51 protein-coding genes are annotated in these 57671 nt (G+C 36.7%); 21 read left to right on the forward strand and 30 right to left on the reverse strand.

Annotation, left to right across the window (positions count from 1 at the left end):
- The first annotated feature begins 110 nt into the window (after window positions 1–110).
- From Q0983_RS01880 to Q0983_RS01935, 12 genes are all read left to right on the forward strand, one after another.
- On the forward strand, window positions 111–611 hold the full coding sequence (locus Q0983_RS01880; protein WP_299547911.1) for a F0F1 ATP synthase subunit B: 501 nt from the start codon (window positions 111–113) through the stop codon (window positions 609–611).
- Between the two features lie 7 nt (window positions 612–618).
- Window positions 619–1155, forward strand: a complete 537-nt coding sequence (atpH, locus tag Q0983_RS01885; protein WP_299547914.1) for an ATP synthase F1 subunit delta — start codon at window positions 619–621, stop codon at window positions 1153–1155.
- Window positions 1156–1212: 57 nt separating this feature from the next.
- Window positions 1213–2793: a F0F1 ATP synthase subunit alpha gene (atpA, locus tag Q0983_RS01890; protein WP_299547917.1), complete on the forward strand. Its 1581-nt coding sequence runs from the start codon at window positions 1213–1215 to the stop codon at window positions 2791–2793.
- Between the two features lie 91 nt (window positions 2794–2884).
- Window positions 2885–3745 carry an ATP synthase F1 subunit gamma gene (gene atpG, locus Q0983_RS01895; RefSeq protein ID WP_299547920.1) on the forward strand — a complete coding sequence of 287 codons (861 nt, stop codon included), beginning with the start codon at window positions 2885–2887 and terminating at the stop codon, window positions 3743–3745.
- A 144-nt stretch (window positions 3746–3889) separates the two neighbouring features.
- Complete coding sequence (locus Q0983_RS01900; protein ID WP_299547923.1) at window positions 3890–5350, forward strand: oligosaccharide flippase family protein; 1461 nt, start codon at window positions 3890–3892, stop codon at window positions 5348–5350.
- Window position 5351: 1 nt separating this feature from the next.
- Window positions 5352–5786: a dUTP diphosphatase gene (gene dut, locus Q0983_RS01905; protein WP_299547926.1), complete on the forward strand. Its 435-nt coding sequence runs from the start codon at window positions 5352–5354 to the stop codon at window positions 5784–5786.
- Window positions 5787–5822: 36 nt separating this feature from the next.
- Entirely contained in the window at window positions 5823–6137 is a 315-nt protein-coding gene (locus tag Q0983_RS01910; RefSeq protein WP_299547928.1) for a GIY-YIG nuclease family protein, read from the forward strand.
- 39 nt (window positions 6138–6176) lie between these two features.
- A complete protein-coding gene (locus Q0983_RS01915) occupies window positions 6177–7196 on the forward strand; it encodes a sugar phosphate nucleotidyltransferase (protein WP_299547931.1) in 1020 nt (339 codons plus the stop codon).
- Between the two features lie 14 nt (window positions 7197–7210).
- A complete protein-coding gene (locus tag Q0983_RS01920) occupies window positions 7211–7528 on the forward strand; it encodes an antibiotic biosynthesis monooxygenase (RefSeq protein ID WP_299547933.1) in 318 nt (105 codons plus the stop codon).
- Entirely contained in the window at window positions 7518–8894 is a 1377-nt protein-coding gene (locus Q0983_RS01925; RefSeq protein WP_299547936.1) for a tetratricopeptide repeat protein, read from the forward strand. Before Q0983_RS01920 ends, Q0983_RS01925 begins: the two co-directional genes overlap by 11 nt.
- On the forward strand, window positions 8894–9661 hold the full coding sequence (locus Q0983_RS01930; RefSeq protein ID WP_299547939.1) for a DUF4292 domain-containing protein: 768 nt from the start codon (window positions 8894–8896) through the stop codon (window positions 9659–9661). The genes Q0983_RS01925 and Q0983_RS01930 overlap by 1 nt, the downstream gene beginning before the upstream one ends.
- On the forward strand, window positions 9661–10890 hold the full coding sequence (locus tag Q0983_RS01935; protein WP_299547942.1) for a peptidoglycan DD-metalloendopeptidase family protein: 1230 nt from the start codon (window positions 9661–9663) through the stop codon (window positions 10888–10890). The genes Q0983_RS01930 and Q0983_RS01935 overlap by 1 nt, the downstream gene beginning before the upstream one ends.
- 65 nt (window positions 10891–10955) lie before the next feature.
- Here the strand turns inward: Q0983_RS01935 and Q0983_RS01940 are convergent, their stop codons facing one another.
- The 3 genes from Q0983_RS01940 to Q0983_RS01950 all read right to left on the reverse strand — a co-directional run bounded on the left by Q0983_RS01940 (window position 10956) and on the right by Q0983_RS01950 (window position 13268).
- Window positions 10956–11171 (reverse strand): DUF6515 family protein, encoded by a 216-nt coding sequence (locus tag Q0983_RS01940; protein ID WP_299547944.1) that lies wholly within the window; start codon window positions 11169–11171, stop codon window positions 10956–10958.
- 153 nt (window positions 11172–11324) lie between these two features.
- Window positions 11325–11834 (reverse strand): acyl-CoA thioesterase, encoded by a 510-nt coding sequence (locus tag Q0983_RS01945; RefSeq protein WP_299547946.1) that lies wholly within the window; start codon window positions 11832–11834, stop codon window positions 11325–11327.
- An 84-nt stretch (window positions 11835–11918) separates the two neighbouring features.
- Entirely contained in the window at window positions 11919–13268 is a 1350-nt protein-coding gene (locus tag Q0983_RS01950) for an SPOR domain-containing protein (protein ID WP_366140980.1), read from the reverse strand.
- Between the two features lie 177 nt (window positions 13269–13445).
- On the opposite strand from Q0983_RS01950, the gene dprA reads away from it, so the two are divergent.
- Window positions 13446–14549, forward strand: a complete 1104-nt coding sequence (gene dprA / locus Q0983_RS01955) for a DNA-processing protein DprA (protein ID WP_299547949.1) — start codon at window positions 13446–13448, stop codon at window positions 14547–14549.
- A gap of 18 nt (window positions 14550–14567) precedes the next feature.
- Here the strand turns inward: dprA and Q0983_RS01960 are convergent, their stop codons facing one another.
- The 7 genes from Q0983_RS01960 to Q0983_RS01990 form a co-directional block, all read right to left on the reverse strand.
- Complete coding sequence (locus Q0983_RS01960; protein WP_299547952.1) at window positions 14568–16490, reverse strand: FN3 associated domain-containing protein; 1923 nt, start codon at window positions 16488–16490, stop codon at window positions 14568–14570.
- A 198-nt stretch (window positions 16491–16688) separates the two neighbouring features.
- Window positions 16689–18143: a DUF1501 domain-containing protein gene (locus Q0983_RS01965; protein WP_299547955.1), complete on the reverse strand. Its 1455-nt coding sequence runs from the start codon at window positions 18141–18143 to the stop codon at window positions 16689–16691.
- Between the two features lie 7 nt (window positions 18144–18150).
- Window positions 18151–20457 (reverse strand): PSD1 and planctomycete cytochrome C domain-containing protein, encoded by a 2307-nt coding sequence (locus tag Q0983_RS01970; protein WP_299547957.1) that lies wholly within the window; start codon window positions 20455–20457, stop codon window positions 18151–18153.
- Window positions 20458–21513, reverse strand: a complete 1056-nt coding sequence (locus tag Q0983_RS01975; protein ID WP_299547959.1) for a 6-bladed beta-propeller — start codon at window positions 21511–21513, stop codon at window positions 20458–20460.
- 158 nt (window positions 21514–21671) lie between these two features.
- Window positions 21672–25619: a hybrid sensor histidine kinase/response regulator transcription factor gene (locus tag Q0983_RS01980; RefSeq protein ID WP_299547961.1), complete on the reverse strand. Its 3948-nt coding sequence runs from the start codon at window positions 25617–25619 to the stop codon at window positions 21672–21674.
- Between the two features lie 111 nt (window positions 25620–25730).
- Window positions 25731–26699, reverse strand: coding sequence for a tryptophan--tRNA ligase (gene trpS / locus Q0983_RS01985; protein ID WP_299547964.1), 969 nt, complete (start codon window positions 26697–26699; stop codon window positions 25731–25733).
- An 86-nt stretch (window positions 26700–26785) separates the two neighbouring features.
- Complete coding sequence (locus Q0983_RS01990; RefSeq protein ID WP_299547967.1) at window positions 26786–27028, reverse strand: GlsB/YeaQ/YmgE family stress response membrane protein; 243 nt, start codon at window positions 27026–27028, stop codon at window positions 26786–26788.
- Window positions 27029–27093: 65 nt separating this feature from the next.
- Here Q0983_RS01990 and Q0983_RS01995 point away from each other — a divergent pair, with 65 nt between their 5' ends.
- A complete protein-coding gene (locus Q0983_RS01995) occupies window positions 27094–27831 on the forward strand; it encodes a lysophospholipid acyltransferase family protein (RefSeq protein WP_299547970.1) in 738 nt (245 codons plus the stop codon).
- A gap of 85 nt (window positions 27832–27916) precedes the next feature.
- On the opposite strand, the gene Q0983_RS02000 is transcribed toward Q0983_RS01995, so the two are convergent.
- From Q0983_RS02000 to recA, 4 genes are all read right to left on the reverse strand, one after another.
- Window positions 27917–29413, reverse strand: coding sequence for a hypothetical protein (locus tag Q0983_RS02000; protein WP_299547973.1), 1497 nt, complete (start codon window positions 29411–29413; stop codon window positions 27917–27919).
- Window positions 29414–29956 (reverse strand): sigma-70 family RNA polymerase sigma factor, encoded by a 543-nt coding sequence (locus Q0983_RS02005; RefSeq protein ID WP_299547975.1) that lies wholly within the window; start codon window positions 29954–29956, stop codon window positions 29414–29416.
- 32 nt (window positions 29957–29988) lie between these two features.
- Entirely contained in the window at window positions 29989–30399 is a 411-nt protein-coding gene (locus Q0983_RS02010) for a hypothetical protein (protein ID WP_299547977.1), read from the reverse strand.
- A gap of 112 nt (window positions 30400–30511) precedes the next feature.
- Window positions 30512–31510 (reverse strand): recombinase RecA, encoded by a 999-nt coding sequence (gene recA, locus Q0983_RS02015; protein WP_299547979.1) that lies wholly within the window; start codon window positions 31508–31510, stop codon window positions 30512–30514.
- Window positions 31511–31795: 285 nt separating this feature from the next.
- On the opposite strand from recA, the gene Q0983_RS02020 reads away from it, so the two are divergent.
- From Q0983_RS02020 to Q0983_RS02045, 6 genes are all read left to right on the forward strand, one after another.
- Window positions 31796–32869 (forward strand): rhodanese-related sulfurtransferase, encoded by a 1074-nt coding sequence (locus Q0983_RS02020; protein ID WP_299547982.1) that lies wholly within the window; start codon window positions 31796–31798, stop codon window positions 32867–32869.
- A 4-nt stretch (window positions 32870–32873) separates the two neighbouring features.
- Window positions 32874–34118, forward strand: a complete 1245-nt coding sequence (locus Q0983_RS02025; protein ID WP_299547984.1) for a peptidase U32 family protein — start codon at window positions 32874–32876, stop codon at window positions 34116–34118.
- Window positions 34118–34348, forward strand: a complete 231-nt coding sequence (locus tag Q0983_RS02030; protein WP_299547986.1) for a ferredoxin — start codon at window positions 34118–34120, stop codon at window positions 34346–34348. The genes Q0983_RS02025 and Q0983_RS02030 overlap by 1 nt, the downstream gene beginning before the upstream one ends.
- Before the next feature lie 112 nt (window positions 34349–34460).
- Window positions 34461–35645 carry a regulatory iron-sulfur-containing complex subunit RicT gene (gene ricT, locus Q0983_RS02035; RefSeq protein ID WP_299547988.1) on the forward strand — a complete coding sequence of 395 codons (1185 nt, stop codon included), beginning with the start codon at window positions 34461–34463 and terminating at the stop codon, window positions 35643–35645.
- The gene (locus Q0983_RS02040) at window positions 35632–36150 is read left to right on the forward strand and encodes a gliding motility lipoprotein GldH (RefSeq protein ID WP_299547990.1); all 519 of its coding nucleotides are present in this window, start codon (window positions 35632–35634) and stop codon (window positions 36148–36150) included. The genes ricT and Q0983_RS02040 overlap by 14 nt, the downstream gene beginning before the upstream one ends.
- Before the next feature lie 48 nt (window positions 36151–36198).
- On the forward strand, window positions 36199–38553 hold the full coding sequence (locus tag Q0983_RS02045) for a transglycosylase domain-containing protein (RefSeq protein WP_299547992.1): 2355 nt from the start codon (window positions 36199–36201) through the stop codon (window positions 38551–38553).
- A 2-nt stretch (window positions 38554–38555) separates the two neighbouring features.
- On the opposite strand, the gene Q0983_RS02050 is transcribed toward Q0983_RS02045, so the two are convergent.
- On the reverse strand, window positions 38556–40514 hold the full coding sequence (locus Q0983_RS02050) for an acetoacetate--CoA ligase (RefSeq protein ID WP_299547994.1): 1959 nt from the start codon (window positions 40512–40514) through the stop codon (window positions 38556–38558).
- 250 nt (window positions 40515–40764) lie between these two features.
- Here Q0983_RS02050 and Q0983_RS02055 point away from each other — a divergent pair, with 250 nt between their 5' ends.
- Window positions 40765–40917, forward strand: coding sequence for a hypothetical protein (locus Q0983_RS02055; RefSeq protein WP_299547996.1), 153 nt, complete (start codon window positions 40765–40767; stop codon window positions 40915–40917).
- On the opposite strand, the gene Q0983_RS02060 is transcribed toward Q0983_RS02055, so the two are convergent.
- The 15 genes from Q0983_RS02060 to hemA form a co-directional block, all read right to left on the reverse strand.
- On the reverse strand, window positions 40912–42594 hold the full coding sequence (locus Q0983_RS02060; protein ID WP_299547998.1) for an ABC transporter ATP-binding protein: 1683 nt from the start codon (window positions 42592–42594) through the stop codon (window positions 40912–40914). The genes Q0983_RS02055 and Q0983_RS02060 overlap by 6 nt on opposite strands.
- Window positions 42595–42679: 85 nt before the next feature.
- The gene (locus tag Q0983_RS02065) at window positions 42680–43393 is read right to left on the reverse strand and encodes a 3'-5' exonuclease (protein ID WP_299548000.1); all 714 of its coding nucleotides are present in this window, start codon (window positions 43391–43393) and stop codon (window positions 42680–42682) included.
- Window positions 43390–43749 (reverse strand): hypothetical protein, encoded by a 360-nt coding sequence (locus Q0983_RS02070; protein WP_299548002.1) that lies wholly within the window; start codon window positions 43747–43749, stop codon window positions 43390–43392. The genes Q0983_RS02065 and Q0983_RS02070 overlap by 4 nt, the downstream gene beginning before the upstream one ends.
- Window positions 43746–46160 (reverse strand): penicillin acylase family protein, encoded by a 2415-nt coding sequence (locus tag Q0983_RS02075; RefSeq protein ID WP_299548004.1) that lies wholly within the window; start codon window positions 46158–46160, stop codon window positions 43746–43748. The genes Q0983_RS02070 and Q0983_RS02075 overlap by 4 nt, the downstream gene beginning before the upstream one ends.
- 68 nt (window positions 46161–46228) lie before the next feature.
- Window positions 46229–46750 carry a DUF4442 domain-containing protein gene (locus tag Q0983_RS02080; RefSeq protein WP_299548007.1) on the reverse strand — a complete coding sequence of 174 codons (522 nt, stop codon included), beginning with the start codon at window positions 46748–46750 and terminating at the stop codon, window positions 46229–46231.
- A gap of 2 nt (window positions 46751–46752) precedes the next feature.
- Window positions 46753–47226, reverse strand: coding sequence for a methylated-DNA--[protein]-cysteine S-methyltransferase (locus tag Q0983_RS02085; RefSeq protein ID WP_299548010.1), 474 nt, complete (start codon window positions 47224–47226; stop codon window positions 46753–46755).
- Entirely contained in the window at window positions 47226–48338 is a 1113-nt protein-coding gene (locus Q0983_RS02090) for a CNNM domain-containing protein (protein ID WP_299548013.1), read from the reverse strand. Before Q0983_RS02090 ends, Q0983_RS02085 begins: the two co-directional genes overlap by 1 nt.
- Before the next feature lie 26 nt (window positions 48339–48364).
- Complete coding sequence (locus tag Q0983_RS02095) at window positions 48365–49675, reverse strand: serine hydrolase (protein WP_299548015.1); 1311 nt, start codon at window positions 49673–49675, stop codon at window positions 48365–48367.
- A 26-nt stretch (window positions 49676–49701) separates the two neighbouring features.
- A complete protein-coding gene (gene hemB, locus Q0983_RS02100; RefSeq protein ID WP_299548017.1) occupies window positions 49702–50691 on the reverse strand; it encodes a porphobilinogen synthase in 990 nt (329 codons plus the stop codon).
- A gap of 84 nt (window positions 50692–50775) precedes the next feature.
- Window positions 50776–51678, reverse strand: coding sequence for an oxygen-dependent coproporphyrinogen oxidase (gene hemF, locus Q0983_RS02105; RefSeq protein ID WP_299548380.1), 903 nt, complete (start codon window positions 51676–51678; stop codon window positions 50776–50778).
- A 661-nt stretch (window positions 51679–52339) separates the two neighbouring features.
- On the reverse strand, window positions 52340–52882 hold the full coding sequence (locus Q0983_RS02115; RefSeq protein ID WP_299548020.1) for a GNAT family protein: 543 nt from the start codon (window positions 52880–52882) through the stop codon (window positions 52340–52342).
- A complete protein-coding gene (locus Q0983_RS02120; protein ID WP_299548023.1) occupies window positions 52872–53630 on the reverse strand; it encodes an EI24 domain-containing protein in 759 nt (252 codons plus the stop codon). The genes Q0983_RS02115 and Q0983_RS02120 overlap by 11 nt, the downstream gene beginning before the upstream one ends.
- A 47-nt stretch (window positions 53631–53677) precedes the next feature.
- On the reverse strand, window positions 53678–54703 hold the full coding sequence (gene hemE, locus Q0983_RS02125) for a uroporphyrinogen decarboxylase (protein ID WP_299548026.1): 1026 nt from the start codon (window positions 54701–54703) through the stop codon (window positions 53678–53680).
- 109 nt (window positions 54704–54812) lie between these two features.
- The gene (gene hemC, locus Q0983_RS02130) at window positions 54813–56387 is read right to left on the reverse strand and encodes a hydroxymethylbilane synthase (RefSeq protein WP_299548028.1); all 1575 of its coding nucleotides are present in this window, start codon (window positions 56385–56387) and stop codon (window positions 54813–54815) included.
- A complete protein-coding gene (gene hemA, locus Q0983_RS02135) occupies window positions 56380–57645 on the reverse strand; it encodes a glutamyl-tRNA reductase (RefSeq protein WP_299548031.1) in 1266 nt (421 codons plus the stop codon). The genes hemC and hemA overlap by 8 nt, the downstream gene beginning before the upstream one ends.
- Window positions 57646–57671: the final 26 nt, after the last annotated feature.

The following is a 57671-nucleotide window of genomic DNA, read 5'->3' on the forward strand; positions in this document are numbered from 1 at the left end:
CTGCATTATTTGCTGCATAATCTTAAGAGACCAAAAAAAGGTACAGTTGTAACGGTTGGTTGCAGCTGTACTTTTCTAAAAATTAATTAAGATATAATACTATATATATTATGGAGAAGTTATTAGGAGAATTTTCAATCGGATTGTTTTTTTGGCAAACAGTATTATTCCTTGCGCTTTTATTCTTACTTAGAAAATTTGCGTGGAAACCAATATTAAATGCAGTAAACGAAAGAGAAGATGGTATTAGAACAGCTCTTGAATCAGCAGAGAATGCTAAAAAAGAGATGGAAAACCTTCAAGCTGATAACGAAAAGCTATTAAAAGAAGCCAGGGCTGAAAGAGAAGCAATGCTAAAAGAAGCTCGTGAGATCAAAAATAAAATGATTGACGATGCGAAAGAAGAAGCAAAAGAAGAAGCTGGAAAATTAATAGCAGCGGCTCAAGCCTCTATTGAAACCGAAAAGAAAGCGGCTATTGCTGAGCTTAAATCTCAAGTAGCAAACTTATCTATAGAGATTGCTGAAAAAGTAGTACGTGACGAACTGTCTAACAAAGAAAAGCAAGTTAAACTTGTAGAGTCTATGTTAGGTGAGGCAACCTTAAATTAAGCTAATAATGGCAGGAACAAGAGCAGCAATACGTTACGCAAAGGCAGCACTTAGTTTAGCAAGTGATCAAAATACAGCAGAAACTGTAAATAAAGATATGATCGCTATCGCCAACACTATTGCTGAAAGTGAAGAACTAGATCAAGTACTTAAAAGTTCAGTGGTAAAAACTGAAGTTAAAAAAGCAGTACTGGATAAAATATTTCCTGGGCTTAACAAGATTAGTTCAGATTTGTTTGACGTATTAATCGCAAATAAAAGAATAGATATTCTAGGTGCTGTAGCGACAAAATATACGGTATTGTTTGATGAACTTAGTGGCAAGGAAGTAGCACAAGTTACTACAGCTATTCCAATGACAGAAGATTTAGAGATCAAGGTTTTGGCAAAAGTTAAAGAACTTACCAGTAAATCTGTAGAACTAGAAAACATTGTAGACGAAAGTATTTTAGGAGGCTTTATTCTACGTATTGGTGATAAGCAATACAATGCAAGTGTTGCCAATAAATTAAATAAGTTAAAAAGAGAATTTTCATTAAATTAAAAACAGTTAGAGTAGGTGGCTAACATCTAATATCTAACATCTAATATCTAAATAAAGATGGCAGAAGTAAAACCAGCTGAAGTATCAGCGATTCTAAAACAACAACTAGCAGGATTTGAAGCTACTGCTTCATTAGATGAAGTAGGAACGGTGTTAACTGTTGGTGATGGTATTGCACGTGTTTATGGATTATCTAATGCGCAATATGGAGAATTAGTTGAATTTGAAAACGGCCTTGAAGGTATTGTACTAAACCTTGAAGAAGATAATGTTGGTGTGGTATTATTAGGTCCTTCAAAGGAAATTAAAGAAGGAGCTACAGTAAAGCGTACCGAGCGTATTGCTTCTATTAAGGTAGGAGAAGAAATGGTTGGACGTGTTGTTGATACACTTGGTAACCCAATTGATGGTAAAGGGCCTATTGGAGGCGACCTTTACGAAATGCCTTTAGAGCGTAAAGCGCCTGGGGTTATTTTCCGTCAACCGGTAAATGAGCCATTACAAACAGGTATTAAATCTGTTGATGCCATGATCCCGATCGGGCGTGGACAACGTGAGTTGGTAATTGGTGACCGTCAGACAGGTAAAACAACGGTTTGTATTGATACCATCTTAAATCAAAAAGAGTTTTACGATGCAGGTGAGCCTGTATTCTGCATCTATGTGGCTGTTGGGCAAAAAGCTTCAACAGTAGCAAACATTGCTAAAACCTTAGAAGATAAAGGAGCCTTAGCTTATACTGTAATTGTAGCTGCAAACGCATCTGACCCTGCACCAATGCAGGTATATGCACCATTCGCAGGAGCTGCTATCGGTGAATACTTTAGAGATACGGGTCGTCCGGCTTTAATTATCTATGATGATTTATCAAAACAAGCGGTAGCTTACCGTGAGGTATCCTTATTATTACGTCGTCCACCGGGACGTGAGGCGTATCCTGGAGACGTTTTCTACTTACACTCAAGATTATTAGAGCGTGCTGCAAAAGTGATTGATGACGACAGTATTGCACAAAACATGAACGACCTTCCTGAACCTTTAAAACCAATGGTAAAAGGAGGCGGTTCATTAACAGCTTTACCAATTATTGAAACACAGGCGGGTGACGTATCAGCCTATATTCCAACAAACGTAATTTCGATTACAGACGGACAGATATTCTTGGAGTCAGATTTATTTAACTCAGGTGTACGTCCTGCAATTAACGTAGGTATCTCAGTATCTCGTGTAGGTGGTTCGGCTCAGATCAAATCCATGAAGAAAGTAGCCGGTACATTAAAATTAGACCAGGCACAGTTCCGTGAGTTAGAAGCATTCGCTAAGTTTGGATCAGACCTTGACGCGGCTACATTGAACGTAATTGAAAAAGGTAAACGTAACGTTGAGATCTTAAAACAAGCTCAAAACGATCCATATACCGTAGAAGATCAAGTCGCAATCATCTATGCCGGTTCTAAAAACTTGTTAAGAGATGTTCCTGTTGATAAAGTAAAAGAATTCGAAAGAGATTTTATCGAGTTTTTAAATGCGAAACACAGAGGTGTTTTAGACACATTAAAAGCAGGTAAATTAACTGACGAGGTTACGGACACTTTAACAAGCGTTTGTAAAGATTTGGCAGGAAAGTATAAAGCTTAGTCAAAGCAGTGTCATCCTGAACTTGTTTCAGGATCTCATAATTTAGTTCAAAATAGATTCTGAAATAAATTCAGAATGACAAAAAGAGATTATGGCGAATCTTAAAGAAATACGTAACAGAATATCATCGGTATCTTCTACCATGCAGATTACCAGTGCCATGAAAATGGTATCGGCTGCAAAATTAAAGAAGGCACAGGATGCTATCACTGCCATGCGTCCTTATGCGGATAAATTAACAGAGCTTTTACAAGGTTTAAGTGCCACTTTAGATGCTGATTCCGGAAGTAAATATGCAGCACAACGCGAAGTCAATAAAGTACTTATTGTTGCTATAACGTCTAACAGAGGATTATGTGGTGCGTTTAACTCTAACATTGTTAAGGAAGTTACCAGGTTAACAAATGAAACATATGCTGATCAGGAAGTATCCTACCTTGCCATTGGAAAAAAAGCAAATGATGCATTCAAAAAATCTGAAAAAGTAATTGCTAATCACAGTGAGGTTTTTGATGATTTAACCTTTGATAATGTTGCTGAAATAGCACAGTACCTAATGGATAAATTTGTTGAAGGTGAGTTTGATAAAATTGAATTGGTTTACAACAGGTTTAAAAATGCGGCTACGCAAATAGTCACTACGGAGCAATTTTTACCAATTGTCCCTGTTGAAGGTGAAGCCAATACGAATGCCGACTATATTTTTGAACCTTCAAAAGCAGAGATCGTTGAGCAATTAATTCCTAAGTCTTTAAAAACGCAGTTATATAAAGGTGTAAGAGATTCTTTTGCCAGTGAACATGGGGCGCGTATGACTGCCATGCACAAAGCAACTGATAACGCAACCGAGCTAAGGGATCAATTGAAATTAACTTACAACAAAGCACGTCAGGCAGCTATTACCAATGAGATCCTTGAGATTGTTGGTGGTGCGGAAGCATTGAATAACTAATTGCCATGCTGAACTTTTTTCAGCATCTCAAATATATAAGCCTTACCATTTTGGTAAGGTTTTTTTATGCAATCAATCTATACTTTAAACCGTTTGTTTTACGTTAGCTAAAAACGTATTTTTAGCCTTATTAACAGTTGGTCATTGAGTGCACTCAAAACATTATTCAAGCAAACATTTATTTATGGTTTAGCTACAGTGCTTCCAAGAATGTTAAGCTTTTTATTAGTGCCTTTATATACTTCAGAAGGCGTGCTTTCTTCCGTTGCCGAATATGGTGAAGTCTCTGTTATCTTTTCTTATTTTGTTCTGTTCAACGTGATTCTTGCCTATGGCATGGAAACGGCCTTTTTCAGGTTCTTTAATAAAGAAGATGATAAAAATCGTGTTATAGGCACATCGACTATTTCTTTGGTACTGTCATCTGTTGCGTTTTTTATCATCGCTTTACTATGTCAGGAGCATATAGCCTCACTAATCAATATTCATGTAAAATATATTAATCTGGTCATCTGGATTTTATTGTTAGATGCCCTGGTTATCATTCCTTTTGCCTGGTTAAGAGCTACACAAAGACCCATTCAATATGCGGTTATCAAAATTTTAAATGTTGCTATTAACCTGGGACTGAATCTGTTCTTCCTTCTGGCTTTAAAGGGCTTAGCCGCAAAGTCATCTGTTTTCGAAAGTATTTACAAACCGGACTTTGAGATCAACTATATTTTTATTTCAAATTTAGTGGCCAGTGCTGTTACGTTGGCATTAATGCTGCCATTCTATTTTAAAGTCAATTACAGGTTTAACCGCGATTTATGGAAACGCATGATGCAATATGCTTTACCGGTGCTCATTGCGGGTATAGCATTTTCAATTAATGAAACTTTCGATAGGATTTTGTTAGATTATCTTTTACCCCAAGACATTGCTAAGACCCATATCGGTATGTATTCCGCTTGTTATAAATTAGCCTTGTTTATGACCTTATTTGCAACGGCTTACAGGCTGGGGATAGAGCCTTTCTTTTTTAGTCATGCCAATAGTGAGAACCCACAAAAGAATTACGCCCGGATATTAGAGTTTTTTGTAGCCTTGGGGGCTGTTATTTTGTTAAGTGTAGTAGTATTTGCAGATATTTTAAAACCGATCATTGTTAGGAGTGAAGCCTATTGGGAAGCTATGTGGGTGGTTCCAATAATTCTTTTAGCTAATTTCTGTTTGGGGATTTATCACAACCTGTCAGTTTGGTATAAAATAACCGATAGAACCAGGTTTGGAGCTTATATTTCAATAATTGGTGCGGTAGTTACGCTCATTATTAACTTTGCGTTTATAAAGATGTATAGCTATAAAGCTTCGGCTATTGCTACATTAGTTGCATACGCTTCCATGATGTTATTATCTTACTATTTCGGAAGGAAGCACTACCCTATTCCCTATAACTTAAAAAAGATTGGATTATACCTACTATTATCAATAGCGTTCTCAGGACTTTCGTTCTACCAATTTAGAGGGAATTATATTATTGGAATTTCCATGTTAATTGTATTTTTGGGCGTTATTTCGTTTTCCGAAAAGCATCAGATCAAACAATTATTAAAAAGATAACATGCAGATAAAAATCATTAATAGATCAAGTCATAATTTGCCACACTATGAAACCATAGCTTCAGCGGGAATGGATCTCAGGGCAAACATTGAGGAACCCGTAACATTAAAACCGTTAGAAAGGACCGTAGTAAAAACAGGTTTGTTCATTGAGCTGCCTATTGGATGCGAAGCTCAGGTGCGCCCCAGGAGTGGTTTGGCAGCCAAAAAAGGGATTACAGTGTTAAATGCTCCCGGAACAGTAGATGCCGATTATAGAGGCGAAATAGGTGTGATTTTAGTAAACCTTTCTAATGAGGATTTTACAATTGAAAATGGCGAACGTATAGCCCAATTAGTCATTGCAAAACACGAACGAGCTGAATGGGATGATGTGGAAGTGTTGTCTGAAACCTCCAGAGGTGCTGGCGGTTTTGGAAGTACCGGTACGAAATAAAATTCCTGTGAAAACAGGAATCTCTTTGTAGAAAGTATGAAACATTGGTATGTCTACATTATGACAAATAAACCCAACGGCGTTTTATACATTGGGGTAACTGATAATATTGAAGAAAGAGTAAAAGAGCACAAGTTAAAAGTATATCCGAAATCTTTTACTGCAAAATATAATTGTGACAAGCTTGTTTATTTTGAAGAATTTGAAAACGGGAATGACGCAGAAATAAGAGAAAGGCAATTTAAAAAGTGGAAAAAAGATTGGAAGATTCAATTGATTGAAGATATGAACCCTGGTTGGGTTGATTTATCAGAAAATTGGAATTTAAATTATAGTAAATTAAGAAAGTAAAGTTTAACTTTAAAAGATACCCGCTTTCGCGGGCTGTATATGAAAATAATAGTACCTATGGCGGGACGTGGTTCCCGTTTAAGACCGCACAGTTTAACTGTACCAAAACCTTTAATTCCGGTAGCAGGACAACCTATTGTACATCGTTTGGTAAAAGATATTGCCAAAGTTTTGAAACAACCTGTTGATGAGGTAGCCTTTGTATTAGGAGATCCGGCATGGTTTGGAGATGATGTGGTTAAAAGTTTAGAAGCACTGGCCGAAAGTTTAGGTGCCAAAGCCTCTATTTATCGTCAGGATAAACCACTTGGAACGGGGCATGCTATCATGTGTGCAAAACCATCATTGTCAGGGCCGGCAGTAATTGCATATGCAGATACGTTAATACGGGCTGAATTTGATCTGGACCCTATAGCGGATAGTGTTATATGGACCAAGCAAGTTAACAACCCTGAAGCTTACGGCGTTGTAAAACTAAATGGAAATAATGACATAGTGGAGTTGGTTGAAAAACCACAAACTTTTGTCAGTGATCAGGCAGTAATTGGTATTTACTATTTTAAAGATGTTACTGTTTTAAAAGACAAATTACAGGAAGTCCTTGATGAAAACGTTATGAATGGTGGTGAATACCAAATTAATGATGGTATTAAACGTATGATGGCTGAAGGCAAAGTGTTTAAAACCGGTACTGTGGATGAATGGATGGATTGCGGTAATAAAGCCATTACGGTGGAAACCAATGGCAAGATGCTCGACTTTTTAAAAGCAGACGGAGATGAACAGCTAGTAGCATCATCGGTAACGTTGGATAACTCTAAAATTATTGAACCGTGTTTTGTGGGCGAAAACGTCACGCTCAGAAATACAACTATTGGCCCGCATGTATCTATTGGTAATGGCACTATTATTGAAGATTCAACTGTTAAAAACAGCTTAATTCAAACCAATACATCAATTAAAAATGCTAATTTAGAGAATGCTATGATTGGTAATAATGTTAAATACGATGGTAATTTTACAAGTATCAGTATTGGCGATTACTCTGTTTTAGAATAAAATGTGATACATATATGTATATTGTAATGTACTCTTTTAAAGTAAAACCTGAGCAAGAGGGAACTTTTTTAGAGTCCTGGAGAGCGTTAACTAAATTAATTTATAAATACGAAGGGAGTTTAGGCTCAAGACTACATAAGAAAGAGTCACTACATTATATAGCTTATGCACAGTGGCCTGATAAATTAAGTTTTGATAATTCGGGCAGCGAATTACCGCTTGAAGCAAATAAATATAGAGACTTAATGAGATCTTCATGCGAAGACACTAAAGTCATACATAAGTTTGAAGTTGTAGAAGATTTGTTAATGCAAAAACAGCATGATTTATAACCTGGTTCGTAACTATATCTGCTTTATAATTGTTCTTTTCGGAATAGTATTTATTCCTAAGGCTACTTATGCCCAGGTGGATTTTAACAAAACCCCGGAAGATGATCTGGGGATTGTTGAGGATAAATTCCAGGAGCATTTTTATGAAGCTTTAAAGCAAAAAGGCATTGAGAACTACGAAAGAGCCGTAGAAGCCTTTTTAAAGTGTATAGCATTAGATGAATCGGTTCCCGTTTTATATTTTGAATTAGGTAAAAGCTATGACAAGCTTAAAAATTTTGGAGCCGCGGAAGACGCTTTTAAGAAAGCTATCAATAAAGACCCGGATAATGAGTGGTTTTTAGACGAATTGTACGGGTTTTATGTTTCGCAAAAGGATTATGACAAAGCCATAAAAACGGTTAAACAATTAGTTGAATACCATCCGGATTACAAAGAAGATCTGGCATCGCTTTATGTGAGAATGAAAAAGTATAATGATGCCTTAAAGATTTTGGATGCGTTAGATGCAGAACATGGTATTTCAATGTCAAGAGATTTAATGCGCAATAGAATTTATGAGCTTACCGGAAAGAAAAAGGATCAGATTAAAAACCTTGAAAAGCGTGTTGATGATAACCCCGAAAAAGAATCAAATTACTTAGCACTTATTTATAGATACAGTGAGAATAATCAAAAAAAGAAAGCTTTCGAAACGGCTAAGGAACTTTTAAAGATCAACCCCACCTCACATAAAGTTCATTTAGCACTCTATAAGTTTTATTTGGATGACAATGCTACAGAAAAGGCTATCGAGTCTATGAAAATTGTAGTAAAGAGCAGTCAAATAAAACCGGAGGCTAAACTTAAAGTGCTTACGGATTTTGTAAAGTTTGTTGGTGAAAATCCGCAGTACGAAACAGATCTGGTGGAAGCAACGGCTTTGGTTGAAGGTACCAATAACAGTAAAACACTTATTGAATTAGGGCAATATTATCTGGCTAAAAATAATAAAGCTAAAGCTTTGGAAAATTTTGAAGCAGCCTTAAAAATGGAACCTGATAATTTTGGCGTTTTAAAAAATGTCATGCTTCTGTATTTGGATTTAAAACAGTTTGATCTGGCTAATGAAAAAAGTTCTAAAGCATTGGAAAATTACCCATCGCAACCATTGCTGTATTTAATAAATGGTGTTTCGTTTAACGAATTAAATCAACCACAAAAAGCGGTTGATGTTTTAGAAATTGGTTTGGATTATATCATTGACGACACAAAAATGGAATCGGATTTTTACAGCCAATTAAGTAAGGCCTATTCGCTTTTAGGCAATACAACTAAGGCTAAAACGTTTAGTGATAAGGCAAAACAATTACAAAATACAAATTAATGCAAGTTCGTACCCAGATCTTAATAGTGTCACTTATCCTCGTACTGTTTAGTTGTAGATCAGCAAAAACAGTTACCGGTGGTGAGGCTAATTATAATTTATCTTCAAGGCAATTGATCAAGGAAAACTCAAAAAAAAGCCCTAATTATAAGACACTAAAATCCACACTTAAAATAACCTATGACGATGGTAAAAACTCACAAAGTCATTCTGTAAGTTTCAGGGCAAAAAAGGATGAAACTTTATGGATGAGCGCTACTTTTTCAGTGGTTAAAGCTTTAGTGACACCGGATAAAGTGAGTTTTTATAATAAGTTGGATAACACTTATTTTGAAGGTGATTATGATTATTTAAGCGATTTGTTAGGTACTGAGTTAGACTTTCAAAAGGTTCAGAATTTGTTGTTGGGAGACGCCATTTTCGATTTAAAAGAGGATCATTATAAAGTTTCTGTTGATGATGGTTCCTATATCCTTCAACCTAAAAAACAACGAGACCTTTTTGAAATTTTCTTTTTGTTAGATCCTTCACTTTTTAAAGTTAAATCGCAACAAATATCACAGCCAAAAGAATTAAGGCATTTGCAAATAGATTATTTATCACACCAGGAAGTTGACGAACAAATTCTCCCGGAAAAAGTAAAAGTAATAGCTGTGGAGGCCAATGAAGAACTCATTATTGGCTTAGAGTTTAAAAACGTAACGCTAAATGAAGAGTTGAGATTTCCGTTTAAAATTCCATCAGGTTTTAAAGAGATAAAGCTTTAATGACTTTAAAGATTACTTCATATAAAATAATACTTCTAATTACCCTTTTGTTTAGTGGTTCTTTGGCATTTTCACAAAGCAATAAGCAGAAAGAATTAGAAACCAGGAGGCAGGAACTTAGGCGTGAAATACAGAAAATAAGCCAGTTAAGAGCTCAGGATAGATCGAAAGAACGATCGGAATTAACCTTAATTGAAGAGTATAATTACAAAATTAGTGTGTTGGATAATCTGATTAAGGTTACCAATCAACAAGCCAATTATCTAAACAGGGAAATCAATTCGAATCAAAAGAAAATAACCGATTTAAGAAACGAATTAAAACAGCTTAAAGAGGATTACGCCGCTATGGTTGTGAAGTCCTATAAAAGTAAAAATCAGCATAGCAGGATTATGTTTTTGCTCTCCTCTACAGATTTTAAACAGGCCTATAAGAGGTTGCAGTATATAAAGCAATATTCAAACCATCAACGCCAGCAAGGAGAAACTATCAAAGCTAAAACCCTTGAATTGCAAGAACTCAATAAAGGCTTATTAAAACAACAGGAAGAAAAAAAGAAGCTTATCGCTGAAAACAGGGTGACTCAAAGGTCATTGGAAGCCGAGCGCAAACAGCATGAAAGTTTGATGGCGTCTATAAGAAAGAACTTGTCAAAATACACTTCCCAAATAAAACAAAAACAACGGGAAGCTGCCCGGATAGACAGAGAGATAGATAGAATTATTAAAGCAGCTATTGCAGAATCTAATAAAAATGTTGGTAAACCTGCTTCCTCAACAACTTTTGCTTTAACACCGGCTGAAAAGGTATTAGCCTCTAATTTTGTGGCCAATAAAGGCAGATTACCCTGGCCGGTTGAACGCGGTAGGGTTAGTTTAAGGTACGGGCGTCAGCCATCACAAATAGACAGAACATTAACCATTAACAGCAGCGGTGTTCGCATATCTACTAACAAAGGCGCCAAAGCATTTGCCGTATTTAATGGTGAAGTCAGCGGGATTGTTAAAATGAGAAACCTGCCACCTATGGTTATGATTCGTCATGGTAACTACATTACAATATACAAGAACCTATCTAAGATCTATGTTAAAAAAGGCGATAAGGTAACTACCAGACAAGCCATTGGAGAAGTTTTCACAAATTCGTCAAATGGCGAAACTGTTTTAGGGTTTGTAATTTCAAAAGGGGTAAACAAGGAAAATCCGGCTAACTGGATCGATAAAATGTGACACACCGTGTCATCCTGAATTCATTTCAGGATCTCATCAATTTTCAGGTATTGTGTTGTCTATAATTACACTCTAACCACAACAAAACCTCTTCTGGTCTTTTTGTAGTGTTTTCCATTCCAGAAATAATAACGTTTTCCTTTTACTGTTACAATTTTGTAATGTCTTGGTGGTGTTTCTACAACGGTAACCTTGGCAACAGGCCTTCTGGTCACATGCGTTGCACAAGATGATAAGTTAAATAATAGAAAGGCTGAAATTAAAATAATAAAAGGTCTCATAGCAATATAAATTTGGGTTTATAACGCTATTAAGACTTTAAAAGAAACAAAAGGTTTAAATGCGGTTGTCATTCTGTATGGTAAGAACGGAATGAAAAATCTCAAATTCATTTACAAGGAGAGATTCTTCGCAATGCTCAGAATGACAAAGAATTACTCAAACAATGCTTTTAATTCGGTAGCTTCATCGGGCTTAATTTTTCCTGCCAACAGTAAACTTAGTTGTTTTCGTCTTAAAGCGGCATCAAAGCGTTCTTTTTCAAGATCGGTCTCGGGAATAATTTCAGGGATGCCAATGGGGCGTCCGGTTTCATCAACAGCCACAAAGGTGTAAATAGCTTCGTTAGCCTTCGTTTTTTCCCCGGACTCGCGGTCTTCTATCCATACGTCAATAAACACTTCCATGGAGGTTCTAAAAGCTCTTGAGACTTTAGCTTCAACGGTAACCACACTTCCTAACGGAACAGCCCTGGTAAAGGCCACATGGTTAACAGAAGCGGTTACAACAATCCGTCTGCTATGACGTCTGGCAGCAATACTGGCGGCTCTGTCCATTCTTGCCAAAAGTTCACCACCAAATAAATTATTAAGCGGATTGGTTTCACCAGGTAAAACCATATCGGTGAGTATCGTTTTAGATTGCTCCGGTGTTTTTGCTTTCATTACGGATGATTTAATGACTGCAAAGGTACTATGCTTTTAAGGATTTAAGAAAGAAAATGAATTGAATATATTAGTTGAAAAAGATTAATTCTCAACTTTTACAACAGCCATTTTAAGGTTATAGGATAGGTTCTTTTCTGTAGACAACGACCTTTTTGCTACTTCCAGATCATTGAACCTTTCATGATAGATATAGTATTTACCACTATTAGTGTCAAAAAAATACCCTGCTTTATTCATGCCTTTAGAGGCTAAATACGTTAAAAAAGCATCTCTTTGTTCTATGGTTGGATAAGCCGCCAAAACAGAATAATAACCACTTTCAATGGTCTTAACATCATTGATGATTTGAATGATATTAGGACTTTCATTAAAATTGAATTCGTTAGCAGCTAAAAGGTCGCCAATTCCCGAAATGGTAGTTTCTTTTATTTCAGAAGCTTTAATTTGATTTTCCGGATTTTTCTTTGAAAGCGATGTTACTGTTTTTTTAAAAGAGCCAGTTCCGGATTCGACTTTTAACCAGGCATCTTTATTATGCGTTTTTTTGACAGTTCTTAGGGCCTGCAGTGCTTCTATTCTATCTTCGTAGCTACCGTATACCACTTCATGCAAACCGTATTTGTTAACACCCAATTTCCTGGCTTTAAAACCTTCTGCTTTAAGCTGTTTTATTTTTTTGGTGCAATTTTCTTCCACCCTGAATGCTCCGGCAACCACATGATATTTACCGGTCTGTTTGGTAACATTTAAAGTAATAGCCGGTAACGGATTAAGATTAAATGTAGCCTGTTGTATTTGACTTTCTAATTGTTGTGTGGCTTCTTCCTGGGCTAATTGATTATGGGTTTTAATATTGTTGACATGGTACTTGGAAGCTGCAAAACCACCTAAAGTAAGCGCTATTAAGGCAACAGCAGCATATCTTAAATAAGGTCTGGCCTTGCGCTTTTCGGTAGTAATAGCAATAGGAACCACTTTTTCTATGTCTTCAACTTCTTTCTTGTAAACCTCTCTGTTAACAGAAGGCGATACAAACTGAGACAACCCAAACGAGTCAGTTAAATAGTTAAGGTGGTAGGTAGGCTCAAACAAAATTTTACCTTCATTGTTTAAAACAATGTCTCCAATATTTTTAAACGTCAGGGTTTCGCCCTGAGTCAAATAAGATTTCAATATTTTAACCCGCTTAGCCACTTTTTTATTAGCTACTTCAAAGGGAATTTTCTCAATATCAGCAATATAATGCGCCAACAATCCGTCATTTTTTTGAATTTGCTCATTAAAAGACACGCTTTTACTTGGGGCATAAAATGTGTTGGTTGCATTGTCAATGGAGGCCGATACGCGCTGGGTTAAAAAAGCCCCAAACTCAGGTATAGTAACGCATTCGTATCGGTATAGTAAGTCGCTTATATAGGTTTCAAGTTGCATAAAAACAAAGTTAAAAAAATATGTTTCTCATGAAAATTTCGACTTAACTATTTATTAACAAACGAGCTTGCCTCAATTATTCAGGTTTAAACTATGTTTTTAGGTATCTTCTGAAGTTTAAATTATCAATTATGGATTAAAAATGCTTTTTTTGTAGTTTAAAACTGACTTTATAGAATGACCGAAAATGATTTGCTTTATACTTTAGCGTTACAACATGTATCGAATATTGGCGATATTACTGCTAAAAGACTCATTTCTTTTTGTGGTTCCGCAGAAGCGGTTTTAAAAGAGAAAAGACGAAACTTAATTAAAATTGATGGCATTGGGCAAATCATTTTAGAGGATATTCATAACCCTAAACATTTAAAAGCAGCCGAAGCGGAAATTCATTTCATAAAAAAGCACGCCATTAGAGTCTCTTATTTTAAAAGTGAAAGCTATCCGGAGAAATTGAAACATTGCATTGACGGTCCTATTTTGTTGTTCCAGTCGGGGAATATAAATTTAAAGGATCAGAGAATAATCAGTATTGTAGGAGCCCGAAAAATTACCACCAATGGTATTGCTTTTTGCAATAGTTTAGTAGAGCAACTGACACCCTACAACCCGGTAATTGTTTCCGGTTTTGCTTACGGAACCGATATTACTGCACATAAAGCAGCATTAAAAAATAGCCTCCAAACCATTGGGTGCTTAGCGCATGGACTGAATCAAATTTATCCGAAAGCACACAAAAGATATATGGCAGACGTTGAAAAAAAAGGCGGGTTTTTCTCCGATTTTTGGAGTACCGATGTTTTTGATAGAAATAATTTCTTAAAACGAAATAGAATCATTGCAGGTTTAAGTGAGGCTACCATTGTTATTGAATCAGCCGAAAAAGGGGGAAGTTTGGTAACTGCGGACATTGCTAATTCTTATAATAGAGAAGTTTTTGCGGTTCCCGGTCGCATTACCGACAGCCAGAGTGTAGGATGTAATAACTTAATAAAACATCAAAAGGCGTTCATGCTTTCCAACCCTTTGGATGTTCCGTATATATTAGATTGGAAATTGGAGGAAGAAAACAAACCTGCCATTCAAAAACAGTTATTTGTTGAACTGGATACCACCGAAAAACAGATTTATAGTTACCTTAAGGAAAACAGCAAACAACAACTGGATGTTATTGCCATTAATTGCAACTTACCAATATTTAAAGTGTCAAGTGCCTTATTAAATATGGAACTAAAGGGCGTAGTAAGACCTTTGCCGGGAAAGCTGTTTGAGTTAGTTTAAAACTAATGATAACTACAATTAGTAAAAAAATAACTGATCTACATAAAGTTTTTCCTTTTTAAAAGGGATCGCAATAATTTTATAAAACCTGTATTCGGCTTTGGGAATTTTAACAACAACGCTTCTATAGCTGCCTTCTTTTTCTTTATTGATTTTTCGGTAAGTCCTTTTTACTTGTTTAATTAATTTTAAACTGTCTTTATGATATCCTGCCCATACCTCTAATGACTCCAGAGGCTCTTTCTTTTGCCAATAGTTAATACCATAGCTAAAAACAATTTCTTTAATTTTTGGAGAGCTTTCCTCAAAATAAGCGGTAGCATTTAAAGGCTTTTGTTTATTGAAAGTAGCCCAATATGCGGATGACCTAATATCATTGCTATTACCAATATTATTATCTGTTAAAATGATTCCAGCCTCTCCAATAAATTCACTTTGGATACCTTGATAAACCAGTTCAAACTTTTCCGGCAAATACCCTTTGTCAAAAAATTTATAAGTCTTTACTGGACTTGGGAGCCAATTCTTTTTTAAGGCTATGGTTTTTATTGGTAACTTACTTTTTAAATCGATTTTTATCGGATTTTTATAGAGAAGAGAGGAGTCATTCGGTTCAGTACCGTCTGTAGTATATCGTATTTCTACTTCGGGCATTTTGTGACCTAACACGATATAGTCGTCCTTGGAAATAACCGTACTTTTGCTCAGTAATCTGGGGGGAGTTAATGTTAGTTTGTTTTCGGAGTCCTGAAATCCGGTTTCAAAATAAATCTCGGGAAATGTCGTTTTTAATACTTTAATTTCTTCTTCATTAATGGTCGTATTCCATATGAATGCACGACTAAGCTTTGGCAAAACTTTAATTATATCGCTTATATTGGAATCGACTTGAGTACCCGACAAAGATAGCGTTCGCAAATTGGAACAGGTCTTTAAACTTTCCAAATCCTCAGTTTTCAGATCTGTAAAATTTAAAATTAATTCCTCCAGGTTTGTCATAGTACCTATAAACTCCATAGAACCCTTATCAATAGGTAAAAAGGACAGGTTTAATGAGACTATTTGTTTTTTTATTTTGGACAGGTCAGTAAGTAACTCTGGTGCATATGTTTGTTTTCCATGAATAACGACCTCTATAGCTGGAGATGAAGGCGATTTTTGAATCACCGTTCTATAAGGATTTTTTAATGCATCAACATCTTTTTTACGGGCAAAATCAAAATTATAGGCTAGTGTTTTCTTTTGTGTTTTTCTTTCCAAGTGTTTTGATACTTCCAATCCCAAGGTGTCATTTTCCGGTAGTTGAACCAGACTTATGTTTTCGTTGGCGCCATTTTTAATCCATAAACTTAGCAGCCTGATTTCTTCTTTAGTCAGTTGTTTTTTCCCTTCTGGAGGCATATGCTCTTTATGCTCCAGCGGTAAATGTACACGTCTTAATAAAGCACTTTCTTCCGTTGAGCCGGCAGTCCAGAGAGCTCCATGCTTTCCTCCGGACACCATAGTATTAAAGGAGGTCATATCCAGTTCCCCCTTTTGTTTTTCGGGATTGTGACAGCCTACACATTTTGCATCAAGAATGGGTTTAACAAATCCCAGAAATATTGGAGTTTCCTGAGTTATCTCAACAACTTTTACTTTTTTTAAAGGTTCGGTTATAAAGTTGGTTCCATGAGTTAATCCCGCACCATAATGCCCGGCAAAAATGACTCCAATAAAACCAATATAAAGCACAGTTTTAAAAACGCGCTCTTTTTTGATAAATACCAACCCATAGATAAAAAAGCTTATAGCAACGCCTATCCATTTGTGTAGCGTCATTAAATTGGTAGCATCTCCTTCCATGGAAAGAAATAAACCCATAATGCAAGCCAGAACAGTGGTAAAGGCAGTAAATAAAACTAAAAACCGATTTATCTTTTCGAACGAATTTGAGTCCATCTGATTTTTAAGAAAATTCAGGACAACCAGCAATACAATAAAAGCAATGGGAAAATGTAAAATAAGAGGATGCATTCTTCCCAACGGTTGCAACCAAAATGGAATCGAGATTTGACTTTCAAAAATCAACAGCACTACTAAAAAGGAGTGCATAAAAAATAGGAGGTTTAATATCCAGTATTCTAATTTCTTCATATACTACGCCAAAATATCTTTAACTACATGCCCGTGAACGTCGGTTAACCTAAATCGTCTCCCCAGGTATTTATAAGTTAATTTTTCATGATCGAGACCCATTAAATGCATTATGGTGGCTTGCAGATCATGAATATGCACAGGGTTTTTTACTATATTATATCCAAATTCATCTGTTTCTCCATAAGAAATGCCTCCTTTAACACCACCGCCAGCCATAAAAATACTGAAGCTTCTGGGGTGATGGTCTCTTCCATAATTGTCTTTCGTTAATTTCCCTTGACAATAGTTAGTTCTTCCAAATTCGCCACCCCATATAACCAGGGTTTCATCCAGGAGCCCTCTTTGTTTCAGATCTGTAATTAATGCAGCCGATGCTTTATCTACGTCCAAAGCTTGTTTAGGCATTTCATTAGGTAAATTACCATGTTGGTCCCAACCCTGATGATACAATTGGACAAACCTAACACCAGCTTCAGAGAGTTTTCTTGCCAACAGGCAATTTGAGGCATAAGTTCCGGGTATCATAGAATCTGCCCCGTACATTTTAGTGATATGGTCGGGTTCTTTAGATAAATCTGTTATTTCGGGAACAGCCGTTTGCATTCTGAATGCCATTTCATACTGTCTAATTTTAGAATGGATTTCCGGATCTCCAAATTCAGCATGCCCCAGATTGTTTAGTTCCGCTAAATGGTCCAACATTTTTCTACGCTGAGCCTTGTCCATACCCTCTGGGTTGTTCAAATACAAAATTGGGTCTTCACTGGCACTCAATTGCACACCTTGATGGGTGCTATCCAGGAAACCATTGGACCATAGTTTTGAATATACTCCTTGACCATTTCCCGATCCTTTTGACAATAGAACACAGAAAGCGGGTAGGTTTTTATTCTCACTACCTAAACCGTAGCTGAACCAGGACCCCATACTAGGTCTGTTACCTTGTTGTGCACCGGTTTGTAAGAATGTTAAGGCTGGATCATGATTAATGGCATCGGTGTGCATACTTTTAATGACACAGATATCATCTGTGATTTTTGCAATATTTGGAAACAGGTCGCTTACCCATGTTCCCGACTTTCCATATTGTTTGAAGTCGAATTTGGAACCAACCAGAGGAAAACTCTTTTGATTGGCGGTCATTCCTGTTAATCTTTGGCCTTGCCTGATAGAGTCCGGCAAATCCTGACCAAACATCTCATTCAGTTTTGGTTTGTAGTCAAAACTTTCCAATTGTGATGGTGCTCCATTTTGCGTAAGCATGATAATTCGCTTTGCTTTTGTGGCAAAATGTTTTATTCCAAGAGGCAATTGGTCTTCAGATGCACCAGAACCTTTAAATAAATTAGGAATCAGCAAAGATCCAAGAGCGGCACCGCCAACTCCCATGGCCATTTTGCCCAAAAAATGCCTGCGATTTATGTTTAATCGATGTTCAAAGAATTCTTTATCCATTTGCTTTTTAGCTTTTCATTATTGTTTCTTCCATGTTGTACAGGGTATGTATGATTTGCATTAAAGAAGCAATCTCAATATCATTTCTTCCCTTAGAAATTGGGTATTCACCTACATCAATAAATGATCTGGCATTTTCAGTTTCGGATTTAAATAGTTCCTTTTGTTCATTGTAATAATTTACTAGTATCGTTTTTTCTTCTGGTTTGATTTTACGACAGATAATTAACTGAAAAGCTTTTTCAATTTTTTCTTCTACGGATAGATTCTGGTTATTTAAACGCTCAGATAATACTCTGGAAGACTCCAAAACAGTTGGACTATTTAACATAATTAATGCCTGTAAAGGTGTAGAGGTGCTATGCCTTTTTACCTCACATTGATCTCTGGATGCTGCATCAAAAGTTGTTTGTACCGGAGGTAAAACGGTTCTTTTAATAAAGGTGTATATGCCACGGCGATAAAGTTTGTTTCCGTGATCTTGAACATATTGTGTTAGAAACCCCCGATTTGAGCTGGCAGAAGCCCAAAGATTATCTGGTTGATAGGGTTTTACACTGGAACCTCCAATTTCCATATTTAACAACCCGCTGCTTTTTAATACATGATCTCTTATCATTTCAGCATTCAGACGTGTTCTGGGCATTCTGGATAAATATATATTTTCGGGATCTATGTCTAATTTTTTAGAATCAACTATGGCAGATTGCCTATAGGTAGCAGAAGTAACCATTTGTTTTATAAGTCTTTTTATATCCCAGCCATGTTCCCGAAAATCTATGGACAGCCAATTAAGCAATTCTAAATGAGACGGTAGGTCGCCTTGCATTCCAAAATCACCTGAGGTATTTACAATACCACGTCCAAAAATATCCTGCCAAACCCGGTTTACATAAACCCTTGAGGTTAACGGATTCTTTGGATCGAATAACCATTTAGCCAGACCTAATCGGTTTGATTTAAATTTACTTTTATCAAATTCTAAAATAGCCGCAGGTGTATCAAAATCTACGATTTCGCCTTTTCCGTCATAAACCCCCCGTTCAAGTACATGAGTTGTTCTTATACCAACGGAGTCTTTCATGACCATAACACGAATGGTATCTATAGATTTTTTGTTGATAAAGGGGAGGCTGTCATTAATTAACTCTGTTGAGAGTTCTATAAATGGGGGGTCTGCAAAAACACCTACTGCTGTGGCGTACAAGCCTTTTTCTGGTACTTTATCAAAAAAGGCAAAGGTTTTAAAATAGTCTTGTTGAGATATAGGATCGTACTTGTGATCATGACATTTTGCACACTCGTAAGTTAAACCCAAAAATGCTTTTCCAAAGGTATTTGTTCGATCGGTAACATACTCAATACGGTATTCTTCATCAATAACACCACCTTCCTGTGTTATTTTATGATTTCTATTAAATCCTGTGGCGAGGACGGTTTCAATGTTTTTATCCGGTAAGAGGTCTCCTGCCAACTGCCAGGTGACAAATTTGTTGTAAGGGTAGTTTTCATTATAGGCATGAATGACCCAATCCCGCCAGGGCCACATAGTCCTTCCATCGTCATCTTGATAACCATGAGAATCAGCATATCGCGCTACATCAAGCCAAGGGACTGCCATTTTTTCCCCGTAATGCTTACTGGCTAAAAGTTTATCTACAATATGTTCGTAGGCATTACTTGAGGTATCGTTCAAAAACTCGTTTTGTAATTCAATCGATGGAGGCAAGCCGGTTAAGTCAAATGCCACCCGTTTTAAAAGACGTTCTTTTTTCGCCCCGGGGTTTGGTTGTAAACCATTGCTTTCAATCTTATTCAATATGAAATAGTCTATTTCATTAATAGTCCAGACCTCGTTGTTTACTTTTGGAAGTTCCGGTTTATTAGGAGGTGTAAAAGCCCAATGTGATTGATATTTTGCGCCCTGCTTGATCCATTTTTTTATAATTTTGATTTCGTACTCTGATAGCTTTAGGTTGGAGTCTGTAGGAGGCATTATTTTGGATGTGTCTTCTGAGGAAATCCTTAAAAAAACTTCCGACTCCAGAGGTTTGCCACTTACTATAACATGCTTGTTGATATCATCTTTTAAAGCTTTAAAAGCACCTTCTTCTGTGTCCAATCGCAGTTCGGCAGCTCTTTTATTAGCATCGGGACCATGGCAATTAAAACATTTGTCCGAAAGAATAGGTCTAACGTCAAAATTGTAATCAACAATTTTAGGGATTTCTTTTTTAGGAATATTTGTATATGCGCGATGGTCTTTACAGGAAGACACTATTATTAACCCAATTAATATAAATCTCAGATTCATTTATACTCTTTCTAATTTTATAGGATATGATTTGTTGGCATTCCATTGGCAGATGTAAAGATTTTTATCTTCATCTACACAAACATCATGACAATGGTGGAATATAGGAGTACTTTGAAGCATAAGTTGAAGTTCTGTGTCTTCATATTTTGGTTCTGTACCACCGGGGTTAGAAATTACTTTATCATTTTTATCTAAAATGGTAACAAAACCAGAGTTAGGAACACGTTCTAAATATTTCATTCTGGACCAACAAACACCTGAATAAATATTTTCCTCATCTATTACAGGTCTGCAAACGTAGGCTCCTGGCAGAAAAATAGTAGATATATATTTACCATCAAGCGTAAATCTTTTAAACGAATTATGCCCTCTGGATGTACATAAAAGGGTTATGTTATTGGGGTCTCTATCATCAATAGCAACTCCATGAGCATTGTTTAACTGTTCATCGTTATGTCCTCTTCCTCCAAATTTTCTAATGAATTCTCCATCTTTATTAAACTGTAAAATCCAATCAGAGCCATAGCCATCAGAAACATAAATGTCACCATTAGGAGCAATGGCTGTTTCTGTCGGTTTATAGTTCATGTTTTTACTATATACTCCAATGTCTTGAGGTTTGGGTAACTCCATTAGAACTTTTCCGTCTACGGTAGTTTTTACAACTTTACCTTCCGGATCTGTAATAAACAGCATGTCTTCATTACCTTCCTTAAATAGGGTCAATCCATGTCCGGATTTGTATTCATGCCCCCAGGTTGAAATTAATTTACCGGACTTATCATAAATAATGATATTGTTTTTGGTTTCATCGGTAATCATAATTAAACGACCTCTTGAATCCAAAACCATTTCATGGCAATTCTTTATAGGTGTGCTGTTAGGGTCTAAGTTTCCCCAGGATTTATGGACACGATAGGTATGATCTCCATGTCCTATAATGTCATCATGTAATTCAGGTTTCTTTAATATTGTAAAGGCATAAGTAGGTACTGATAAAGCCGTACTTGCTAATGTTGTTTTTTTTACAAAGTCTCTTCGTGAGTTTGCCATGGTATTTTAGTGTTTTATATTTATTGAAAGGAGAAATCCTGAAAAACAAAACCAAAAGATTTTATTAATCAAAAGAATGCTTTCAAAATTAACCTGAAACCTAAAAAGCAAAGGTGGACTTTTTGTATAAAATGTTGCAAATATTGAACAAAGAGCTCCTATACGGACTTCCTGGGAAGATAGTGAGACGGCGGATTACCAAATTCTTTTTTAAACGAGCGACTAAAATATCGGTTATCGTTATAACCTGTTTTATAGGCTATTTCTTTTAATGTATGGTGCCCCTCTTTAATAAGTTGCATTGCAATGGAAAGCCTGTAAGAATTGATATATTCAATAATGGATTTTCCAGTAAGCGCTTGAATTTTTCTGTAGAGTTGAGATCTTCCAATGCCTAGTTCAGAGCAAAGTTTATCAATGGAAAGCTCCGAATTTTCAAGATGTTCATTTAGCTTTAGATTGATTTTTTCCAGATATTTATCGGTAGTTTCTATATTTGAACTATTAGCCTTTGCACTAGTTTGTTTTTCGAAGTTTTTAAGCAATTGATATCTGCTATCCAGTATGTTTTTAATTTTAAGCTTGATTTCGGAAATGTTGAAAGGCTTTTGAATGTAATCTTCGGCACCTGTGGTCAACCCCTTAATTTTGTTATCAACTCCTGTTTTTGCGGTTAAAAATAAAACTGGAATATGGGAAGTCAGGTCATTACTTTTTAATTGATTGGCCAGTTGAATGCCATCAGACTCAGGCATCATAATATCGCTAATAATAACATCTGGTAATGTTGCTATGGCAATTTGTAAACCTTCTTTGCCATTTTCTGCTCCAATGACCTGATAACGCTCTTTTAATTCATCTGAAATGTAGTTTCGAATATCGTTATTGTCTTCTACTATTAAAACCAAGGTTTTATCGGAGTCAATTTCTGCAAGTTTGAGATTTTTGGCAACATTTTCATCGGGATAATCTTCATAACCTATAGGAATCTCAACCTTAAAGTGGCATCCTTCTTTGGTGTCGGTTTTTAGCTCAATTTTTCCCCTATGAAGTTCAACCAGTTCGGCTGTAAGCGATAACCCTATGCCACTACTGTATCCAAAGTCCGGGTCTTTATCCAGGCGATAAAAACGTTCAAATACCTTTTCCCTATATTTCATGGGTATTCCTGAGCCATTATCAATAACATGAATTTCCATAGTACCACTGGAAACCTTATTATCTTGATTTAGTTCAATATCCTTGAGACGCACCAATAACTCAACTTGTCCACCATTTGGGGTATACTTAAAAGCATTAGAAATAAGATTAGTTACTATTTTTTTCAGGACATCAGAATCAAAATACAGTTCGACCATTTTGGTTGGAAGTTCATTAATATACCTGATACCTTTTTCCTTAGACAGGTATAAGGATGATGCGTTGATATTATTAAAAACCGAAAAATCCTTTTGTGCCGTAATTATGAGTTTTCGATCACTTTCTAATTTTCTGAAATCCAGAATTTGATTAACCAGTTCTAACAGTCTTGAACTGTTACGATGCATCATTTCCAAAACCTTATTATTTGGTTTTATATTTTCCTGAACGAACTTATCTAAAGGTGAGGTGAGTAAGGTTAGAGGTGTGCGTAATTCGTGAGATATATTTGTAAAAAACTTAAGTTTCATTTTAGCGACTTCTTCAAACCGCTTTACACGTTCTTTTTCAATTTCAAATTTGGAACGATTTCGTTCTTTTCTAATCACCAGCCAAAGGACCAGAGCAAAAGCTCCCGAGATAAGGCAAACGCCTAAAATTTTAACCCATAAACGCTCCCAGAAAGGAGGATGCACATAAACACTCACCTCTTTTAAATCTTCACCCCAAACACCATGTTCATTGGTGGCTTTTACCATGAAAGTATAATTCCCGGAAGGAATATTGGTATACGTTGCTTTTTGATTATTATGGGCTTGAACCCAGGACTCGTCATAGCCATCTAATTTGTAAGCGAACTTGCAACGACCATTATTATTGTAATTGATAACCTGAAACTCAAATTCAAACTTTTTGTCACTGTAGCTTAAGTTAACGCTATTTTCAATCTCTATATTTTTGGTAATGTAACTGCTATTTGGAGATACAATTTCATTATTTACCCACAACCGTGAAATATATAATTTGGGACTCTCATCATTTTCTTTAACCTCTTTGGGGTCAAAAATCATAAGCTCCTTATCCGTATTAAAAACGAGTTCGCCGGTTTCTAAATGCAAACTGGATCTTCCTATTCTATGGGAAGGCAAGCCATCTTGTTCAATTAAAATACGGACTTTATCATGCTTATAGTCATATTTTATAAGTCCGTTAAGAGTTCCAATCCAAAAATTATTTTCGGAATCCTGTTCAATTGAATTAACAATTTTGTCCTTTATTATAGGATTATCACATTGTGTAAAAGTTCCGGTTATCTCATCCAGTTTACATAATCCAGCCCTGGTTCCTATCCAAAGTTGATGTTCATTGTCTTCGAATATGTCATTGACAAAATTGTTGTTCAAAGTTGTTTTGTCTCCAATTTTGTGTCTGTAATGAAGAAACTCCTGTGATTCCGGAAGATATTTTTTTAATCCATCGCCTTCGGTTCCGATCCAAATCTCACCTTTGCTATCTTCAAATATGGCTATCGCATGATGAAAATACCCAATGCCATTAGGTTCATTCCAATCACATTCGAAGTGTGTGATTTGTTTTGATACCATGTCATATTTGGAAACACCAAGGATCTCACCAACCCATAGTTGTTTGTTTTTGGTTTGAATTGCTGCATAAGGTCTGGGGTTCTTAGAGGTTTGAGGTAATTGCTGAATCAAATCTCCTTCAAATGTAAATTCATAATAGAAACTGTTATCTACCACCCAGACATTGTTGTTTTCGTTCGTAGCAATGAATGGTCTCCCATGAAACTCTATTTTTAGTTTTTGAAGTTCCTTAGACGACTTGTCAAGTATATAAATACCGTTGGCTTCAGAAACCCAATAATTGGAATTAGTTTTAGCTATAACTCCTTTAAAACTTTCTTTGAAAAAAGGTTTAAAAAATGTCGTTGTTCTTTCTATATGGAAAAAACTGCCTGAATGATCTAATACCCAGGAAGTATTCTTTTTAATATTATGGAATATTCTTGCCAGTGAAAATCCCGTTTCAGAGTCAAACAATGTATTTAATCTAATCTCTTGCTTGAGGTTCAAATTCTGATCGGTAATAAACATCGTGTCTCCACTTAAAAACCAACAGTTGTCGTCATCTTCTTTTTCCATTCCATGGGCATACCCATTGGTAAGGTCTATTTCCGAGAATTTATTTTTGGGATTGTAAATTAAAAACCGTTCAGATGCCGTAATCAATTTTCCATTAAAGTATTCCAGTTTGCTATGAAATTGAGATGTTGTTTCAGGTGTTTTGAAAATACGTTCAAATGTTTGTGTTTTGGGATTGAATATATTGAGTCCTTTCCAGGTGGCCACTACCAACTTTCCATTTGAGATTTCTTCAATATCAATAACGTTGTCATGACTAATACTGGAGGTATCATTCAAGTCAAATTTGAATGATTTAAAGGTATTGGTTTTGCGATTCATTAAATTTAAGCCGCCACCGTCCGTACCTATATAAAAATGATTGTCTTTTGTTTCGAATATGGTTTGTATTTCATTGAAACTGAGGCTTTCCGGGTTTTCTTCGTTATGGGTAAATCGCTGAAAGCAATCACAATTTCTATTGTATTTTAGTAGCCCTCCTCCATATGTTCCAATCCATAATGTGTTTTGCTTATCTTCATAGAGGGAACTAATATTGTTATCTGTAATACTGGTTTTATCGGTTTCGTCTTTTAAATAATTTTTGAAGTTTTTGCCATCATATCGCCATAACCCATTAGTCGAACCTATCCATAGAAAACCATAGGAATCTTCTAAAATAGCATTGGCTCTTGTTTCGATTGGTAGTTTAAACTGAGTAATCTTAAAACGGTCTATAAATTTTTGCGCATAAAGATTTTGAGCAAAGAATAATAGAAGGGCAGATAAGAAAAATATATATTTTATATTCTTACTCGGAGACATGAATAAACCGCTTTTAATTTAGTTTCTAAATATACATAAAGTGACTGTTGTTTAGAAATTTAGCATTAATAGCAGTCTTGTAAAAAAGCTTAATTAATTTGAAATTATACCTTAATACCCAACCTTTTCTCTCACTCTGTTTAGAACCTCATTGGCTACCAATTTCGCTTTTTCAGCACCTTTAGCAAGCGCTTTATCAAGTTCATCAAGGTTGTTCATGTAATAGTTGTATGTTTCTCTTTCTGAAGCAAATGTTTCAACAATTAACTCAAATAAAGCCTGTTTGGCGTGCCCGTAACCGTAGCCGCCGTTTTCATAATTTGCTTTCATGGTTTCCTTCTGCTGGTCATTGGCTAAAAGGCTGTAGATGGCAAAACAGTTACAGGTTTTCCAATCTTTGGGATCTTCCAAAGGCGTGCTATCGGTTTTGATAGTCATGATCTGCTTTCGAAGTTTTTTATCGTCTAAAAAGATATTAATGATATTCCCTTTACTTTTACTCATCTTTTCTCCATCAGTCCCCGGAATAAGCATAGTCTCTTTTTGAATATCGGCTTTAGGCAGCACAAATGTTTCTCCTACTTTAGAGTGGAAACGCGAAGCCACGTCTCGTGTCATTTCAATATGTTGCTCCTGGTCTTTTCCTACCGGAATAATTTCGGCATCGTACATTAAAATATCGGCGGCCATGAGCATAGGATATGTAAATAATCCGGAATTTACATCTTCCAATCTATCGGCTTTATCCTTAAAACTATGGGCTAATGTTAAACGTTGGTAAGGGAAGAAGCAGTTTAAGTACCAGGTTAATTCGGTTACTTGCGGCACATCACTTTGCCTGTAAAACACACTTTTTTCAATATCTAAGCCAAATGCTAACCAGGCAGCAGCAGTTGAATATGTATTCTCTCTTAGGGTTTTGGCATCTTTGATCTGTGTTAAAGAATGCAGGTTTGCAATAAACAAATAAGAATCATTGTCAGGTTTTTCAGCCATTTTAATTGCCGGAATTATAGCGCCTAAAATATTTCCTAAATGAGGTGTTCCTGTACTTTGTATGCCCGTGAGTATTCTTGCCATGATGTGAAATAAACCGCAAATTTAAAGATAAGTTATGCAATAAAAAAAGTGGCAAACGCCACTTTTATATATTTTTTATAGAAAATCTATTTTTTAAACAGTCCGGCTACAAACAGAATGACGCAAGCGCCTATGGCTCCGGTTAAAATATCACCGATAACACCGCCTAATAAATTAATATTTAGCACCCCGAACAGCCAGTTTCCAACAAACCCGCCAATAATACCAATAACAATATTTAAAAGTACTCCAAAACCACCCCCCTTCATTAATTTTCCCGCTAACCATCCGGCAATAGCACCAACCAATAAAGCATATAATAAACTCATAATAGAATATTTTTTAAATTAATATGTTTTAAAGATACTAAATATTAATAGTACTTTTGAAGTTGATGAATATCTTCAAATACATTTTTTGGATCCTTTACCGTATTTGGTTTTACATTCTTGTGGCGGTACCCATCATTATCATGTTTCCCATTCTTTTAATTTCAATTTCTAAAGAATCGTGGTATCCGTTCTTCTTTAAATTGGCTCGTATCTGGGCTAAATTTATTTTAAAAGGGATGGGTTTTAGATATACTTTTAAAAGAGATCAGATTCCGGAAAAAGGTAAGAGCTATATGTTTATAGCGAACCATACTTCTATGACTGATATTATGTTAATGTTGGCAGCGGTTAAAAATCCATTTGTTTTTGTTGGAAAGAAAGAACTGGCTAAAATTCCTTTGTTCGGGTTTTTCTACAAACGTACCTGTATTTTGGTTGACAGAAGTTCGGCAAAAAGCAGGCAGGCCGTTTTTTTAAGAGCACAAAGACGATTACAATCGGGCCTCAGTATTTGTATTTTTCCTGAAGGGGGCGTACCGGAAGAACATGTTGAGTTAGACGAATTTAAAGATGGGGCTTTTAGGTTGGCAATTAATCATCAAATACCCATAGTGCCTTTAACATTTGCCGACAATAAAAAACGATTTTCTTACACATTCTTTAGTGGTGGCCCCGGACCTATGCGGGTTAAAATTCACAAGTTTTTATCAACTCAAGGCTTAACAATTGGCGATACTAAAAGCCTGAATGAACAAGCCAGAACCGTTATTTTAAAGCAATTGAGAATATTTAACAAATAAAAAACTGCCTCGGGGAAGAAGCAGTTTTTTTGATAATGGTTTTCGAGCTTAATTGAAAACACATTACCCAGATCTAACCAAAAACCTAGAATTTAATGACGAATCCGGTATAGACCCCTATCATGAAGGGTTGAAAATTACCGGAAGTATTGTTAAATGTATTTATTTGATATTTGAACATAGGTTCTAAATTCAAGTCTAATTTTTCAGATATATTATAGTTAAAGCCCAAACCAAAGTTAGCACTGTAACTTACTTTATTTAAGTTGCTGGCCTCACCTAAAAAGGTTCTGGGGCCGTTTTCTGCTTCAGAAAATATTTTGTTACTGTTTAAAAAGAAAGAACTAAATCCGCCAATAACATTAACACCCAGTTTTTTATCAGATAAAGCATATTGAACTTCCAACGGTACTTCAATATAACCAAAGGTTTGATTAAGGGTGGTGTTAGTAGAATTAAATACCAGAGGGACATCATTGAAATTTGATTCGCTAGCGATGGAAATGTTATCAGATGCTATATTACTACCGGCGCCTTCCCTAACATTTCGTAAAGAACTTTGCACCCCTACTCCCGCTGTTTGAAAAATAACGACATCATTGGTATTGTATCCTAAATTAACCCTATTGATACCCGAACGAATACTTATTTTATCGCTTACAGCATAACTGGCAGAAATACCGTAACTCATATTAACTTCACCGCTTTTTGAGTTGCCATTGAATTGAGGGTCTATGGATGACCCCTGACCTAATGTGTTGAAATAAACAGGTGCAGCATTTGGAGCAATGGCCCATCGGCTTGTTTTTTTGGATTCTTCTAAAAGTTCGTTATGCTCTTCTAAGGCCTCTTCAATAGTAAGGCTTTTTTCTTCTTTTTTGTTTTCGGCTACGGTTTCCTTTTTATTGTCCGTTAATTCATTTTTGGTTTGATCAGTCTCATAAGTATCGGCCACAGGATTAGTGTTTGTGGATTGATTTTGAAGTAAATCGTTTTTGTCTTCTTCTGAATTAACATGAGCTACCGCATTATTCTTTACGTTATTTTGAGCTTCTTTGGTGCTATTGATGTCTTCAGTGTTTTTAGCAATAGCATTATTCCCTTGAGTTTTGTTAAGGTTAGTCTTAGATGTTTTATCAACGCGACTTTCGTTTTTGTCTTTTCCTCCTGAAGTCTCGGCAATTGAGGTTTCTTTTTGTGATACAGTGTTATCAGAAGGAGTATTAGTATTTTCAACATTTTCAGGGGTTACACCTTCATCACCCGAACTGGAAACAACAGTATTTTCGTCGTTTAAATCGTTTTGAGTTTTTGCTTCCGGATCGTTAGGGTTCATGGTTTCATCTACTACTTCAATGGGTGTCGTGTTGTCATTATCACTAAAATAAATAACACCTATAGTAAGCAACAGTAAAAGTAAAGCAGCAACACCGGCATAACGCCACCAAATAGGAATCACGCGCCTTTTCTTTTTCTTTTTTAGGTTAGCTTCAATGTTTTTCCAAACGGCATCGCTTGGCGTAGCTTCAAAATCTTTAAAGCTTTCCTGAAATAACCTGTCAATATGTTTCTTCTCACTCATTTATAATGATTGTAAACTTTGGGACAATTTATAATCTTGAATGTTTTGTTTCAAAATCTGTCTGGCTCGTGCCAGGTTTGATTTTGAAGTTCCTACATTTATATCTAGCATGTCTGCTATATCTTTATGCGAATACCCGTCAAGTACATACAGGTTAAAAACCAACCTGTACCTGTCTGGTAATTCCTGAATGATCTGTAAAAGAAAATCCAATGAAAAGGTTTCATCATCAATTTCAACGGCATCATCTTCAATGCTATTTTCATTTACAATATCAAACACTTTTTCGTTTCTGTAACGCTGTAAAACAGTATTTACAGTAACGCGTTTTAACCAACCTTCAAAAGAACCTTTATGCTTATATTGTTCTATTTTATGAAAAATTGTAAGAAATGCGTCTTGCAAATTATCTTCGGCTTCGGCATAGTTACGCGAATACTTCAAGCAAACAGAGAATAACTTACTTGAAAAAAGTTTGTATAATTCTCCCTGAGCTTTAGTATCATTAATTTTACAATTTTCTATGAGTTGGTTTAAACTCAAATTTAAACATGTATTAATTAATACTTATTCTTTTACTCAACCACGGGCACTTCGATAGTTAAGAACTGACTTTCCCCGTTGTTATCTTCGCCTTGCCAAAATTTAAAAATATAAGAACCGGTATTGGTAACTATAAAATTAAATGTAGCTTCCACCAAGGCGTCATTAAGGTTTTCACAATCATTACGTTCAAAAACATAATTTATGGGTGCCACCGTTCGCTCATTTAGTTCTTTCAAATAATAAAAATCTCTAAACGCGTAACATGTTGAGGGTCTAAAATAAGAAATAGTAACAGGATATGTTTCTCCTAATACAAATTCTGTAGGCATGTCTACACTCTCAACGGGCAAAACTTCAAAACTAAAATTAGTACCATCATCGTCAACACTACAGGATGCAAAAAGCATAAGTGTTAAACATAGCAAAATAACTCTTTTCATAGCAAATAGTTTTAGGGTTAAATACATGTTTACACCTAATAGATGCTATGGAGGTTGAATGGTTGCGTATGAAAATAAAAAAATCCCAATGATTTTGGGACTTTTTAACAGGTTATGAAGTTACGATGTCTCTAACTTTAGCTTCAAGCTCATCCATGAGTTCTGGGTTATCTTTTATCAATGCTTTTACAGCATCTCTGCCTTGGCCCAGTTTGGTGTCTTGATAACTAAACCAGGAACCACTTTTTTTAATGATCTCATTGTCAACAGCAATATCCAGGATTTCACCTACTTTAGAAACCCCTTCACCATACATAATATCAAACTCTGCCGTTTTAAACGGCGGAGCTACTTTATTTTTAACCACTTTCACCCTGGTTTTATTACCGGCAACACTGCCATCCGTATGTTTTATTTGTGTAGAGCGCCTGATGTCTAATCTTACCGATGCATAAAATTTTAAGGCATTACCACCGGTTGTGGTCTCCGGATTACCAAACATAACCCCAATTTTTTCACGTAACTGGTTGATGAAAATGACCGTACAATTGGTTTTACTGATGGAAGCCGTTAGCTTTCTTAAGGCTTGAGACATTAAACGTGCATGGAGCCCCATTTTAGAGTCCCCCATTTCGCCTTCAATTTCACTTTTTGGGGTCAGCGCAGCCACCGAGTCCACTACTACAATATCAATGGCGCCTGAACGAATTAAATTATCAGCAATTTCCAAAGCCTGTTCTCCGTTATCAGGTTGAGAAATGATCAGATTATCAATATCAACGCCTAATTTTTCGGCATAAAACCTGTCAAAAGCATGCTCCGCATCAATAAAAGCAGCAATACCACCGGTCTTTTGAGCTTCGGCTATGGCATGTAAGGTTAAAGTGGTCTTTCCTGAAGATTCCGGGCCATAGATCTCAATAACACGGCCACGCGGATAACCACCAACACCTAAGGCAATATCCAATCCTAAAGATCCTGATGAAATGGCATCTACATCTTCAACAGCGGCATCGCTCATTTTCATTACCGTACCTTTTCCGTAGGCTTTATCTAATTTATCTAATGTAAGTTTTAATGCTTTTAATTTTGCTTCTTTTTCGCTACTCATGTATCTGTTTTTTTCTGAAGTTATGCTTGCTAAAATACTATAACTTTTTTCACAATACAATTTTATGACGCAACCTTTTTCCACAATTTGTATCTAGTATAAAAGTGGGAAAAACTTTGCTGTGAAAAATACCTGCTTCGTTATAACTAAAACTAACTCAATTCTGACTGAAAAGCACTTTATGCCCCTAAAGTGCTTTTTTTATTTTGTAAATAGCTGATTCTGTGTAAAAGGTGTACCTTTGCGGCTCAAAATATTTCTTTAATCTTAAAACATTGGTATAGCATGCAACTGTACAATAAATTAAGTGCAAAAGAAAGAGCAGCGTTAATTGAGAAAGCAGGGAAAGATCGATTAACACTTTCTTTTTATCAATATGCCAACATTGGCAATCCGCAAGAATTCAGAGACCAACTTTTTATTGTTTGGGATAAACTGGATGTTTTAGGCAGAATTTATATAGCTACCGAAGGCATTAACGGGCAACTGTCATTACCTGCAGACCGTTTTAACGAATTCAAGGCACACCTGGACACCATAGACTTTTTAAAAGATATCAGGCTAAATATTGCAATTGAGCAGGATAATATGTCGTTCTTAAAACTTAAAGTTAAGGTACGCCATAAAATTGTAGCTGACGGATTAAATGACGACACCTTTGATGTAACCGATAAGGGTGTTCATGTTGGAGCGCAAAAATTCAATGATCTAATAGAAGACAGGGATACCATTCTTGTAGATATGCGTAACCATTACGAAAGTGAAATAGGCCATTTTAAAAATGCCATAACACCGGATGTTGACACCTTTAGAGAATCGTTGGATATTATTGAAGATGATTTAAAAGAACACAAAGAAGACAAAAACCTGGTGATGTATTGTACTGGTGGTATCCGTTGCGAAAAAGCCAGTGCTTATTTTAAACATAAAGGCTTTAAAAATGTCTTTCAGCTGGAAGGCGGTATTATAGAATATACGCGTCAGGTAAAAGAGCAGGAATTGGAAAACAAATTCATTGGTAAAAACTTTGTGTTTGATGAACGCAGGGCTGAAAAAATCAGCGATGATGTCATTGCTCAATGTCATCAGTGTGGTAAACCGGCCGATGTACATACCAATTGTGCCAATGATGCCTGTCACCTGTTATTCATTCAATGTGACGAATGCAAAGAAGCCATGAACAATTGCTGTTCTACAAACTGTAAAGAGATACACGCCTTACCTTATGAAGAACAAAAAGCTTTAAGAAAAGGGCAAGGGAATAGTAATGATATCTTTAAAAAAGGAAGAGCTGACCACTTACCTTTTAAAAAAGACTTAAGAAACATACACGAAACTCTAAAAGCAGATAAAAAATAAAGCTATGCAACAGATTGAATTAATGGCACCGGCCGGAAACTTTGAATCGCTACAGGCTGCTTTGGATAATGGCGCCGATTCTGTGTATTTTGGCGTGGAGCAATTGAATATGCGGGCCAGAGCCTCCATCAACTTTACTTTGGATGACCTGGAAGAAATATCCCAAAGATGTAAAGCCAAAAATGTTCGTACTTACCTTACCTTAAATACGATTATTTACGATCATGACCTGTCTATTGTAAAGACCCTGATAAAAAAAGCTAAGGAAGCCGATATTACAGCGGTTATAGCTATGGATCAGGCTGTGATTGGTATGGCAAGAGAGCAGGGTATGGAAGTGCATATTTCAACTCAAATAAACATTACTAATATTGAAACGGTTAAGTTTTATGCCATGTTTGCCGATACCATGGTGTTGAGTAGAGAGTTGAGTTTGCGCCAGGTAAAGAAGATCACCGAGCAAATAGAAAAAGAGCAAATAAAGGGACCTTCCGGTAGATTGGTGGAGATTGAAATTTTCGGACACGGTGCGCTTTGTATGGCGGTTTCAGGGAAATGCTATATGAGTTTGCATTCGTATAACTCTTCTGCAAACAGAGGTGCCTGTAAGCAAAACTGCAGAAAAAAATACACGGTTATCGATCAGGAAACCGGTTTTGAAATGGAACTGGACAATGAGTACATCATGTCGCCTAAAGATCTGTGTACTATTGATTTCTTAGACCAGGTTGCTGATGCCGGCATTAAAGTTTTGAAGATTGAAGGACGTGGCAGGGCCCCTGAATATGTAGCGAAAGTAATTAAATGCTATCGCGAAGCTATAGATAGTATAGCCGATGGGACTTATAATAAAGATGAAGTCATTTCCTGGATGCAAACTTTGGAAACAGTTTACAACAGGGGGTTTTGGAGTGGATATTATTTAGGTCAGAAGTTAGGTGAATGGAGTAAAGGGTCCGGTTCACATGCCACGCAAAAGAAGGTTTATATAGGCAAGGGGATGCACTATTTCCCAAAACCTGAAATTGGAGAATTTAAGATTGAGGCTTTCGATTTAAGTATAGGCGATACGATTTTAATCACCGGACCAACAACCGGTGTGAAGGAATTAAAAGTTGAAGACATGCTGGTTAATGACGAAAAATTAACTTCAGCTTCAAAAGGAGATTCCGTTACCATTCCGTTAGGGTTTAGAATCAGGCCTTCCGACAAGCTTTATAAAATTGTTGAAAACAAAGTAGAGGCTTAATGGTAGTAGTCACCTTGCAGCGCGATAAGTGCATAGGTTGTAACTATTGCGTGGAATTGGCGCCAAACCAGTTTCAAATGTCAAAAAAGGATGGAAAAAGTGTGTTATTGCGTTCCCAAGAAAAGAAAGGATTCTATACAGTGAAATCACCGGATGATTTTATCTTTGAGGACTGTGATAAAGCTGCTAAAGCATGTCCTGTAAAGATTATTAGTGTAAAAAACGTTTAGTTTTTTGAGTAGCTTTTCAGGTAACCATAATAATCTTATCTTTACAGATCGAATTTAATATGAACCGTCATTCGTAATAATTTAATTATTAGCGAATTCAATATATAAATCTATGGCTTGTACAAGCTGTTCTACTAAAGATGGCCAACCAAAAGGCTGTAAAAATAATGGTACTTGCGGGTCTGACAGTTGTAATAAACTAACCGTTTTTGATTGGTTGTCAAACATGTCACTTCCTAATGTGGAAAAACCCTATAACTGGGTTGAAGTCCGTTATAAAAATGGCAGGAAAGAGTACTATCATAACCCCGATAATATTTCACTGAGTATTGGCGACATTGTGGCTACACAGGCTAAAGCAGGTCATGATATTGGTATGATCACCCTGGCCGGAGAATTGGTGCGTGTTCAAATGAAGCGTAAAAATATCTCCGACAATATAGACGAAGGCCTTAAAATTTACCGAAAGGCGTCTCAAAAAGATATTGATATCTGGACTAAGTCGCGTGACAGGGAAGAACCCATGAAGGTGAAAGCACGTCAGTTTGCCATTGATCTGAGTTTGGAAATGAAGATTTCAGATATTGAATTTCAAGGTGATGGTAGTAAAGCCACGTTCTATTACACCGCAGAAGAACGCGTGGATTTCAGAGAACTTATTAAAGTGTTTGCCCGTGAGTTCAGAACGCGTATAGAAATGAAACAGGTTGGTTTCCGTCAGGAAGCCTCAAGGCTTGGAGGTATTGGTTCTTGCGGACGTGAACTGTGTTGCTCTACCTGGTTAACAGATTTCCGTTCGGTGAGTACCTCAGCGGCTCGTTATCAGCAATTATCATTAAATCCTCAAAAATTGGCAGGTCAATGTGGTAAGTTAAAGTGCTGTTTGAACTATGAGCTGGATACGTATCTGGATGCTTTGAAAGACTTTCCTAAAACAGATGCAAAACTTCAGACTGAAAAGGGAATTGCCGTATGCCAAAAAACCGATATTTTTAAAAGGCATCTGTGGTACGCCTACGAAGGTGAGTGGAACAATTGGCATAAATTAACCACAGATCAGGTTAATGAGATCATAGATTTAAATAAGAAAAAACAAAAGGTTGCCAGTCTTGAGGAGTATGCTGCAGACCTTGTTGAAGATACTAAAACGGAGTTTGAGAACGTTGTAGGTCAAGATAGTTTAACACGTTTTGATAATCCAAAATCAAAAAGACGACGTAAAAATAATAGGAACAGAAAGAATAATCGAAACAGAAACAAAAGAAAACCTCAAAACAGTAAAAATGCGGCAAAATAACCTTTCGACTGCGCTCAAGACAAGTATTTGGTCATTCGTTGTTATGCTTTCTTTTGTATGGGTTTCCTGTGATTCAAACCGCGTGTTTGACACCTATAAATCTATTCCCAATACTTGGCATAAAGATTCTATTGTAAGCTTTAAAGTAACACCGCCGGATTCAACAAATGCCTACAATTTATTTGTTAATTTAAGAAATACCAATGCGTATAAGTACAACAATTTGTTTTTGATTGTTGAAATGGTCTTCCCGCACGGGAAAACTGTTAAAGATACGCTGGAATACAGAATGGCGGACCCTGGTGGTAAGCTCTTAGGAACCGGATATACCGATGTTAAAGAAAATAAACTTTGGTATAAAGAACAGGTTGTTTTTCAGGAAGCCGGAGAATATACCGTTAAAATTCAACAAGCCATGAGAGAGAACGGAAAGGTTCATGGCGTTGTTGAACTTGAAGGAATTACCGATGTAGGCTTTAGAATTGAAAAGCCGGACACAAAATAACAATCATAACTTTAAATACTTAAGACACCTAGAACTTAAGGCACTTAAATGATGACAACAAAAAAGAAAAAAACCGCTGCCCCAGATTTTTCAAAATACATTCGTTGGTTTTGGATGTTTTTTTCTGGTGCGATATTATCAGTAGGACTTATTTTTTTAGCAGCTTCCTGGGGCTGGTTAGGTGAAATGCCTGATCATACGCAATTGGAAAATCTGAAATCTAACCTGGCCACCGAAATCATATCTTCTGATGGACAAACCTTAGGGAAATTCTATTTCAATGATAACAGAACACCAGTTGGTTTTGATGATTTACCTCAGCATTTGGTGGATGCGTTAATTGCTACTGAAGATGCTCGTTTTCGTAACCATTCCGGAGTTGATGCCAGAGGGACACTGAGAGCCGCTGTTTTTCTAGGTGGAAGAGGAGGTGCCAGTACCATATCTCAACAATTAGCTAAATTATTTTTCACTAAAAAAGCTTCCGGTAATATTGTTAAGAGAATGATTCAAAAGGTGAAGGAATGGGTTATTGCTACTCGTTTAGAGCGTCAATACACTAAAGAAGAAATTATTGTTCAGTATTTTAATAAATACGATTTTTTAAATAATGCAGATGGCATTAGAAGTGCGGCTCGGATTTATTTCGGGAAAGAACCGAAAGAATTGTCTTTAAAGGAGTCCGCCATGTTGGTAGGAATGTTCAAAAATTCAGCATTGTATAATCCATTGAGAAACCCTATTGGAGTTAAAAACAGACGTAATGTGGTTTTGGGTCAAATGTATAAGTATGAGTACATAACTGAAGCTGTTAAGGATTCACTTCAGGAAACAGAGTTAGATGTAAAATATACCCCGGAATCACACAGAGAAGGATTAGCAACCTATTTTAGGGAATATTTAAGAAGTTTTATGAAAGATTGGGCTGAAAAAGAAGAAAACAGAAAGCCTGATGGTTCAAAATATAATATTAATAGTGATGGACTTAAGGTTTATACTACCATTGATTCACGGATGCAAAAATATGCTGAAGAGGCTGTTCAACAGCATATGCCCAGGTTGCAGGCTGAGTTTTTTCATCAAAACACCCCAAAACGAAATCCTACAGCACCGTTTTTAGAATTAACACGAGGAGCTATTGATACTTTGATGCGTAATTCTATGCGACAATCAGAACGCTGGAGGCATATGAAGTATGATTTGAAAAAATCTGATAAAGAGATAAAAGAATCGTTTCAAAAGCCCACAAAAATGACTGTTTTTGAATGGAAAGATGGCGTTGCCAGCGAAGTTGATACAGTGATGAAACCGTGGGACTCCATGCGCTATTATAAATCGTTTTTACGTACAGGTATGATGTCAATGGATCCTCATACGGGGCATGTAAAAGCCTGGGTGGGTGGGATGAACTACAGACATTTCCAGTATGATATGGTGAAGCAGGGGAAGCGTCAAATAGGATCCACTTTTAAGCCATTAGTCTATACTGCGGCTATAGATCAGTTACATTATTCACCCTGTGATGAATTTCCGGACACACCTTATTGCATAGAAAAAATGAAGCATGGTAATATGGAGGAATGGTGTCCCAGAAATTCCGGAGGGGAAGATGATTATGGAGGAACAAGAACCTTACAAAATGCCTTGGCTAATTCTGTAAACACCATTACTGCCAGATTAATCGATAAAGTAGGACCACAGCCGGTGGTTGATTTAGCCAGAAAATTGGGTATAGAATCCGATATGCTCGCAACTCCAGCTATTGCTTTGGGAACAGCTGATATTAGTGTTTATGAGATGGTAGGTGCTTATTCAACTTTTGCCAATAAGGGTGTTTATACAAAACCTGTTATGGTAACTACTATTGAAGACAAGAATGGAACCGTTTTATATCAGTTTAAGCCAGAAACCCGGGATGTTTTAAGCGAGGAAACCGCTTATGTAACGGTAAAGCTTATGGAGGGTGTTACTCAATATGGTTCAGGTGCTCGATTAAGGGGAAAAGGCAGGGATGCTTACAGAGTTGACTACAGAGAAGTGGTAACCGGTTACCCCTATGAATTTGAAAACCCTATTGCCGGGAAAACAGGGACGACTCAAAACCAAAGTGATGGTTGGTTTATGGGTATGGTCCCTAACTTGGTTACAGGTGTTTGGGTGGGCGCTGAAGATAGGGCAGCCCATTTTAAAGATATAACTTACGGACAAGGGGCAGCCATGGCCTTACCCATCTGGGGCTTGTATATGAAAAGCTGCTATGCCGATGAAACCCTTAATGTGTCTAAGGAAGAATTCGAGGAGCCTGAAGAATTATCAATAGAGGTTGATTGTTCTAAAATCAAAAAAGAGGCTACAATTGAAGATGAACTGGAGGAAGAAACCCCGGATTTAGACTTTGGTTAAACCTATATTGTTTCAGCAAACTCTATAAAAAACCGGACAGATTCCGGGTTGCGCATAGCATCTATGTTTATAGATTTTTCTATTGGCATTTTAAGCAAGATCTTTTTAACAGGAGCTTCCATTTTCTTACCACTAATGGTATAAGGAATATCGTCAACCACAATAATGTCATCCGGTACATGGCGTGGCGAATAATCACTTTTTAACTGACTATTAATGTCTTGTTTAATGTCCTCGGTTAAAGAAACGCCATCTTTTAGCTTGACAAACAAAGGCATATAGTGCTTACCGCCTTCCAGTTCAAGATTGATTATTAAAGCATCTTCTACAGCCTTTATTTTATTAACGGCTCTGTATATTTCACTGGTACCAATTCTAATACCATGCCTGTTGAGCGTAGCATCCGAGCGACCATAAATCACGAGCCCCCTGGTTTTAGAATTGATCTTTATAAAATCACCATGCCGCCATTTTCCGGGATAATCTTCAAAATAACTCGCTTTATACCGGGCCTGGTCTGTATCGTTCCAAAAGTAAATGGGCATGGAAGGCATGGGTTTATCAATCACCATTTCGCCTAAATCATCTTCAACAGGATTACCCATATCATCTAATGCAAATAAAGATACGCCTAAAGCACGACACTGTATTTCCCCGGAATGTACGGCGTATAACGGTGTGCCACCTACAAAAGCAGTACAAACATCCGTTCCACCGGCCATAGAGCAAAGCCAAACATCCGTTTTTATGTTATTATAAACATAATCAAAAGCTTCGGCAGGCAGCGGTGCACCGGTAGAGCTTATAGATCTTACAGATGATAAATTATGTTGTACTTTAATATTGAGTTGTTTTTTCATATTGGCTACCAAATAGGGTGCACTTGTCCCAAAATGATTAATACCCAGATCATCTGAAAAACTCCAAAGCGAATCAAATTTCGGATAGGTTGGACTTCCGTCATATAATACAATAGAAGCGCCCATAAGTAAAGCTGATTGCAAAAAGTTCCACATCATCCAACCGGTTGTTGTGAACCAAAAATAGCGTTCACCTTCATGGGTATCATTGTGGAAAGCCATGTACTTATAGTGTTCCAATAAAATACCACCATGCGAATGGACAATCGCTTTAGGCAACCCTGTGGTTCCAGACGAATACAATACCCATATAGGATGGTTAAAATCTACAGGTTGAAATTGTAACTTATCGGCATCCATATTGAAAATGGCATTGATATCTATATATTCATCTGAAAGGCTATCAATGGCTTTATCATTTAAATATGGCAATACAATAACCTGTTCTAAGGTAGGCAGTGAGCTAACGATTTGTTTTACAGTTTCTGTTTTGTCGTAAGGCTTTCCGTTATAGCTATACCCGTCTACAGCAATTAAAACTTTAGGCTTTATTTGAGCAAATCTATTGACTACACTTTCAGTACCAAAGTCAGGTGAGGTGCTGGACCAAATAGCGCCTAATGCATTGGCTGCCAAAAATGCTATGGTTGCTTCCGGAACATTAGGCAAATATGCCACTACGCAATCTCCTTTAGCAACTCCAAGCGATTTAAAATAAGTAGCCATAGAGGCCACCTTTTTTTCAAGTTCCTCCCATGAGATTTCCAGTTGTTTTCCGGATTCATTACTAAAGAAAATAGCGGTTTCTCCAGGTTTGGATTGCCTGAAAATATGTTCCGCATAATTTAAAGTAGCACCTTCAAACCACTTGCAACCGGGCATATTATATGAGGATAAAACCCGGGTATAAGGCGCATAGGACTTTACTTCAAAATAGTTCCAAATGCTTTCCCAAAACGGCTCTGTGTTGTCAATGGACCATGCCCATAAGTCCTGGTAATCATCAAATTGTAAGCCATGGTGTTCTTTAAGCCAATTACAATAGGTTTTTAAATGGCTGTTTTGTTTGAATGCGTTTGAACCTTCCCAAAGTTTTTTCATTGAATAAAGCTGTTTTTCTGTTATCAAATATAAAGATTTAAATGCAGGTTGAATAGTGATGATTTTCAATTAATCTCAATTAAAACTGTATTACTATACTTACTTAGTGTTAAAATAAAATGTATTTCATCGATTTTTATGACTTTTAATCTGATTAATTGAAAAAATGTTATGATATTAGCTATCCCCAAATTAACCAAACCAAATAATAGATTTTTCCAAATCTACCTTGAACTTAACCTACAGAATTATGGAACCAAATATTCCTGAACTACCCACAATTGAGACTTGCCAAGAAGAGCAGGTACCATTGGATGAAAATAAATTGAAAGAAACGCTTCAAGAAAACATTCGTTTTTTTAAAAGTTTGTTTTACTTAACTAAGAAGATATTTATGCTATAAAATGCCTTTTGGTATGGCATCAATTAATTTTTTGGTATAGGCTTTCCTGGGTGTGTTGTAAATGATGTCAGCTTCATCCAGTTCTTCAATTTGACCCTGGTTCATTACCAATAATTGGTCAGACATATATTTAACCACAGCTAAATCGTGCGAAATAAATATATAGGTAAATCCAAAAGCTTCTTTTAGGTCGTTAAGTAAGTTTAGTACTTGTGCTTGTACAGAGATGTCCAGTGCCGAAACGGATTCGTCACAAACAATTAATTTAGGTTGTAGTGCTATAGTTCTTGCTATACCGATACGTTGTCTTTGTCCGCCGGAAAACTCGTGTGGATAGCGATTAAAATGATCTTCAGACAGTCCAACGCTGTTTAGTATCTCAATTACATTTTCTTTGCGTTCTTTATCAGAATGGAACAGTTTGTGAACCCGCATGGGTTCCATTATGGCCTCGCCAACGGGAATTCTGGGGTTTAACGATGAATAGGGGTCCTGGAAAATGATTTGAATGTCTTTCCGAAGTTTTTTAACCTCTGATTTGGAAAGTTTGGTAATATCGGTCCCGTTGTATAGAATTTGTCCTGCCGTAGCTTTATCCAGTTGAAGAATGGCATTTCCCAAAGTAGATTTCCCGCAACCGGATTCACCAACCAACCCTAAAGTTTCACCTTCATAAAGTTTAAAACTTACTTTATTGACGGCTTTAAAGGCTTTGGGTTTTGAAAACCAACCGGATTTGGAAATATATGTTTTCTCAACATTTATAACTTCCAGTAATGGTGGATTACTATATAGTTTTTCATGTTGAAGTTTACGCTGTTCACTTGTTATTATTTCTTTTGAAATAGAATCGTCTAAATAATCCTGAATGGTTGGCAATACTTTTAGCCTTGTGTTTAAAGAGGGTCGGGAGTTAATAAGTGCCTTCGTATAATTGTGCTGAGGTGCCTTGAATATTTTTGAAACCGCTCCCTCTTCAACAATGCTACCCTGGTACATGACCAAAACCCTGTCCGCTATTTCTGAAATTAAAGCCAGGTCATGTGTGATAAAAATAACACTCATCCTGGTTTCGGTTTGAAGCGTTTTCAGCAGCTTAATAATATCTTTTTGTACGGTTACATCTAAGGCAGTTGTGGGCTCGTCAGCAATTAAAATATCCGGTTTACAGGCAATAGCCATAGCAATCATAACCCGTTGCTTTTGACCACCGGAAATTTCATGTGGATACGCCTTAAAAAGGCGTTTCGGGTCAGGTAATTTTACTTTTTTAAACAGTGAAATGACTTCGTTTTTTGCATCAGATTTTGATAAAGCGGTATGCTTCAATAGGATTTCCAGCACTTGTTTCCCACAAGTCATTGACGGATTTAAAGAACTCATAGGTTCCTGGAATATCATGGCAATTTTATTACCGCGAATACCCTGAAATGCTTCCGGGGGCAGTGTTGTTAAATCCCCTTCATGGTAAATAATATTGCCCGATGTGATCTTCGAAATGTTTTTGGGAAGCAGCCCTAAAATAGCTAAAGAAGAAACCGATTTACCGGAACCGGATTCACCAACAATGCCTAAAATTTCGTTTTCCTTTAGGTCATAAGAAATATTATGAATTACTTCATTGTCACCAAATGAAATGGAAAGGTCTTTAACGGATAAAACGGGTTGTTTTTGCATTTGTGTGTTTTATGTTCACCAGACCTACCAGGTTTTAAAAACCTGGTAGGTCTATAGCAATATTGTTTTTTTTTGGTAGATAAGACTAAATATGAATAATTTCATGGTCAGTTAAAATGTCATCGCCTCGTAACCTTAATAGAATTTGGGCTACAGCAATGGTGTCTTTTTCACAATATGTTATAATCCTGTCAATATTATTTTCTTCATAATACACACTGTAAACTTCACTGCCATCAATATCATCTTTAGGCGATGGAATGCCTAAAACATTGGTCAATAATTTTAACGATGTATAGGTTTTGTAGTCGCCAAACTTCCATAGCTCTAAAGTATCCAGGTGAGGCACTTCCCAGGGTTTTTTACCGAACAGGTTTAGCTTATAAGGCAGTTCAATATCATTGATGATCATTCTGCGTGCTATATACGGAAAGTCAAATTCTTTACCGTTATGGGCACAGAGTAAATGTTTGGTTTGACTAAAATGCGATATCAATAAGTTTTTAAAATTTTTTAAAATGTCTATTTCATCACCGTAAAACGAAGTTACCCTAAACTTTCTAAGGGCTCCCTGAAAATTGAAGTAACCAACAGAGATACAAATAATTTTCCCAAATTCAGCCCAAATGCCGGCGCGTTCATAAAATTCTTCAGCCGTAAAATCATCCTTTCTTTGGTACAGTGATTTGCTTTCCCAAAGGGCCTGTTTGTCTTCATCTAAATCAGAGAAATACGGGTGCTCCGGAACCGTTTCTATATCCAGGAATAATATGTTTTCCAAATGTAGTTTTGAAATCATGTTTTCTCATTTAAAATTAAGGCACACTGCTTACCAAACATCCCGGCAATTCCTGCAGCAATACCTCCAATGAGTCCTGTTACCAGCATAAGGACATAAGGATTGCCTCCAAGAGGGAATAACACGGCAATCTTTTTAGCAAGTGTAAAGTCATTACCGGAGCTTAACAAAAAGGTATAAACCATCCAGAAAAGTGCTATGGCTAAAAATGGAATAAAAAAAACCGCTCCTTTTTTCAACCTCAAGATTATGGAGGTTATAAAAGCGGCAACCATGACAGACCACCACGGTAAAAATTGGGATAAAACCAATGCCAGAATTATGGTTACTATGAAGTTTAAAAGGTTTCTGTTCATGGTGTTAAATTTTGAGTCACTATAATACCGTCCGTATTATTTTGGTCTTGTATAAAGTTTAGGTTCAGGTAGTTGCCGGCAGCCCAATCGTCAATAAAATTGTCGTAAAATTTGCTTCCAGGATTTCCGGATTGCCCGCCCGGATAAATCCCTAGCGCTTTGGGAGGAGAACTCATTTCTACTATCATGCGCCAGGACGGACCGTGATTTACGTCCGAAGCATTGACTGTGTTTCTGTCTCCGCCAATGGGAATATTAAATCTTGAAAATGCCGGTAGAGCCTGCAATAAGTGCCCCACATAGGGTTGTTTATAGTTCGCCCAATTATAGTCTCCGTTTTCAGCTTTCCAGTCGGTAAGTGTTTTAGCTGCTTCTTTAAAGCTTATTAAAAACAGATCATGAGAAGTTTCTTTTTTTTCAGGGGTATCAACTATATCCATTAAATCATCATCAGGATAGTTTTTTAAAAGATTAATCGTGTGATAAGTAAATGTTCTCACTGTATTTCCGTCTTCAATTTTTGTGTGATCCCAGGTTAAATCAAATAGTATGCGCCACCAGGCATCCCAAATACTTGGTGCTGTCTGATCTATGTTACTGTTAAAATCCCAGTCCTGAACCATATTGAAAAGTTTCTTTTCTTCATCAGAAAGTGATGAGGTATCTGTATTTTCAAGCATATAAGGTAATAACTCAGATGCTTTAAGATTGAAGTTGTTGTTTTGAAGGTCTTTAAAATCCTGAATAGTGAATGTCTCCTTCGATCTGAAAAAATCATTGATCACCCGATTTCTATAAGCTTCATAACCATCATTAAATACATAGAAAGAATAGGATACATCTACAGGGTGTTGATTTGCAGAACTGACAAAACCACGTTCAGGGTTTTTGGTATGCGCATTATATTTTCTGGGAATAAAACTTTGCCAGTCATGGTCCGGGTTGCTGCCATCTAATAAGAATTTCCCCTGACCTTTCCATTTATTTGGAAATAAACCCTGGATCCAAAGTGCTATATCACCTTCGGTGGATGCAAATACAAAGTTTTGAGCCGGTGCCACATGATTGGATAAAGCTTTTAAATAGTCGTCATAATTTTTTCCTGAGTTTAAGTCTAGAAAAAGCCTGGTAAAATCATGCCCGATATGCCCGGTCCATTTCATAGCGTAACCCACTTTCTTTTTGCCGTTACCTTTAAAGTTTTGGTCATAACTTACAGGGCCGTGATGTGTGTAAATAACGGAATCTAAAAACGTTTCCCGGCCTTTTATTTTAATTTCTTCAACCCTGACAGAAGTGTCTTTCCAAGTATCACCATGCTTGTATTTGGTTCTGCTTTCGTCTTGAAATTCAATCTTATACCAGTCTTTTACATCCCTGGTGGCATTGGTTTCACCCCAGGCAATATGATTATTAAATCCCGAAATAACACCCAAAGCACCTGGTAATGTTGCCCCGAAAGAATTGTGTTCGGGCGTAGCCAGTTGCATAATGTACCAAATGGAAGGCAGGTTAAGGCCCAGGTGTGGATCATTAGCCAAAATAGGATTCCCGGAATACGATTTTTCAGGCCCTACAGCCCAATTATTACTGCCGTTATTAGGATGTGGTTTGGCCATGACTTCAGTAATGGTATCTAGCGGTAATTCACTTTGTGGAACCTCAGTTATTGGGGTATCAATAAAACTCCAGTCGGTTTCCTTTGGAATTACAGGGTCATTAACCTCAAAAAAATCAGGATACAAAAAATCAAAACGCTCTTTTCCCAGTTTTCTTAATGCGTTAGTATACTCTAAATCCGTGTCACGACCACATAACATATCGGTCATGTACATGAGTAAATACATGGTTTTTTCAACAGACCATGGTTCCGGGCTATAATTCAAAAGTTTATATTCAACCGGATAATCTTTAGGTTTAAGTTGCTTAATATAACTATTCACACCATCACTATAAGCTTGAAGCGATGCTAAAGATTCCGGATCTTCTTTAATTTTATCAAGGCCGTTTTCGGCACCAAAACCCAGTCCTTTTCGGCGTTGTTCTCTATCGTAGTTTAGTGCTATTTCACCAATAATTTCAGATAATCTTCCGGCGGCGGCGTGGGTTTGAAATTCCATTTGCCACAACCTGTTTTTAGCCGTAACGTAACCCTGGGCTTTATATAAGTCCAGGTTGTTTTGAGCAAAAATATGCGGGATCAGGTGTTCGTCATAATGTACGGTAACCTTATCACTTAAGCCTTCAATTTTAACATCGGTTACATCAAAATCGTCTTGTTCATTTTGCCATATACCTTCAGCCGGATTTAAAAATTTGCCTATCGGAGGTATAGCACCTATTTGATTATTGAAACAATAAAAAACTGCAACGGAGAGCGAAGCAGAAAGAATAAACTTAAGAAGTTTCATTTAAATGAATTTATTGTAGAAACTAAAGATAATAAAATTCTATGCTATTAAAAACAGAAGTAAAATGATTAATTGCCAGCCGCTTTTTGTTTGCGCTTTTCTTTGTAAAAGTCCTTACTGGCAACATAAAGCGTTTTAGTAAGCTCTGCAATAACAACCTTTTTATGAGTTACAATATGGAGCGTTTTAACAATATCTATTTCTTTAGATTTGGTAACATCCGCTTTAATTTTCGTTACTTCTTCTTCAGTAAAAATAAACTCTGCAAATACATCTTCTCTTGCCGGGCGCTTATATTTTATGTTAGCTTCCTTATCCCAAACAATATAATCATCCCCTAAAATATTAAGGAGTTGGATCATGTAAATGGGGTCTGTTGCCGATAGTAAACTGCCACCAAAAATAGTGCCCACATAATTCCTGTTTCTGAAACTGATTGGGATCTTTATTTTAACCCGATGCAGATCATCTGAAACCTCAACAATTTTACCGGTAGTACGCCTGTACATAGAAGACCAATTAAAACCGTACTTGTAAATCTGGGCATCGGTAAAAAATCGCTTTAGTATTTTAAGAAGTGTTTGATACATGATCAAAAAAGCGATTGCTGTTTAAACGGGCTTTCATGATTTAGTAACCATTGTTTTCGATGTAAGCCTCCGGCATAGCCTGTTAAACTGCCATCGGTGCCAATTACGCGGTGGCATGGTATGATAATCCAAAGTGGATTTTTACCATTGGCATTAGCAACAGCTCTGATAGCTTTTGCATCCCCTAATTGTTTTGAAAGCTCTAAATATGATATTGATTTTCCATATGGAATTTGCTCTAATTGCTTCCATACTTTTTTTTGAAAATCAGTGCCTTGTGGATTGAGTTTTAAGCTGAATTGTTTACGAGTGCCTTCAAAATATTCGTTTAGCTGGATCACACAATCTTCTAAAACTTCCGGGATAATATCAGTGACCTTTTCTTCGGAATTCAATACGGTAACCGAGCAAACGCCGTCTGCGTCTCCGAGAATTTTAGTATAGCCTAAGGGCGAATTAATGATGCACGCTTCCATTAGTCCTCATCTTTAAGAATACCCAATTTTTTAGCTCTGGCTTCCCAATTCTTTCGGGCTTGCACCTGAAGGTCTGATACATTATCGCTTTCATCCATAATTTCTAGACCCAGTAAGGTTTCAATAACGTCTTCCATAGTTACCAAACCACTTACGGTCCCGTACTCATCAACCACTAAAGCCATGTGATTTCTGGTCTGAACCAAATGTTCGAATAGTTTTGGGATGACCATGTTGCGATTGACTATGATAATGTCTCGTTTAATGTCGGAAAGCTTTTTATCACCATTGCTTAGTGCCATTTCTTTAAAGACATCGTCTTTTAGAACCAGGCCTTTGATGTTGTCTTCATTGTCTGCATAAACGGGAATCCGTGAGAAACGCAGGTTGAGGTTTTTATTGAAGAATTCTTCAACTGTTGTGGTTTCATTTTCGGTTTTCATCACCGTTCGTGGTGTCATAACATCTTTGGCCTTGACCTCTTTAAAAGTTAAAAGGTTTTTTATCACTTTGCTTTCTGATTCCTGAAAAACACCTTCTTCCTCAGCCATATCTGTCATGGCATGAAAATCTTCCCTGCTTAAAACACTGCCGTGATGGCCTTTCCCGCCAATGAGTTTTGTGGTAAGTTGTAATAGCCAAAGAACGCCTGTCCATTGTAGTGGAAAAATGAGAATCTTTAAGGCTTTTGCAGTGAAATTTGCCAAACTTTTCCAATAGGTGGCACCGATGGTTTTAGGAATAATTTCGGAAGCAATTAAGATCAAAATTGTCATCACCGAAGAAACCACACCAACCATGATATCTTCTGTAAACTCCATACCTAAAAAACTTCTGGTTTGAGAGCCGTACATTTCTGCATAAGCAACTTTGGCCTGAACACCTACCAAAATGGCACCAACAGTATGTGCTATAGTATTTAATGTTAAAATGGCAATTAACGGACGGTCCACATCTTTTTTCAACGCTTCCAGTTCTAAAGCATAGGCTTTGTTCTCACTCTTTTTAACGTTGATAAAGGTTGGGGTTACACTTAATAGAACAGCCTCAAGAATAGAACATAAAAAGGAAAAGAAAATGGAAATAATGCCGTAGAAAATAAGTAAGCCCATGGTGTCTGTTTCTGAATTCTAAAGTACTAATTATTTAACAATTTTGAAGTACCTAAATGCTTGTTGTAAAAGATTTGTTGTAGAGCAGGCCGAATGTTTAAATTGTATATATTTCTATGTGCTCTGGTTGGATAGACGCGATTAGATAAAAAGATAAAAACTAATGCTTCTTCAGGATCCGCCCAAACAAAAGTACCGGTAAACCCGGAATGACCAAAACTTTTGGTGCTCGCCTGGGGAGCGGGATAGGAATCTTTAATATTCAAAGTGTCATTGCCTATTAGAGGTTTATCAAACCCTAATCCACGTCTGTTATTGTTTTCGAGATATTGAATCCTTGTAAACTCTTTAACCGTGGAAGGCTTGAAGAACTGCTTACCGTTATAGGAGCCTTCTTGAATTAGCATTTGCATGAATTTTGCCAGGTCTATTGCCGAACTAAATAGTCCGGCGTTACCGGAAATGCCTCCAAAAAGTGCAGCGTTTTCATCATGTACCCAGCCTTTAATTAGATCTTTTCTAATAAGGGTGTCAATTTCCGTAGGTACAATATTGTTCTTAAGGTTTTTGTATACAGGGAGGTAACCAAGAGTAGAACAACCAAGAGGGGTATAGAAGTTTTTTTGAATATATGATTGGTATTTTACTCCCGTAATATTTTCTATGACTTGCGGATAGATTAGAGAGGCAATTCCTGAATACAGATATTCTTTTTTACCATCTGCTTTAACTCTTTTAAGTTGCCTGTATACTTTATTTTTAAAACGGTTTTTAACGTAAAGGTTTTTATAGAATTCATTTGAAAACCGTTTACTTTTTTTAGTTCTGAGAAATCGTTTTTTTAGTTTCCCTTTTTTTTGAACTTCATTTAAAAAAGCGATGTAAGGCTTAATGCCAGATTGATGTGCCAAAAGTTCTCTTAATGTAATGTTTTGTTTATCCTTTTGGTGCCTCCAGTCTTTCCAATAGTTGCTAAAAGGTATGTCTAAATCAATGTTTCCTTCCTCGTATAGTTTCATTAAGGCTGGAAGCGGCCCTATTATTTTAGTAACAGAGGCTACGTCATAAACATCATTTAATCCTACCTTTTGAATACTGTCGTAAGTATGGTATCCGTAGGCCTGATGGAATATTATTTTACCTTTTTTAGCAACTAGTAATTGAGCGCCCGGAAAAGCTTTTTGATGGATGCCAAGGGTCATTAACGAATCTACTTTTGCCTGAATGTGGTTCGAATTTAAACCAAAGGATTCCGGAATGTCATAGGATAACTGCGCGCTTAAGTTTTGAAAACAAAAAACAAAATTGAAAACAAATAAAATTCTGATGCACCTCATTAATTGAATAACTTTCGCTTTAAAAGTTACTTAAGCAATTTCACAACATCCTTAGCGAAATAAGAAGCAATGATGTCGGCTCCTGCACGTTTAAAGGCCATGGTGGTTTCCATCATGATCTGGTCGTGGTCCAGCCAACCTTTTTCTGCGGCTGCTTTTATCATGGCATACTCTCCTGATACTTGATACACCGCAACGGGCACATCCACATCATTTTTGATTTCTCTAACAATATCTAAATACGAAATTCCCGGTTTAACCATGACGATATCGGCGCCTTCGTCAATATCCATTTCGGTTTCCCTGATGGCTTCGAACCTATTGGCGAAATCCATTTGATAGGTTTTTTTGTCTTTGGGAATATCGACCAAATCTACGGGAGCAGAATCTAAAGCATCACGGAATGGCCCGTAAAAAGCTGAAGCGTATTTTGCCGAATAACTCATAATACCGGTATTGGTATAGCCTTCATCTTCCAGGGCTTCCCGTATGGTTAAAATACGTCCGTCCATCATATCACTAGGAGCTACAAAATCAGCACCTGCCTGCGCATGGGATAAACTCATTTCGGCCAGAACTTCAGCGGTGACATCGTTTATGATTTGGCCATTTTCTATAATGCCGTCATGCCCGTAAGCCGAATAAGGATCTAAAGCCACATCGGTCATAACTAACATATCCGGACAAACATTTTTAACGGTTTTAACGGCACGTTGCATGAGTCCGTCGGGATTTAGAGCTTCAGTTCCCTTATTATCTTTTAAATTATCAGGTACTTTTACAAAGAGTAGCACTGATTTTAGGCCTAATTTCCAAAGTTCTTTAACTTCGTTTTCCAGTAGATCCAGGCTGTAACGAAAGTAATTTGGCATGGATGGAATTTCGTCTTTTATGCCTTTGCCTTCTACTACAAAAAGCGGCACTAAAAAATCGTTGGGCGTAATAACCGTTTCACGGACTAAGGAGCGAATGGCTTCATTGGTTCTTAGTCTTCTGTTTCTTCTAAGTGGGAACATATTATTTCTTATATAATGTCATTCTGAATGAAACGAAGCATCTAAAAATAAAAGAGATGCTTCACTATGTTCAGAATGACAAAGTTAAACCCAATCTATTGGATTTTTTAAAACTTCAATTAATTTTTCTTCGTCACTTCCCGGTTCGGGATGATGGTCGTATACCCATTGTACATGTGGTGGCAAGCTCATTAAAATGCTTTCAATACGTCCGTTGGTTTTTAAACCAAACAGTGTGCCTTTATCATGCACCAGGTTAAACTCTACATAGCGTCCTCTTCTTATTTCCTGCCAATTTCTGTGTGCTTCCGTATAGGACAGTTCTTTTCGTTTTTCAACAATGGGCACATAGGCGTCAAGGAAGCTATCACCAACTTCAGTTACAAAGTTATACCAATCTGCCATGGTCATATCATCTGTGGCTTTACAATAATCGAAAAACAATCCGCCTACACCACGTGCTTCATTTCTATGCGTGTTGTAAAAGTACTCGTCGCAACGCGCTTTATATTTTGGATAGAATTCCGGATGGTGCTTATCACAAGCTGCCTTACAAGTCTCATGAAAATGTTTGGCATCTTCTTCAAATAAATAATAGGGGGTTAGGTCTTGTCCGCCTCCAAACCATTGGTCTACAATGTTACCGGATTGGTCATACATTTCAAAGTAACGCCAGTTGGCATGAACTGTAGGAACCATAGGGCTTTTAGGATGAATCACCAAACTTAGTCCGCAGGCAAAAAAATTGACATCACCTACTTTAAAATAGGCTTGCATAGACTTAGGTAATTTACCATGCACCGCAGAAATATTAACACCGCCTTTTTCAAACACGTTGCCGTTTTGAATAACACGAGTGCGTCCGCCACCACCTTCGGGCCGTTTCCAAAGGTCTTCTTGAAAAGTCGCTTTACCGTCAATAGTTTCCAGCGTAACAGTAATAAAATCTTGTAAATCTTGTATGTATTGATAGAACTTGTCCTTCATGGATTGCTTAATATTAACACCTACAAGGTCTCCAAGACCTTGCAGGAGAGGTGTCTTAGTTGTGTTTGTTTCTTGACCTGCAAAGTTTTCAAAACTTTGTAGGTCTTTTGCATGAACAAATTTAAAGTTTTCAATATCTTCAAATAATCCTAAAATATAAGCTTTTTCGGAAGAAAGCTTAGTTAAATAAGAATTGAAAGATGTGAATTTATAATCCCTAAAATCTTTAATCATACCATGGTTTTGAGGATTTTTATGGATATAAAGAATTAAATTCTTAAGATAAGTCTCGTCCTTAATTTTTTTTCTTTTGAAATGCTTTTCAAACAGACTCCCTGTTCTGTTTTGCTGCTTGTTGAATGCTTTTGCATAAGCATTAAAGAGATTAGAAAAGGCCTGGGTTACCATAGATTCTTCTTCAACGACCTTAACTATAAGATGGAAGTGATTATTCAATAAACAATAAGCAATAACATCAGCTTTTCCTTTTAGGTATTTCTCTATTAATTTTAGAAAATAAACCATATTATCGTCAGATTTAAAAATATCTGAGCTGTTTATTCCTCTATTGAAGATATGATAATAATGGTCTTTTTCTATTTTTTCTAACATTGCTTGAATTTATACCTACAAGGTTTTGAAAACCTTCCGGGATAGGTGTTTATTCTACTTCTTTGTACAATTCATATAGTTCCATGTCCAAAGGGTTCTCTCCGGGAGGTGTGTGTTCGTTTTTTAAGGTTTTTATCCATGTAAAATTACAATTTTCAGCTACTTTAATACTTGGGAAGTTGTTTTTGTAAACGATAATTTGGAGAGTTTCTAATCCTAATTCATTAAAAGCATGGTTAGATAAGAAACTAATAGCCTGCGTAATTATACCCTGGCCTTCAGATTCATAATGAATGCAATAAGCGAATTCCCCTTGCTTTTTTGTCCAATCCAGTGATTTTAAATAGACTAACCCGATAAGCTTATTGGTTTCTTTTTGTTTAAGTGTGAATAGGAATTCTTCCTTTTCTTGAAATTGTCTTGCCTTCTTTTTAACAAAAAGGTTCGATAGGTCGGGTGTTAAATTTTGTGCTAAAGTTTTTGGGAAATAGTGTTTTAACCGGTCTTCATTTGCAACTACAAAGTTACAAATATCCCAGGCATCTTGAATTTGAATAGGTTCTATATAGAAAGTTTCAAAGTCAAATAGCATCGGGTAAATTGTTTTTCAAATTTAAAGCTTCAACAGTCCTTACAGACGCTGCTGTTACTGAAAGGGGTAATACTAAAATAACACCAATGATCGGGATTAAAAGACATAATAAAAACACAATACCATTTCCTATAGCTAATCCTCTGTTTTTTCTAACAAAGGCCAAGCTTTCGGTATATTTAAAGTGGCGTTCAAGGGTATAGTCCATATTACCAAAACCGGCATAATAAGCTTGCATTAAAAACAGCAGGATGGTTGAAAATATATTGACTACAGGAATAAATTTCAGCAATAAAATAGGAATTGTAAGTAACAGTTCCATCAACAGGTTTCTAACATTAATACGAATACCGCGCCATAACTGTTGCATAAAAGACGTGTCTCTATGTGATTGCGCTTCAATACCTGTTAAATGTGCTTCAATCTTTTCGGAAACCGGACTCATAAACGGAGCCGATAATGCCATGATGATATGTTTATAAAGTATAAGCCCAATAACCAGCACAATTAATCCGCCAATAAAAGCGCTTATTGAAGAGAAAGTCTCTTTGCCCCAATCCCAAACCCAGATTCTTGAAATAAAACCACCGATATTATCTGACAAACCATAAGCAGACCAAAAAATAATGATAAACGTAACAAAACTAATAGCCATGGGGATAACGAAAAACTTCCAGAGCTTTAGTCTTGATATTAGGCCGAAAGCACCGAAATATGCTTTAATGCCTGATGAAATATCTTTAATCATAACTATTTTTAGACCTGCCAGGTTTTAAAAACCTGGCAGGTCTTGGATTACATGCTATATTCTTTTACTGCATCTATAAATGCTTTGGCATGGTCTAAGGGAATGTGAGGCAAAATGCCATGGCCAAGATTTACAATGTATTTGTCTTTACCAAATTCGTTGATCATTTGATGTACCATTTTTTTGATTTCCGCAGGGGGCGATAGTAACCTCGCCGGATCAAAATTACCTTGTAGCGTTATATTGCCACCGGTTAAGTAGCGTGCATTTCTGGGTGAGCATGTCCAATCTACACCTAAGGCAGACGCATTACTTTTTGCCATATCACCAAGTGCAAACCAGCACCCTTTTCCAAAAGCAATTACCGGAGCATCGTCTTTTAAAGCCTCTATAATTTGGTTGATATACTGCCATGAGAATTCCTGATAATCTGTGGGCGATAACATGCCTCCCCAGGAATCGAATACTTGAACGGCATTACAACCGGCCTTTACTTTTTCTTTTAAATAGGCAATGGTAGTATCGGTTATTTTCTGGAGCATTTGATGTGCCGCTACCGGATTTGTAAAACAAAATTCCTTGGCTTTATCAAAGGTTTTACTACCCTGTCCTTGTACACAGTAGCATAAAATGGTCCAGGGAGAGCCGGCAAAGCCAATTAAAGGGATCTCATCATTCAATAACTCTTTGGTGGCTTTTATGGCTTGATATACATAATCTAATGCTTCCGTTACATCCGGAACTATGACGTTATCAACATCTTTTTGAGAACGAACCGGATTGGGTAAGTAAGGGCCAAAGTTTGGCTTCATTTGCACCTCAATATTCATGGCCTGCGGAATCACCAAAATATCGCTGAATAAAATAGCGGCATCCATACCGTACCGACGGATAGGCTGCACGGTGATTTCACTGGCCAATTCAGGAGTTCTGCAACGGGTGAAAAAATCGTATTTCTCACGAATAGCCATAAACTCCGGGAGGTAGCGCCCGGCCTGACGCATCATCCAAACAGGTGGACGGTCTACCGTTTCACCTTGTAATGCTCTTAAAAATAAATCGTTCTTTATCATAATTTCTTTTTGTCATTACGAATCACGCTTTTGGCGTGATGTGGCAATCTGTTAATCATGTTGGAGAGATTACCACGTCACTGCGTTCCTCGTAATGACGCTTTAATATTTACACATAATGCGCATTCACCAATTCAATGACACTTTCAACTGTTGGTACTTTGGCAACCCTGACATCTTTAAACTTTTTTCTGGCTTCTTTTGCTGTGGTTTCCCCAATACAAAAAGCTATGCCTTCGGCATCATTTTTTTGCAAATAACTCTGAACCGTTGATGGACTATAAAACATAATGTTTTTTACGGAGTCATCAACTTTTACGGCATCAAACTTAGTTTGATACGCTTCAACCTCATTTACTTTAATATGATTAGCGTCAAGTATCGTTGGCAGGTCATCCAATCTTAAATTGCTACAGAAATATGTGACTTCGGTGCCTTCAATAAATTCCACTAAATATTCTGCAAGTGCTTTAGCATTTTTTTCGGTATGGATGACTTTTCCAATTTTGTTTTCAACCAGGCGTTTGGTGCGTCTGCCTACACAATAGATATTCTTAAACTTTAACGCTTCTTTTGAAAAATTGGTCAGTAAAGCATCAACAGCATTTTTACTGGTGATGATGACGTTTTCAATTTCGTCCTTTACAACGTGCTTATGAATTCTGTTCGGATTCGTTTTTATAAAATCAGAACTTTTAGAAACCACCTTTTCATTAAATAATAATCGTTGATCTTCGGTTAATGATTTCGTGGAAAATACGTTCGTTTTTTTAGAGCCGTTTTTAATGTCATCCATTAAACGTTTCCCGCCTCTTTCAATAATATAATCTGAAGCGTATGAAGCTATATCATGATGATTTCCTAATTTTTCAACTCTTGTAACTTCAATTTTTTTTGAACCGTCTTTACTTAACAACACGCCTTTAAAAGACACCTCATCGTCTTTAATTCTCGCCAAAGCTCCAATTGGTGCGGTACAACCGCCTTCCAATTTATTTAAAAACTCACGTTCAATGGTTGTACAGATCTCAGTTTCTTCATGATTTAATTGGGAGCAGGCTTCAACGGCAAAATCATTCTCTCCTAAAGCAGCAATCATAATGGCACCTTGAGCAGGCGCAGGGATCATCCAGCTTAAGTTGATAGATTCATCAGGCCTAATGCCAATTCTGCCAATACCTGCAGCGGCAAAAATAGCCCCGTTCCAATCTTTATCTTTTAATTTTTGAAGACGTGAATTCACATTCCCTCTTAAATCAACGATGGTATGTGTTGGATAGCGGTTAAGCCATTGTGCTCTTCGGCGTAAACTGCCTGTGGCTATTACCGCTTCTTTAGCACCTAAAAACTCTTCGTTATGTTTAAAAACCAAAGTATCATTAACATTGCCTCGTTTCAACACCGCCACCTGAACAATACCCTTTGGTAAAATAGTGGGAACATCTTTTAAAGAATGCACTGCAATGTCAGCATCGTGGTTTAATAAAGCAATGTCTAATGTTCTGGTGAAAATACCGGTAATTCCCAATTCGTAAAGTGGTTTATCCAGAACAATATCGCCGGTAGATTTAACCGGAACCAGTTCTGTTTTGTAGCCTAAATTTTCAAGTTGTTGTTGTACGGTTTTGGCTTGCCATAGTGCCAATTCACTATCGCGCGTACCAATTTTAATGACTTTAGACATTGGCTTTAGGAGATTCTTCTAGCTGAAACACTTTTTTTATCAGTTCCAGACTATCATCTGTAGAACTATTATCATCTTTTAAATGATGCGCAAAATGATTAGTAATTTTTTGAATGATATTATTACTGATTATTTCGGCTTGTTTTTCATTAAAGTCCGATAATTTTTTGCGTTGTGTATCTAATTCTGCAGTGGCAAAATCGGCAAGTTTATGTTTTAAAGCTTTAATAGTTGGTGCAAACTTTCGGGTCTCCAACCAACTGTTAAACTCTTCGTTAATTTCTTCTATAATACTTTGGGCATGTGGAATATGGGCCTTACGCTTTTCTAAGGTCTCATCGGTCATTTGAGACAGGTGGTCCAGATGAACTAAAGTTACGTTATCTAACTCCTGAACGTTTTCATTTACGTTTTTAGGAATAGACAGATCTAAAATCAACAATGGTTTTTGAGACTGAATAATATGCTTGTCTATAGTAGGCCTATGGGCGCCAGTTGCCACAATGAGAATGTCAGAGTTACTGATTTCTTCCTGCAAATTGGCATAATCTTTTACCACCAAATTAAATTTGCCAGCTATTCTTTCGGCTTTGTCTTTAGTTCTGTTGATAAGTGTAATATGCTCATTTTTGGTATGCTTTACCAGATTTTCACAGGTGTTTCGTCCTATTTTACCGGTGCCGAATAATAAAATATTCTTATCGGAAACATGTTCGATATTTTTTAAGATATATTGGACCGAGGCAAAAGACACTGAAGTGGCTCCTGAAGACAGTTCCGTTTCGGTTTTAATACGCTTGCTGGCCTGGATAACCGCATTTACCAAACGTTCGATAAACGGATTTAGCAAATCGTTTTTCTTAGACAGAATGGCACTGGATTTAAGCTGACTGATAATTTCAAAATCACCAAGGATCTGACTGTCTAATCCGGAACCAACTTTAAACATATGGCCAATAGCTTCTTTGTTCTTATAAACGTAAGCTACTTTTTGGAATTCGTCTACGGTGCCTTCGGTATTATCGCAAAGTAATTTTATAAGTTGGAAGGGGTGCTCTGCAAAACCATAAATTTCGGTTCTGTTACAAGTAGAAGTTACTACCAAACTTTCAATGTGGTTGTCTTTGGCTTGTTGTAACAATGTGAGTCTTGCATCATCACTTAAACTAAAATGACCACGAATGACAGCATCGGCTTTTTTGTAGCTTAAACCAATGGCATAAAAGTTCCTGCTTCTTGAAATGTTATACTTATGCATGTTATTACCTGACTTCGGGGAACAAA

It is taken from the genome of Seonamhaeicola sp. (assembly GCF_028281565.1).
Taxonomy (GTDB): domain Bacteria; phylum Bacteroidota; class Bacteroidia; order Flavobacteriales; family Flavobacteriaceae; genus Seonamhaeicola.

What these genes read in the sequence shown, in the direction of transcription:
- Q0983_RS01880 (WP_299547911.1), top strand. Translation starts at nt 111, where the DNA reads ATGGAGAAGTTATTAGGAGAATTTTCAATCGGATTGTTTTTTTGGCAA.
- atpH (WP_299547914.1), top strand. Translation starts at nt 619, where the DNA reads ATGGCAGGAACAAGAGCAGCAATACGTTACGCAAAGGCAGCACTTAGT.
- atpA (WP_299547917.1), top strand. Translation starts at nt 1,213, where the DNA reads ATGGCAGAAGTAAAACCAGCTGAAGTATCAGCGATTCTAAAACAACAA.
- atpG (WP_299547920.1), top strand. Translation starts at nt 2,885, where the DNA reads ATGGCGAATCTTAAAGAAATACGTAACAGAATATCATCGGTATCTTCT.
- dut (WP_299547926.1), top strand. Translation starts at nt 5,352, where the DNA reads ATGCAGATAAAAATCATTAATAGATCAAGTCATAATTTGCCACACTAT.
- Q0983_RS01910 (WP_299547928.1), top strand. Translation starts at nt 5,823, where the DNA reads ATGAAACATTGGTATGTCTACATTATGACAAATAAACCCAACGGCGTT.
- Q0983_RS01915 (WP_299547931.1), top strand. Translation starts at nt 6,177, where the DNA reads ATGAAAATAATAGTACCTATGGCGGGACGTGGTTCCCGTTTAAGACCG.
- Q0983_RS01920 (WP_299547933.1), top strand. Translation starts at nt 7,211, where the DNA reads ATGTATATTGTAATGTACTCTTTTAAAGTAAAACCTGAGCAAGAGGGA.
- Q0983_RS01925 (WP_299547936.1), top strand. Translation starts at nt 7,518, where the DNA reads ATGATTTATAACCTGGTTCGTAACTATATCTGCTTTATAATTGTTCTT.
- Q0983_RS01930 (WP_299547939.1), top strand. Translation starts at nt 8,894, where the DNA reads ATGCAAGTTCGTACCCAGATCTTAATAGTGTCACTTATCCTCGTACTG.
- Q0983_RS01935 (WP_299547942.1), top strand. Translation starts at nt 9,661, where the DNA reads ATGACTTTAAAGATTACTTCATATAAAATAATACTTCTAATTACCCTT.
- Q0983_RS01940 (WP_299547944.1), bottom strand. Translation starts at nt 11,171, where the DNA reads ATGAGACCTTTTATTATTTTAATTTCAGCCTTTCTATTATTTAACTTA.
- Q0983_RS01945 (WP_299547946.1), bottom strand. Translation starts at nt 11,834, where the DNA reads ATGAAAGCAAAAACACCGGAGCAATCTAAAACGATACTCACCGATATG.
- Q0983_RS01950 (WP_366140980.1), bottom strand. Translation starts at nt 13,268, where the DNA reads ATGCAACTTGAAACCTATATAAGCGACTTACTATACCGATACGAATGC.
- dprA (WP_299547949.1), top strand. Translation starts at nt 13,446, where the DNA reads ATGACCGAAAATGATTTGCTTTATACTTTAGCGTTACAACATGTATCG.
- Q0983_RS01960 (WP_299547952.1), bottom strand. Translation starts at nt 16,490, where the DNA reads ATGGACTCAAATTCGTTCGAAAAGATAAATCGGTTTTTAGTTTTATTT.
- Q0983_RS01965 (WP_299547955.1), bottom strand. Translation starts at nt 18,143, where the DNA reads ATGGATAAAGAATTCTTTGAACATCGATTAAACATAAATCGCAGGCAT.
- Q0983_RS01970 (WP_299547957.1), bottom strand. Translation starts at nt 20,457, where the DNA reads ATGAATCTGAGATTTATATTAATTGGGTTAATAATAGTGTCTTCCTGT.
- Q0983_RS01975 (WP_299547959.1), bottom strand. Translation starts at nt 21,513, where the DNA reads ATGGCAAACTCACGAAGAGACTTTGTAAAAAAAACAACATTAGCAAGT.
- Q0983_RS01980 (WP_299547961.1), bottom strand. Translation starts at nt 25,619, where the DNA reads ATGTCTCCGAGTAAGAATATAAAATATATATTTTTCTTATCTGCCCTT.
- trpS (WP_299547964.1), bottom strand. Translation starts at nt 26,699, where the DNA reads ATGGCAAGAATACTCACGGGCATACAAAGTACAGGAACACCTCATTTA.
- Q0983_RS01990 (WP_299547967.1), bottom strand. Translation starts at nt 27,028, where the DNA reads ATGAGTTTATTATATGCTTTATTGGTTGGTGCTATTGCCGGATGGTTA.
- Q0983_RS01995 (WP_299547970.1), top strand. Translation starts at nt 27,094, where the DNA reads ATGAATATCTTCAAATACATTTTTTGGATCCTTTACCGTATTTGGTTT.
- Q0983_RS02000 (WP_299547973.1), bottom strand. Translation starts at nt 29,413, where the DNA reads ATGAGTGAGAAGAAACATATTGACAGGTTATTTCAGGAAAGCTTTAAA.
- Q0983_RS02010 (WP_299547977.1), bottom strand. Translation starts at nt 30,399, where the DNA reads ATGAAAAGAGTTATTTTGCTATGTTTAACACTTATGCTTTTTGCATCC.
- recA (WP_299547979.1), bottom strand. Translation starts at nt 31,510, where the DNA reads ATGAGTAGCGAAAAAGAAGCAAAATTAAAAGCATTAAAACTTACATTA.
- Q0983_RS02020 (WP_299547982.1), top strand. Translation starts at nt 31,796, where the DNA reads ATGCAACTGTACAATAAATTAAGTGCAAAAGAAAGAGCAGCGTTAATT.
- Q0983_RS02025 (WP_299547984.1), top strand. Translation starts at nt 32,874, where the DNA reads ATGCAACAGATTGAATTAATGGCACCGGCCGGAAACTTTGAATCGCTA.
- Q0983_RS02030 (WP_299547986.1), top strand. Translation starts at nt 34,118, where the DNA reads ATGGTAGTAGTCACCTTGCAGCGCGATAAGTGCATAGGTTGTAACTAT.
- ricT (WP_299547988.1), top strand. Translation starts at nt 34,461, where the DNA reads ATGGCTTGTACAAGCTGTTCTACTAAAGATGGCCAACCAAAAGGCTGT.
- Q0983_RS02040 (WP_299547990.1), top strand. Translation starts at nt 35,632, where the DNA reads ATGCGGCAAAATAACCTTTCGACTGCGCTCAAGACAAGTATTTGGTCA.
- Q0983_RS02045 (WP_299547992.1), top strand. Translation starts at nt 36,199, where the DNA reads ATGATGACAACAAAAAAGAAAAAAACCGCTGCCCCAGATTTTTCAAAA.
- Q0983_RS02050 (WP_299547994.1), bottom strand. Translation starts at nt 40,514, where the DNA reads ATGAAAAAACTTTGGGAAGGTTCAAACGCATTCAAACAAAACAGCCAT.
- Q0983_RS02055 (WP_299547996.1), top strand. Translation starts at nt 40,765, where the DNA reads ATGGAACCAAATATTCCTGAACTACCCACAATTGAGACTTGCCAAGAA.
- Q0983_RS02060 (WP_299547998.1), bottom strand. Translation starts at nt 42,594, where the DNA reads ATGCAAAAACAACCCGTTTTATCCGTTAAAGACCTTTCCATTTCATTT.
- Q0983_RS02065 (WP_299548000.1), bottom strand. Translation starts at nt 43,393, where the DNA reads ATGATTTCAAAACTACATTTGGAAAACATATTATTCCTGGATATAGAA.
- Q0983_RS02070 (WP_299548002.1), bottom strand. Translation starts at nt 43,749, where the DNA reads ATGAACAGAAACCTTTTAAACTTCATAGTAACCATAATTCTGGCATTG.
- Q0983_RS02075 (WP_299548004.1), bottom strand. Translation starts at nt 46,160, where the DNA reads ATGAAACTTCTTAAGTTTATTCTTTCTGCTTCGCTCTCCGTTGCAGTT.
- Q0983_RS02080 (WP_299548007.1), bottom strand. Translation starts at nt 46,750, where the DNA reads ATGTATCAAACACTTCTTAAAATACTAAAGCGATTTTTTACCGATGCC.
- Q0983_RS02085 (WP_299548010.1), bottom strand. Translation starts at nt 47,226, where the DNA reads ATGGAAGCGTGCATCATTAATTCGCCCTTAGGCTATACTAAAATTCTC.
- Q0983_RS02090 (WP_299548013.1), bottom strand. Translation starts at nt 48,338, where the DNA reads ATGGGCTTACTTATTTTCTACGGCATTATTTCCATTTTCTTTTCCTTT.
- Q0983_RS02095 (WP_299548015.1), bottom strand. Translation starts at nt 49,675, where the DNA reads ATGAGGTGCATCAGAATTTTATTTGTTTTCAATTTTGTTTTTTGTTTT.
- hemB (WP_299548017.1), bottom strand. Translation starts at nt 50,691, where the DNA reads ATGTTCCCACTTAGAAGAAACAGAAGACTAAGAACCAATGAAGCCATT.
- hemF (WP_299548380.1), bottom strand. Translation starts at nt 51,678, where the DNA reads ATGAAGGACAAGTTCTATCAATACATACAAGATTTACAAGATTTTATT.
- Q0983_RS02115 (WP_299548020.1), bottom strand. Translation starts at nt 52,882, where the DNA reads ATGCTATTTGACTTTGAAACTTTCTATATAGAACCTATTCAAATTCAA.
- Q0983_RS02120 (WP_299548023.1), bottom strand. Translation starts at nt 53,630, where the DNA reads ATGATTAAAGATATTTCATCAGGCATTAAAGCATATTTCGGTGCTTTC.
- hemE (WP_299548026.1), bottom strand. Translation starts at nt 54,703, where the DNA reads ATGATAAAGAACGATTTATTTTTAAGAGCATTACAAGGTGAAACGGTA.
- hemC (WP_299548028.1), bottom strand. Translation starts at nt 56,387, where the DNA reads ATGTCTAAAGTCATTAAAATTGGTACGCGCGATAGTGAATTGGCACTA.
- hemA (WP_299548031.1), bottom strand. Translation starts at nt 57,645, where the DNA reads ATGCATAAGTATAACATTTCAAGAAGCAGGAACTTTTATGCCATTGGT.